General features: G+C 73.4%; 51 protein-coding genes (1 of these 51 running past the window's edge). 24 read left to right on the top strand and 27 right to left on the bottom strand.

What is annotated here, in order from left to right; genetic code table 11:
* On the top strand, positions 1-661 hold the 3' portion of the coding sequence (locus tag ACFWI8_RS12560; protein WP_387089339.1) for a hydroxymethylglutaryl-CoA synthase. It extends 512 nt beyond the left edge of the window; the window shows 661 of its 1,173 coding nt (coding positions 513-1,173); the start codon falls outside the window, past its left edge; the stop codon is at positions 659-661.
* A 5-nt stretch (positions 662-666) separates the two neighbouring features.
* Positions 667-1,683: a 3-oxoacyl-ACP synthase III family protein gene (locus tag ACFWI8_RS12555; protein WP_387089336.1), complete on the top strand. Its 1,017-nt coding sequence runs from the start codon at positions 667-669 to the stop codon at positions 1,681-1,683.
* 414 nt (positions 1,684-2,097) lie between these two features.
* On the opposite strand, the gene ACFWI8_RS12550 is transcribed toward ACFWI8_RS12555, so the two are convergent.
* Entirely contained in the window at positions 2,098-2,514 is a 417-nt protein-coding gene (locus tag ACFWI8_RS12550; protein ID WP_387089333.1) for an NADPH-dependent F420 reductase, read from the bottom strand.
* A gap of 138 nt (positions 2,515-2,652) precedes the next feature.
* Positions 2,653-3,051: a hypothetical protein gene (locus tag ACFWI8_RS12545; RefSeq protein ID WP_387089330.1), complete on the bottom strand. Its 399-nt coding sequence runs from the start codon at positions 3,049-3,051 to the stop codon at positions 2,653-2,655.
* 473 nt (positions 3,052-3,524) lie between these two features.
* Between ACFWI8_RS12545 and ACFWI8_RS12540 the strand changes: the two genes are divergently transcribed.
* Entirely contained in the window at positions 3,525-4,058 is a 534-nt protein-coding gene (locus ACFWI8_RS12540; RefSeq protein ID WP_387089327.1) for an EF-hand domain-containing protein, read from the top strand.
* A gap of 69 nt (positions 4,059-4,127) precedes the next feature.
* Positions 4,128-4,904 carry an aminoglycoside phosphotransferase family protein gene (locus ACFWI8_RS12535; RefSeq protein ID WP_387089324.1) on the top strand — a complete coding sequence of 259 codons (777 nt, stop codon included), beginning with the start codon at positions 4,128-4,130 and terminating at the stop codon, positions 4,902-4,904.
* A gap of 13 nt (positions 4,905-4,917) precedes the next feature.
* On the opposite strand, the gene ACFWI8_RS12530 is transcribed toward ACFWI8_RS12535, so the two are convergent.
* Positions 4,918-5,862 carry a LysR family transcriptional regulator gene (locus ACFWI8_RS12530; protein WP_387089321.1) on the bottom strand — a complete coding sequence of 315 codons (945 nt, stop codon included), beginning with the start codon at positions 5,860-5,862 and terminating at the stop codon, positions 4,918-4,920.
* A gap of 73 nt (positions 5,863-5,935) precedes the next feature.
* Between ACFWI8_RS12530 and ACFWI8_RS12525 the strand changes: the two genes are divergently transcribed.
* Entirely contained in the window at positions 5,936-6,130 is a 195-nt protein-coding gene (locus ACFWI8_RS12525; RefSeq protein WP_387089318.1) for a hypothetical protein, read from the top strand.
* 59 nt (positions 6,131-6,189) lie between these two features.
* Here the strand turns inward: ACFWI8_RS12525 and ACFWI8_RS12520 are convergent, their stop codons facing one another.
* From ACFWI8_RS12520 to ACFWI8_RS12505, 4 genes are read right to left on the bottom strand one after another with little or no spacing between them, the layout of a single operon-like run.
* The gene (locus tag ACFWI8_RS12520) at positions 6,190-7,122 is read right to left on the bottom strand and encodes a glycosyl hydrolase (protein WP_387089315.1); all 933 of its coding nucleotides are present in this window, start codon (positions 7,120-7,122) and stop codon (positions 6,190-6,192) included.
* Entirely contained in the window at positions 7,119-7,934 is an 816-nt protein-coding gene (locus ACFWI8_RS12515; protein ID WP_387089312.1) for a carbohydrate ABC transporter permease, read from the bottom strand. The genes ACFWI8_RS12520 and ACFWI8_RS12515 overlap by 4 nt, the downstream gene beginning before the upstream one ends.
* Positions 7,931-8,908 (bottom strand): carbohydrate ABC transporter permease, encoded by a 978-nt coding sequence (locus ACFWI8_RS12510; protein WP_387089309.1) that lies wholly within the window; start codon positions 8,906-8,908, stop codon positions 7,931-7,933. The genes ACFWI8_RS12515 and ACFWI8_RS12510 overlap by 4 nt, the downstream gene beginning before the upstream one ends.
* Positions 8,905-10,143 carry an ABC transporter substrate-binding protein gene (locus ACFWI8_RS12505; RefSeq protein ID WP_387089307.1) on the bottom strand — a complete coding sequence of 413 codons (1,239 nt, stop codon included), beginning with the start codon at positions 10,141-10,143 and terminating at the stop codon, positions 8,905-8,907. Before ACFWI8_RS12505 ends, ACFWI8_RS12510 begins: the two co-directional genes overlap by 4 nt.
* A gap of 909 nt (positions 10,144-11,052) precedes the next feature.
* Between ACFWI8_RS12505 and ACFWI8_RS12500 the strand changes: the two genes are divergently transcribed.
* A complete protein-coding gene (locus ACFWI8_RS12500; RefSeq protein ID WP_387089304.1) occupies positions 11,053-12,504 on the top strand; it encodes a glycoside hydrolase family 43 protein in 1,452 nt (483 codons plus the stop codon).
* 474 nt (positions 12,505-12,978) lie between these two features.
* On the opposite strand, the gene ACFWI8_RS12495 is transcribed toward ACFWI8_RS12500, so the two are convergent.
* From ACFWI8_RS12495 to ACFWI8_RS12465, 7 genes are all read right to left on the bottom strand, one after another.
* Entirely contained in the window at positions 12,979-13,662 is a 684-nt protein-coding gene (locus ACFWI8_RS12495; protein WP_387089301.1) for a class I SAM-dependent methyltransferase, read from the bottom strand.
* Positions 13,659-14,420, bottom strand: coding sequence for a hypothetical protein (locus ACFWI8_RS12490; RefSeq protein WP_387089298.1), 762 nt, complete (start codon positions 14,418-14,420; stop codon positions 13,659-13,661). Before ACFWI8_RS12490 ends, ACFWI8_RS12495 begins: the two co-directional genes overlap by 4 nt.
* Positions 14,421-14,585: 165 nt before the next feature.
* Complete coding sequence (locus ACFWI8_RS12485) at positions 14,586-15,368, bottom strand: DeoR/GlpR family DNA-binding transcription regulator (protein WP_387089295.1); 783 nt, start codon at positions 15,366-15,368, stop codon at positions 14,586-14,588.
* A 34-nt stretch (positions 15,369-15,402) separates the two neighbouring features.
* On the bottom strand, positions 15,403-16,449 hold the full coding sequence (pdxA, locus tag ACFWI8_RS12480) for a 4-hydroxythreonine-4-phosphate dehydrogenase PdxA (RefSeq protein ID WP_387089292.1): 1,047 nt from the start codon (positions 16,447-16,449) through the stop codon (positions 15,403-15,405).
* Complete coding sequence (locus ACFWI8_RS12475; RefSeq protein ID WP_387089289.1) at positions 16,446-17,843, bottom strand: four-carbon acid sugar kinase family protein; 1,398 nt, start codon at positions 17,841-17,843, stop codon at positions 16,446-16,448. The genes pdxA and ACFWI8_RS12475 overlap by 4 nt, the downstream gene beginning before the upstream one ends.
* Entirely contained in the window at positions 17,840-19,303 is a 1,464-nt protein-coding gene (locus tag ACFWI8_RS12470) for a GntP family permease (protein WP_387089286.1), read from the bottom strand. The genes ACFWI8_RS12475 and ACFWI8_RS12470 overlap by 4 nt, the downstream gene beginning before the upstream one ends.
* A 145-nt stretch (positions 19,304-19,448) precedes the next feature.
* Positions 19,449-20,399, bottom strand: coding sequence for a multicopper oxidase domain-containing protein (locus ACFWI8_RS12465; protein ID WP_387089283.1), 951 nt, complete (start codon positions 20,397-20,399; stop codon positions 19,449-19,451).
* A 185-nt stretch (positions 20,400-20,584) separates the two neighbouring features.
* On the opposite strand from ACFWI8_RS12465, the gene ACFWI8_RS12460 reads away from it, so the two are divergent.
* Both ACFWI8_RS12460 and ACFWI8_RS12455 read left to right on the top strand, forming a co-directional pair.
* Entirely contained in the window at positions 20,585-23,008 is a 2,424-nt protein-coding gene (locus tag ACFWI8_RS12460) for a ThuA domain-containing protein (protein ID WP_387089280.1), read from the top strand.
* 33 nt (positions 23,009-23,041) lie between these two features.
* Positions 23,042-25,021, top strand: a complete 1,980-nt coding sequence (locus ACFWI8_RS12455) for an OmpL47-type beta-barrel domain-containing protein (protein WP_387089277.1) — start codon at positions 23,042-23,044, stop codon at positions 25,019-25,021.
* An 80-nt stretch (positions 25,022-25,101) separates the two neighbouring features.
* On the opposite strand, the gene ACFWI8_RS12450 is transcribed toward ACFWI8_RS12455, so the two are convergent.
* The 3 genes from ACFWI8_RS12450 to ACFWI8_RS12440 all read right to left on the bottom strand — a co-directional run bounded on the left by ACFWI8_RS12450 (position 25,102) and on the right by ACFWI8_RS12440 (position 27,703).
* The gene (locus ACFWI8_RS12450) at positions 25,102-26,298 is read right to left on the bottom strand and encodes a PP2C family protein-serine/threonine phosphatase (protein WP_387089274.1); all 1,197 of its coding nucleotides are present in this window, start codon (positions 26,296-26,298) and stop codon (positions 25,102-25,104) included.
* A 104-nt stretch (positions 26,299-26,402) separates the two neighbouring features.
* Positions 26,403-27,236 carry an MOSC domain-containing protein gene (locus tag ACFWI8_RS12445; protein WP_387089271.1) on the bottom strand — a complete coding sequence of 278 codons (834 nt, stop codon included), beginning with the start codon at positions 27,234-27,236 and terminating at the stop codon, positions 26,403-26,405.
* Positions 27,233-27,703, bottom strand: a complete 471-nt coding sequence (locus ACFWI8_RS12440; RefSeq protein WP_387089268.1) for an SRPBCC family protein — start codon at positions 27,701-27,703, stop codon at positions 27,233-27,235. The genes ACFWI8_RS12445 and ACFWI8_RS12440 overlap by 4 nt, the downstream gene beginning before the upstream one ends.
* Before the next feature lie 106 nt (positions 27,704-27,809).
* On the opposite strand from ACFWI8_RS12440, the gene ACFWI8_RS12435 reads away from it, so the two are divergent.
* The gene (locus ACFWI8_RS12435) at positions 27,810-28,601 is read left to right on the top strand and encodes an SDR family NAD(P)-dependent oxidoreductase (RefSeq protein ID WP_387089265.1); all 792 of its coding nucleotides are present in this window, start codon (positions 27,810-27,812) and stop codon (positions 28,599-28,601) included.
* 54 nt (positions 28,602-28,655) lie between these two features.
* Here ACFWI8_RS12435 and ACFWI8_RS12430 read toward each other — a convergent pair whose 3' ends face one another.
* The 3 genes from ACFWI8_RS12430 to ACFWI8_RS12420 form a co-directional block, all read right to left on the bottom strand.
* Complete coding sequence (locus tag ACFWI8_RS12430; protein WP_387089262.1) at positions 28,656-31,793, bottom strand: ThuA domain-containing protein; 3,138 nt, start codon at positions 31,791-31,793, stop codon at positions 28,656-28,658.
* Between the two features lie 71 nt (positions 31,794-31,864).
* The gene (locus ACFWI8_RS12425; protein WP_387089259.1) at positions 31,865-32,410 is read right to left on the bottom strand and encodes a hypothetical protein; all 546 of its coding nucleotides are present in this window, start codon (positions 32,408-32,410) and stop codon (positions 31,865-31,867) included.
* A 5-nt stretch (positions 32,411-32,415) separates the two neighbouring features.
* Positions 32,416-33,168: a sulfite exporter TauE/SafE family protein gene (locus tag ACFWI8_RS12420; protein ID WP_387089521.1), complete on the bottom strand. Its 753-nt coding sequence runs from the start codon at positions 33,166-33,168 to the stop codon at positions 32,416-32,418.
* Between the two features lie 91 nt (positions 33,169-33,259).
* Here ACFWI8_RS12420 and ACFWI8_RS12415 point away from each other — a divergent pair, with 91 nt between their 5' ends.
* From ACFWI8_RS12415 to ACFWI8_RS12385, 7 genes are all read left to right on the top strand, one after another.
* Entirely contained in the window at positions 33,260-34,174 is a 915-nt protein-coding gene (locus ACFWI8_RS12415; RefSeq protein ID WP_387089256.1) for a LysR family transcriptional regulator, read from the top strand.
* A 124-nt stretch (positions 34,175-34,298) separates the two neighbouring features.
* Positions 34,299-36,017: a serine/threonine-protein kinase gene (locus ACFWI8_RS12410; protein ID WP_387089253.1), complete on the top strand. Its 1,719-nt coding sequence runs from the start codon at positions 34,299-34,301 to the stop codon at positions 36,015-36,017.
* A gap of 78 nt (positions 36,018-36,095) precedes the next feature.
* The gene (locus ACFWI8_RS12405) at positions 36,096-37,289 is read left to right on the top strand and encodes an RtcB family protein (protein WP_387089250.1); all 1,194 of its coding nucleotides are present in this window, start codon (positions 36,096-36,098) and stop codon (positions 37,287-37,289) included.
* Positions 37,290-37,400: 111 nt separating this feature from the next.
* On the top strand, positions 37,401-38,555 hold the full coding sequence (locus ACFWI8_RS12400; RefSeq protein ID WP_387089247.1) for a S1 family peptidase: 1,155 nt from the start codon (positions 37,401-37,403) through the stop codon (positions 38,553-38,555).
* 151 nt (positions 38,556-38,706) lie between these two features.
* Complete coding sequence (locus ACFWI8_RS12395; protein ID WP_387089244.1) at positions 38,707-39,606, top strand: UTP--glucose-1-phosphate uridylyltransferase; 900 nt, start codon at positions 38,707-38,709, stop codon at positions 39,604-39,606.
* Positions 39,607-39,681: 75 nt separating this feature from the next.
* Positions 39,682-39,855 (top strand): hypothetical protein, encoded by a 174-nt coding sequence (locus tag ACFWI8_RS12390; protein ID WP_387089241.1) that lies wholly within the window; start codon positions 39,682-39,684, stop codon positions 39,853-39,855.
* Positions 39,856-39,867: 12 nt separating this feature from the next.
* Positions 39,868-40,494, top strand: coding sequence for a histidine phosphatase family protein (locus tag ACFWI8_RS12385; protein ID WP_387089238.1), 627 nt, complete (start codon positions 39,868-39,870; stop codon positions 40,492-40,494).
* 7 nt (positions 40,495-40,501) lie between these two features.
* Here ACFWI8_RS12385 and ACFWI8_RS12380 read toward each other — a convergent pair whose 3' ends face one another.
* From ACFWI8_RS12380 to ACFWI8_RS12365, 4 genes are read right to left on the bottom strand one after another with little or no spacing between them, the layout of a single operon-like run.
* Positions 40,502-41,200 (bottom strand): lysophospholipid acyltransferase family protein, encoded by a 699-nt coding sequence (locus ACFWI8_RS12380; RefSeq protein ID WP_387089235.1) that lies wholly within the window; start codon positions 41,198-41,200, stop codon positions 40,502-40,504.
* A gap of 10 nt (positions 41,201-41,210) precedes the next feature.
* Complete coding sequence (locus tag ACFWI8_RS12375) at positions 41,211-42,452, bottom strand: wax ester/triacylglycerol synthase domain-containing protein (RefSeq protein WP_387089232.1); 1,242 nt, start codon at positions 42,450-42,452, stop codon at positions 41,211-41,213.
* 50 nt (positions 42,453-42,502) lie between these two features.
* On the bottom strand, positions 42,503-43,495 hold the full coding sequence (locus tag ACFWI8_RS12370; RefSeq protein ID WP_311594644.1) for a beta-ketoacyl-ACP synthase 3: 993 nt from the start codon (positions 43,493-43,495) through the stop codon (positions 42,503-42,505).
* Positions 43,492-43,728: an acyl carrier protein gene (locus ACFWI8_RS12365; protein ID WP_311594643.1), complete on the bottom strand. Its 237-nt coding sequence runs from the start codon at positions 43,726-43,728 to the stop codon at positions 43,492-43,494. The genes ACFWI8_RS12370 and ACFWI8_RS12365 overlap by 4 nt, the downstream gene beginning before the upstream one ends.
* Positions 43,729-43,986: 258 nt before the next feature.
* Here ACFWI8_RS12365 and ACFWI8_RS12360 point away from each other — a divergent pair, with 258 nt between their 5' ends.
* The 5 genes from ACFWI8_RS12360 (at position 43,987) to ACFWI8_RS12340 (ending at position 49,863) form a co-directional block, all read left to right on the top strand.
* Entirely contained in the window at positions 43,987-44,631 is a 645-nt protein-coding gene (locus tag ACFWI8_RS12360) for a TetR family transcriptional regulator (RefSeq protein ID WP_387089228.1), read from the top strand.
* Between the two features lie 116 nt (positions 44,632-44,747).
* On the top strand, positions 44,748-46,304 hold the full coding sequence (locus tag ACFWI8_RS12355; protein WP_387089518.1) for an MDR family MFS transporter: 1,557 nt from the start codon (positions 44,748-44,750) through the stop codon (positions 46,302-46,304).
* Positions 46,305-46,384: 80 nt separating this feature from the next.
* A complete protein-coding gene (locus ACFWI8_RS12350; protein WP_387089225.1) occupies positions 46,385-47,185 on the top strand; it encodes an SGNH/GDSL hydrolase family protein in 801 nt (266 codons plus the stop codon).
* 11 nt (positions 47,186-47,196) lie between these two features.
* Positions 47,197-48,627, top strand: coding sequence for an adenylosuccinate lyase (gene purB / locus ACFWI8_RS12345; protein ID WP_387089222.1), 1,431 nt, complete (start codon positions 47,197-47,199; stop codon positions 48,625-48,627).
* A gap of 78 nt (positions 48,628-48,705) precedes the next feature.
* A complete protein-coding gene (locus ACFWI8_RS12340; protein WP_387089220.1) occupies positions 48,706-49,863 on the top strand; it encodes an ROK family protein in 1,158 nt (385 codons plus the stop codon).
* On the opposite strand, the gene ACFWI8_RS12335 is transcribed toward ACFWI8_RS12340, so the two are convergent.
* Positions 49,850-50,599, bottom strand: a complete 750-nt coding sequence (locus ACFWI8_RS12335; protein ID WP_387089217.1) for a GntR family transcriptional regulator — start codon at positions 50,597-50,599, stop codon at positions 49,850-49,852. The genes ACFWI8_RS12340 and ACFWI8_RS12335 overlap by 14 nt on opposite strands.
* 210 nt (positions 50,600-50,809) lie before the next feature.
* Between ACFWI8_RS12335 and ACFWI8_RS12330 the strand changes: the two genes are divergently transcribed.
* A complete protein-coding gene (locus ACFWI8_RS12330) occupies positions 50,810-51,574 on the top strand; it encodes an SDR family oxidoreductase (RefSeq protein WP_387089515.1) in 765 nt (254 codons plus the stop codon).
* A gap of 17 nt (positions 51,575-51,591) precedes the next feature.
* Here ACFWI8_RS12330 and sigJ read toward each other — a convergent pair whose 3' ends face one another.
* Complete coding sequence (gene sigJ, locus ACFWI8_RS12325) at positions 51,592-52,488, bottom strand: RNA polymerase sigma factor SigJ (protein ID WP_387089512.1); 897 nt, start codon at positions 52,486-52,488, stop codon at positions 51,592-51,594.
* Between the two features lie 491 nt (positions 52,489-52,979).
* On the opposite strand from sigJ, the gene ACFWI8_RS12320 reads away from it, so the two are divergent.
* Positions 52,980-53,480: a GNAT family N-acetyltransferase gene (locus ACFWI8_RS12320; protein WP_311594637.1), complete on the top strand. Its 501-nt coding sequence runs from the start codon at positions 52,980-52,982 to the stop codon at positions 53,478-53,480.
* A gap of 90 nt (positions 53,481-53,570) precedes the next feature.
* A complete protein-coding gene (locus tag ACFWI8_RS12315) occupies positions 53,571-55,268 on the top strand; it encodes a DUF885 domain-containing protein (RefSeq protein ID WP_387089213.1) in 1,698 nt (565 codons plus the stop codon).
* 105 nt (positions 55,269-55,373) lie between these two features.
* Here ACFWI8_RS12315 and ACFWI8_RS12310 read toward each other — a convergent pair.
* Positions 55,374-56,144: SbcC/MukB-like Walker B domain-containing protein (locus tag ACFWI8_RS12310; protein ID WP_387089210.1), on the bottom strand; the 771-nt coding region annotated here is incomplete at its 5' end.

Genomic DNA, 56,144 nt, shown 5'->3' with positions numbered 1-56,144 from the left:
GGTCGAGATCGACCGTCCCTCCGGGCTCTTCACCTCCGACGTCATGGACTTCTGGCGCCCCAACTACCGCTCCACGGCCCTGGTCAACGGCAAGGAGTCGGTCGCCGCGTACCTGGAGGCGGTCGACGGCGCCTGGCGGGACTACAGCGCCCAGGGCGGCCTCCCGCTGAAGGACTTCCGCGCCTTCTGCTACCACCAGCCGTACACCCGCATGGCCTTCAAGGCCCACCGGCAGTTGCTGGAGACCTGCGGCGAGGCGCCCGACGAGGCGGCGGTGGAGAACGCCGTCGCGGCGACCACCGGATACAACGAGACGGTCGGCAACAGCTACACCGCCTCCGTGTACCTGGCACTGACCGCGCTGCTGGAGGGCGAGGACGCCCTGACCGGCGAATCCGTCGGCCTCTTCAGCTACGGCTCGGGCCGCGTCGCCGAGTTCTTCGCCGGCCACGTGCGGCCCGGCTACCGAGAGCACCTCCGCCGGGACGCCCACCGCGCGGCGGTCGACAGGCGACGCCCCGTCGACTACGCCGCCTACCGCGAACTGCGGGAGCGGACCCTGCCCACCGACGGGCGCTGGCATGACCTGCCCCACCAGACCCAGGGCCCGTTCCGGCTGGCCGGCGTCCGGGACCACCAGCGCGTCTACGAGGCGGCGTGACCACCATGAGCAGTCGAACCGCCATCGGAATTCTCGGCACCGGATCCTGCCTGCCGAGCAACGTCGTCACCAACGAGGAGGTCGGCGCGCCGGCCGGGGTGACGGACGAGTGGATCGTCCGCAAGACCGGGATCCACGAGCGCCGCTGGGCCAAGCCGGACGAGGCCACGTCCGGCCTCGCCGCGACGGCGGCGCGACGGGCGCTGACCGACGCCGGCATCCGCGCGCGGGACGTCTCGCTGGTCGTCGTCGCCACCTCCACCCCGGACTCCCCGCAGCCGCCCACCGCGACCGCGGTCGCCGCCGACCTCGGCGTCCCTTCGGGCACCCCGGCCTTCGACATCAACGCGGTGTGCAGCGGCTTCGTGTTCGCCCTCACCACGGCCGAACGGATGCTGCGCGGCACCGGCCGACACGCCGTCGTCGTCGGTGCCGACATCTACTCCCGCACACTCGACCCCACCGACCGCTCCACCGTGGTGCTCTTCGGCGACGGCGCGGGCGCGGTCGTCCTCGGCCCCAGCGCGGGCCGGGGCGTGCTCGCCACCCGCCTCGCCAGCTTCCCCGAGAAGCGGGACCTGATCCGGGTCCCGGCCGGCGGCTCGGCCATCCCCGCCTCTCCCGAGTCCCTCGCCCGGGGTCTGCACTACTTCACGATGGAGGGCAGGGCCGTGCGCGAATTCGTGGAGGGCCGGATCGGCCCGCTCGTCCGGGACTTCCTCGACGCCCACCCCACCGACGGCACCCGGCACCCGCACCTCGTGCCGCACCAAGCCAACGGCCGCATGCTCGAAGCGCTCGCGGCCCACCTCGGATTCCCGCCTGAACACACGCACCTGACGGTCCAGCGGTACGGCAACACCGGAGCCGCGTCGGTGCCCATCACCCTCGACCATGCCACCGACCGTCTCACCCCCGGCGACCTCGTGGTGCTCGCCGGCTTCGGCGGCGGCATGGCCGCGGGCATCGCCCTCGTCGAATGGGAGACGCGACGCGCTCGGCACCAGGACGGCGGGACCTGAATCCGTGCGGGAATCCGGCCTCACCGGACACCACCGTCTGTGGCCAGAGCTCGGCGACACGCTCGGCTTGGGTTTCCCGGCCGAGCGTGTCACGTGGTCGGTTGTCGCGTTCGGCAACGACGGCGCGGCCACGTGCGCACGGGAATGACCGTAAGGCGAAGCACCATGGTCGATGGACACGGCGCGGATGTCCGAGGGGGCAGTGAGTCGAGCGGGAACCTCCGGGCGGAGCGCCGGGAGCGCACGAGGTCGGCGAGGGAAAGGGCGGGGGTGGGGTAGTCGAGTCCTCTCCGGTCCTGTTCATCGTTGCTGCTGTGCGGGCCGCGGTCCGCGCATGTGGTCAGCGGTGGAGGGAGCGGTTGAGCTCGACGACCTCCTCCAGCGTGGGCGCGGCGGTGAGGGCGGCGAAGCGCTTCATCTGGCGGTCCCGGTCGCGCGGGGCCGCGACCCTGTCGGCTGCTGGCGCCAGGAGTCGGCCAGCGCACCGGCGTCGAAGGGGTCGAAGCCGCTCTCGTCCACCAGCCGCATGCCAACCCGCCGTGCCTGGATGGAGTCGGCGGCGACCGGGAGCGCGATCCGGCCCGGGGTGCCCGCCGGCACTCCCCTGGTCTCCAGGGTGCCGGCCAGGGCGGCGTTCCACGCCTTCACCACGGGGCGCCCCAGTTGCCCGGCTGCCCACACGCTCTCCACCTGGCCCCGGTCCACCGCATCGACGTGGCCGTTCAGGTGGGGGAAGTAGTTGGAGGTGTCGATGACCACGGTCTCGCTCGGCACGGCGGCGAAGAGTCCCACCACCGTGGGGATCCGCGCGAAGGGGACGGACAGAACCACCACATCCCTGTCCCGGACGACGTCGGCCGCGGTCACCGCGCGCGCCCCGAACTCCAGCGCCCCTCTCGGACTCGTGCCACCCCGGTGAAGCGGCGAGGCGTGGTGCTGGTGCGGGGGGCGGGCTCCCGGGCCGGCGGCCTACTCCGCGTCGCCGGGCCGGCGGTATCCGCTTTCGATGAGTGCCCAGAGGCGGCCGAGCGAGTTCGTGTCGGTGGCGCCGGTGCCGCTGATCCACGCGACGGAGATGGCCGCGAGGAGCAGATCGTACCCCGTCACCGACGCCCGCGCCCGCCCGGCGCGCTGCGCCGCGCGCACGTACTCCTCGGTGGTGCTGATGAGCAGCTCGCAGGGCAGGGTGAGCGGGTTGTCCGGCTCCTGCGCCCGGGCCGCGGCCATCAGCGGCTGGGGCAGTCCGCCGAAGGCGGTGAAGTACTCCTCCATCGCCCGCAACCACTGCCGCAGCGCCTCGGCGGCGTCGTCCACCCGCGCGATCTCCGCCCGGCGGGCCACCAGCTCATCCGAGCGGGTCTGCAGCACCGCCGCCAGCAGCGCCTCTCGGGTGGGGAAGTGCCGGAGAGCGTGCCGGGCCCGACGCCCGCGTCCCTGGCCACCGCCTCCAGGGAGGCGCCGACCCCGTACCGCATGAAATGACGCTGCGCCGCTTCCAGGAGGGCGGCACGGTTGTGCCGCACATCCGCACGAGGCCGGCGCACCTGCTGACCCTCGACGCCCATACGCCCTCCCACCTGGTGCGATTCCACGACCCATCAAAACGGAGGCGAAACGGAGGAAGCCTCCGTTTCAAGCCGACGCCGCCTGGCTGGTGCCGGAGACGGGAAAACCCGGGTCGGGGTCGTTTCACGCTTTCAGGTGAAGCCCCGCCATCTCCCGACCGGTGTGGCCGGCGGGGGCCGGATAGTGAGTCCGACGCCGGGCCGCTCGTCCCCCATCGCGCCCTCTCGGCGTTGTTCCCTCAGGAGTGCAACGGCCGGAAGAAAGGTGGACGCACCATGCGTACCGAGGCGATCAACCGCGTCAGGCTCGTCTTCTCGCTCTTCGACGCCAACGGCAACGGCCGGCTGGAGGCCGAGGACTTCGACCTCATGTCGAGCCGCGTCGTCGAGGCGGCGTCCGGGTCCGACGAGTCGGCGAAGACGGCCATGCGGCTCGCGTTCCGGCGGTACTGGGAGACGCTGGCGGCCGAGCTGGACGCGGACGGCGACGGCCGGATCAGCTACGACGAGTACGTCCGCTGCGTCCTGTCGCCCGAGCGCTTCGACGCCACCATCGCCGCGTTCGCCGACGCCCTGGCGGCGCTCGGCTCCCCGGCCGGTGACGGCCTCGTGGCGCGGCCCCGGTTCGTGGCGTTGATGCTCGCCATCGGCTTCGACCGCCCCAACATCGACGCGCTGTTCGACGCGTTCGGCCCCTCGGAGACCGACCACATCGCGGTGGCCACCTGGGTGGAGGGCATCAAGGACTACTACTCCCCGGAGAAGGCGAACATCCCGGGCGACCTGCTCGTCGGCTCCCCGACGGCCTGAGCGTCCCGGGCGACCGACGGCCGGGAAATCCACTGGGGTGGGCCCGACCGGGCGCGGGATACTCCGCGCATGGTCGATGAAGTGGTGTTACAGGACACGCCCCACCGCAGGGTGGTGCGCCTCGGCGACACCGTCCGGCGGCCCGTGCACCCGTGGACCCCGGCCGTGCACGCGCTGCTGCGACATCTGGATGAGGTCGACTTCCCCTACTCACCACGGGTGTTGGGGATCGACGCGGAGGGACGTGAGGTCCTCGCCTACCTGGACGGCGAGTCGGGACCGGAGGGCTGGGCGAGGGTGGTCGACGACGCGGGCCTCGTCGCCTTCGCCCGCCTGCTGCGCCGGTACCACGACGCGGTCGCCGGCTTCCGTCCGCCCGCGGGGCTCGGCTGGTGCACCGGGGAGGGCGGGCCGGGCGACGACGAGGTGATCCGCCACGGCGACTTCGGCCCGTGGAACGTCGTCTGGCGGGGCGAGACCCCGGTGGGGCTCCTGGACTGGGACTACGCCCGCCCGGCGCGCCGCCTGCACGACGTGGCCTACGCCCTGGAGTACGTGGCGCCGTTCCGGGACGACGCCGAGTGCCTGCGGTGGCTGCGCTACCCGGAGCCGCCCGACCGACGCCACCGCGTCGAGGTGTTCGCCGCCGCCTACGGGCTGACCTCCACCGCCGGCCTGGTCGACGCGGTCATCGACGTGCAGCGGTCCGGCATCGCGCAGGTCCGGGAGCTGGCCGAGCGCGGCTGCCAGCCTCAGGTGCGCTGGGTGGCCGACGGTCACCTCGACGACCTGGCGCGCCGGGTCGCCTGGAGCCTGGCCAACCGCCACCTGTTCGACCCCGGGTGACCCGCCCGGGCCGTCAGGTGCGGCCGGCGGTTGCTCCCGTGGCGAGCGCCGGATGGGCGGCGATCACCTCGTCGAGCGCGTCGAGACCGTGTCGGACGAGGGGGTGGGCGCGGCCGCCCTGCCGGACGCAGCTGAGGACCCGGCGGGAGACGCGTAGTTCGGCGGCGAGCGGGACCCGGACCGTGCGGTGGCTGGGCGGGATCTCGGTGAGCCTCGGGTAGAGGGAGATCCCGAGGCCGTGCCCGACCATGGCCGAGACGGCCGCCCACTCCTTGGCCCAGTGCGCGACCGCGGGCGTGAAGCCGGCGACGGCGCAGAACACCAGGACGCGCTGGTAGTGGTCACAGCTGCCGGGCAGCGGCAGCACCCAGTCCTCGCGGGCGGTCTCGGCCAGGGACACCTCGGCGCGCGCGGCCAGGGGGTGCCCGGCCGGCACGATCAGGTCGAGCGGTTCGTCGAGCAGCGGCTCCTGGTCGAAGCGCGAGTCGCTGGGGTTGGGGAAGTCCTCCGAGGGGGCCAGCACGGCGATGTCGGCGTCGGTGGACAGCAGCAGGTCGAAGCCGGCGGCGGTCTCGCACTCGGTGACCACCACGGTGAGGTCGGGGTGGCGCTTGCGGAGCAGGGCGGTCGCCGGGGCGATCAGCCCGGTGACGGCGCTGGCGTAGCCGCAGATCCGCAGCAGGCCGGCCTCCCCCGCCCGGTAGGCCTCCAGGGCGGACTCGGCCTCCTCCCAGCGGGCGAGGAGCTCCTCGCCGTGCCTGATGACCAGGTGGGCGGCGCCGGTCAGCCGGATACGGCGCCCCTGCGGCTCGACCAGCTTGACCCTCAACTCCTTGGCGAGCTCGCGGAGTTGGTGGGAGACGGCGGATGGGGTCAGATGCAGCGCGGCGGCCGCGGCGGTCACCGTGCCGTGCTGGTGCACCGCGCGGAGCACCTGGAGCCTGCGCAGATCAATCATGCAACGATTCTGCACACAACACCCGAGAAATGTGAAATGGACCTACAAGGTCAAGCGGCGGCACACTGCCGGTATGACCACGATGACCCAGAATCCCCAGGTGTCCACCGCCCCCGTCGAGCTCTCCCGGCACACCACGAGCGAGGGCACCGTCAGGTGGCTCCGCTGCGGCTGCGGTCGGCTGCGGATGGTCTCCACCCCCGACTCCCCCACCGCCCGCCCCATGGCGGCCGGTGGCCGCACCCCCGGCTGCCCGGAGTGCGGCTGACCCGACGCCGCCGGCCCCCGGGCGCGCCACCGCCGGCGGCGTTGGCGCGCCCGGGGCGTTCAGCCGCGACGTGCTCGACGCAGGTCGAGGTGGGTGGGTGCCTCCCGGTCGCAGTGCAGGCGTTCGCCGACCACCCGCAGGGTCGCGACCTGCACGTCGGTGCGGCGTTCCGCGGGCTCCTGACGGTGGGTGAAGTAGAAGATCCAACCGACCTCCTCGCCGTCCGCGTCGTACCCGACGACGACGTCGGCGTGGTGGCCGTGGCCGGCGTCGAGCGGGTGCCGGCCCGGGGTGTCGAGGATCAGGCCCTGGCGTTCCCACCCGGACAGGTCGGTCGAGCGGTGCACTCCCAGGCCGCGCCACTCGTCGGTGACCATCCAGTACCGGCCGCCGAGTTCGAAGACGTTCGGCCCCTCGTGCGGCGGCGCCTCGATGACGGGGTGGGCGGTGCCCCAGACGGTCAGGTCGGGTGAGTCGGCCGCCCAGGTGGCCGAGTCGTGGGCCTCGTCCTTGAACCACATCCGGTAGCCGCCGGCCGGCAGCGGGTGGACGCAGGCGTCGATGACGCGGTCGGACGAGAGGGGCACCGCGCCGAGGTCCTGCCAGGAGACGAGGTCGTCGGAGATCAGGTGGCGGATGGCGCGGGGGTGGCCCGCCCACCTGTCCGGCACGCCCCGGATGTAGGTGAGGAACATGTGGTAGCAGCCCTCGACGTGGACGATCTCCGGCGCCCAGAGCGTGTTGCGGCCCGGATTCGGGTCGAGCCCGTCGACCACGCCGAGGTAGTCCCAGGTGCGGCCGCCGTCGGCGGATCCGGCCACGCCGATGTCGGTGCCGTGCACCCAGCGCACCCCGGGCCCCTCGTCGCCGGCCCGGCGCTGGGTGTAGAACATCCGCCACGAGCCGTCGGGCGCCTCGATCAGCGTCGGGTCGGTGGGGGCGTGGTGCACCGGGTCGGTGTAGAGCGGGGTGCCGGCGGTGGGGTGGCTCATCCCTTGACTCCCCCAGCGAGCAGCCCGCTGATGATGTGGCGTTGGGAGACGACGAAGAACACCACCATCGGGACGAGCGCGACCACGGAGAGCGTCATGAACGCGGGCCAGTCGGTGGAGAACTCGCCGACGGCGCTGTAGACCTCCAGCACGATGGTGCGTTTCTCGGGCGAGGAGAGGAACACGTTGGGCAGGATGAAGTCGTTCCACACCCACATCGTCTGGAAGATGCCGACGGTGATCAGGATCGGTCTGATCAGGGGCAGCACGATCCGCCAGAAGATCTGGAAGACGCCGGCGCCGTCGATCCGCGCTGCCTCGACGATCTCGAACGGCAGCGTGCGGATATAGCCCTGGATCAGGAAGAAGCAGAAGATCGAGCCGCCGGCGTACATGATGATGAGCCCGTTGAAGGTGTCCACGAGCTCGGCGTCCACGAGCGTCCGGTACAGCGGGATCAGCGTGGCCTGGCCCGGAACCACGAACGCCAGCAGCAGCAGGACGCCGAAGATCCGGTTGAAGAGCGTGGCGCGCATGATCATGCCGTAGGCCGCGGTGACGCCGACGAACAGTTGGACCGCGATGGCGCCGGCGGTGATGTAGAGCGTGTTGCCGAAACTCTGCGCCAGCGGAACCTGGTCGAACACCTCCAGGTAGTTGTCCAGGTAGAGCGAGGTCGGTGGGGCGAGCGGCGAGCTCACCATCTCGTCCTGCGTCTTGAAGGTGTTGACGACGATGTAGTAGAGCGGCATCCCGACCAGACAGGCCAGGCCGATCACGACGACGCTGAGCAGCGGGCGGCGGCGCGTCACAGCACTCTCCTCTCGATCCGCCGGGAGATGAGCAGTTGACTGAAGGACAGCGCCGCGACGGCGAGCGTGAAGAGCACGGCCAGCGCCGAGGCGACGCCGTACCGGCCCTGGCCGACGCCGCTGACGATGATCGACTGGGTGATCGTCTGCGTCGCGAAGCCAGGACCGCCGTTGGTCAGCGTGTAGGGCAGGTCGAACACCTTCAGTCCGCCGGTCATCAGCAGGAACTGACTGATCACCATCGCCGGCATGAGCAGCGGCAGGGTGATGTGGAGGAACCGCTGCCGGGCCCCGGCGCCGTCGATGGTGGCGACCTCGTAGTACTCGGCCGGGATGGTCTGCAGGTAGGCCAGGTAGAGCACCGCGTGCCAGCCCGCGCCGCCCCAGACGCCCACCAGGACCACCGAGAGCTTGGCCAGCGTGGCGTCCGAGAGCCAGGGCACGGGACCGACGCCGAGCGTGGCGTCCAGTACGGAGTTGAGCACGCCGGAGCCGAGCGGGGAGAGGATGTACCCCCACACCAGGCCCAGCACCGCCATGCTCGGGATCGCCGGGAAGAAGAACAGCGAGCGGGCGAAGTTCCGTCCGATCAGGCGCTGGTTCAGGGCCACCGCGAGCGGGATGGCGATGACGGTGGTCAGCAGCGTGGTGCCCACGGCGAACAGCAGGGTGAACGAGAGCCCCGCGGTCATCGACGCGTCGGAGAGGATGGTCCGGTAGTTCTCCAGGCCGACGAACGTGACGTCGTCGGAGTAGCCCGTGAAGTCGGTCAGGCTCCAGTAGAACGTCTGCCCGAGCGGGATGACGAACAGGACGATGAAGACCGCGGCGACCGGGACCAGGAACAGCTGGTGCGCGGCGGCCTCCCGCCAGCCGCCGGACGGGCCCGTCCGGCGGCGGCGGGCGGACCCGGTCCGGGCGTCGGCGCCGGGCCGCGGCGGGGCGGCGGAGGCACTGGCGGTGGCGAGGGTCATGACGACGCCAGCTTCTGGTCCAGCGCCCGGGCCACCTCGCGCGGCGAGATCTCCCCCTGGACCATGCGCTGGATCTGCGCGACGGCCTCGACGTTGAGCACGTCCTCGGCGCGCTGCCAGGCGATCTGCGGCAGGTACAGGTTTCCGGCCCGGACGTCCTCGACGATCGGGTCCAGGGCCTCGTCCAGCGGCGGCTCGAAGTCGCTGGTGACCGTGATCGAGCCCTCGGCCTCCTGCAGGACCTCGATGCCCTCGGGGGACGCGAGGTAGGCCAGGAACGTCCGGGCCGCCTCGATGTTCTCCGAGTCCGGGTTGATCGCGTAGCCGGGGCTCGCCGCGCCGGCCAGGTAGGGCTCGCCGCCCGCCACGCCGGGGATCGGCGCCATCCGGAAGTTCAGGTCCGGCGCGGACTCCCGCAACCCGGGCACGTTCCACGGTCCGGCGATCATCATCGCCACCCGGCCGTTGGCGAACTCCGACTCCACCTGGTCGCCGGTCAGGCCGACGGTGTCCCTGGTCACCAGGCCCTCGTCGTAGAGCCGGTAGTACTGCTCCAGCAGCGGCGTCCAGTGCTCCTCGAAGGTCGAGGTGCCGTCGAAGATCTCGTCGTCCATGGTGTGGCCGATGGACGCGTCGTAGGCGCCCAGGAAGGCCGCGAGCACGGTGGGCATCCCGTCCACGGCCTCCAGGTACGGCGTGATGCCGGCGTCCTGGAGTTCGGCGCACAGGTCGAGGAACTCCTCCCAGGTCTCCGGCGGCGCGTCGGCGCCGACCTGGCCGAGCAGATCCTCGTTGTAGAGGATGCCCCCGCCCCAGGAGGAGAGCGAGAGCCCGTAGACCGCGCCGTCGGCACCGTAGGTCTGCTGGTTGAACTCCGGCACGTTGGCCAGGAAGTCCTCGCCCGCCAGGTCCAGCACGTGTCCGCCCTCGATGAGGTTGGTCTTGTTCTCCGCGGCGATCAGGAAGACGTCCGGGGCGGTGCCGGACAGCACCCGGGTCTGCAGGGACTGGATGTACTCCGCGACCGGGGGCGAGTAGGACGCCTCGACGTCGATGTCCGGGTGGGCCGCCTCGAACGCCTCCAGGACCGGCGTCATGGTCTCCTCGCCGTCCCAGGAGAGCAGGGACAGCGTGACACCGCCGTCCGAGCCGCCGCTGCCGCCGCCGCAGCCGGACACGGCCCATGCGGTGGCCACGGCGAGCGCGGCGGCGAGGTACTTCGAGTGTCTCGACACTGGGACCACTCCTTCGGTCGGGGAGGTGTTCTGGGATCGCGGGTACGAATCGCGGGTACGAGGGGACGACCGGTCGACGTGGGGCCTGCGGCCCATCGACGACGGCCGGTTGGAACGTGCTGGACGGAGGTGGTCAGGCGGTTGAACCGGCGGCCACCGGAGCGCACCCGAGGCGCCTGGGATCCCGGCCGCGGCGGGGTTGCATGTGCCACGGAACCCCGGGGGCGTCGGGTTCGACGCCGGCCCGGAGCCGGAACTCCTGGCACCGCCCCGGCGGTCGGTGCCGCCGGGCGTCGGCGCCCCGGTGCTGGTGGTTCCCGACCCGCCGCGCGGGCCAGCGCAGGGCACGGCCGACGATGCGGGCGCGGGTGTCGGGCCGTGCGGCCCCACCACCGCGTGGACCCGGTCTGAGCTGGGCGAACGCACACGACGAGGTTGCGGTCAGCCACTCATGCCCCATGTCGCCCCCTCTGGTTTATCGTTAAATACGGTGGGCTGCGCCGAAGTTACACCGGCCTCGGACGAAGTCAAGAGGTCGCGTTCGAATCTGTTCATTCCTGATGCCGCGCGAGAGCGGCAGCCACCCGGGTCGCGGCCCGCCCGAGGCGGGCGTCACCCCCTCCTGCGAATCGTCGCGACAGCGAATGCCCTGGACCGGCGACCGGACCTGCGGCGGCCATCGGCACCGAAGTCGCGCTTACCGGGTCGCGGTCACCACGGGGGCAGCCGGGCCGCTCCGCCGGCTCAGGGAGGCGCGGCCGACGCGACGACCAGATCGCGGTTGCGACGGGCGGCGGCGAAAGACCGGCCGCGCGTACCGCGCCGGGGTGGCCCGGAACCGTTGACACCCCCGCGCCCCTTTCCTACCTTCCCGGCGGGGACTTACATCGATGTAAAAGGAGCTGCCCCATGCGCGTTGGACCCCGCAAGGCCGGCCGCGCGGCACTCTTCGCCGCCCTCCTGGCCCTCCTGTTCGGCTTCGTCGCCGCTCCGCCGCAGACCACGGCGAGCGCGGCGTCCGCCCCCTCGGACACCACCTTCCGCAACCCGCTCAACCCCGGCCCCGACCCGTATCTGACGCACTGGCGGGGGAACTACTACCTGACGACCACGCAGGGGAACAGCATCCGGATGTGGCGCTCCCCCTCGCTCGGCTCGCTGCTCACGGCCGAGCCGGTGACCGTCTGGACGGACACCGACCCGTCACGCAACCGGAACATCTGGGCGCCGGAGTTCCACCGCTTCGGGGACCGCTGGTACCTCTACTACACCGCCGACGACGGCGTCGACGAGCACCACCGGCTGTACGTCCTGGAGTCGGAGGGTGCGGACCCGACCGGCCCGTACCGCTTCAGGGCCCGGCTCGCCCCGCCCAACCACGCCGACGACTACGCCATCGACCCCAGCGTGTTCGAGCACGACGGACGCCTCTACCTCGCCTACGCCGGCATCAACCAGTACCAGCACAACGGGCTCAACATCGCGCCGATGTCGAACCCCTACACCGTCTCGGGCGACGCCGTCGCCCTGGACGCCGACGGCGGCTGCCCCGAGGTCCGTGAAGGACCCGAGTTCCTCAACCGCAACGGCCGCACCTGGATGACGTACTCCACCTGCGACACCGGCAAGCCCGACTACCAGATCTGGATGATGTCGCTGCCCGACGGCGCCGACCCGCTGCGGCCCGGAGACTGGACCCAGCACGACGGTCCCGTGTTCTCCCGCGCCGACGACCGCGGGGTCTTCGGTCCCGGCCACCACTCGTTCTTCCGCTCCCCCGACGGCACCGAGGACTGGATCGTCTACCACGCCAAGACGACCACCACCTTCACCTACACGAACCGCACCACCCGGGCCCAGCGGATCACGTGGAACGCCGACGGCAGCCCGAACCTCGGCCGGCCCCTCGCGCTGGGCGCGACGCAGGACCTGCCCTCCGGCGACCCCGGCGCCGGCACCTACTGGATCAACGACGACGGCCGCGCCAGCGGGGACGGCACCGTGACGTACACCGGCAGCTGGAACTCGGGCACCGGCTGCGCCGCGCAGTGCTTCTGGGGCGACGACCACTGGAGCGACCGGGCCGGCAACACCGCCACCTTCACCTTCACGGGGACCAGGATCGCCCTGCTGTCCGTCCGCGACACCGGCAACGGCATCGCCGCCCTCAGCGTCGACGGCGGCCCCGAACAACGCGTCGACCTCCACGGGGCGATCCGGGTCGGCGAGACCCTCCAGTACCTCAGCCCCCGGCTCACGTACGGCCGCCACACGCTGCGCGTCCGCGTCACCGGTGAACACAACGCCCAGTCCGGGGCCGCGTTCGTGAGCGTGGACCGGGCCGAGGTGTACACGAGGTGACAGGGCCGTTCTACTCGGCGGACTTATACGGCGACGACCGCTACAAGACGAGCTACGCCGTCGCCGAGAGCCTGACCGGGCCCTACACCAAGGCGGCGGCCCCGCTGCTGACGACCGACTCCTTCTCCGGTCCCGCCCGTCGGGCCCGGCGGCCAGGACGTGGTCACCGGGCCCGACGGGCGGGACCGGATCGTCTTCCACGGCTGGGACGCCGACCGCTCCCACCGCGCGGCTGTACGTCGCCGACCTCGGCTGGGCGAACGGCGGGCCCCACACCCTGACCGTCCGCTTCGGCAACGGCTCGCTCGCCGAGGACGGATCCCCGGCCGCCGCCTCCCACCGCCTGACGGTCAACGGAACAGCGGCGGGCGAGGCCCGCTACCCCCACACGGGGTGGGACGCCTGGCGGCAGGCGGCCGTCCCCGTCGAGCTGCGGGAGGGCTGGAACACGGTCCGCCTGGGCAAGGGCGAGCGCTACGCCGAGTTGGACGCCGTGGAGCTGGCCTGAAGCACGCCCGCCGGTTCAGAGCCGCTCGGCCGCGACGACCATGAAGTTGGGGAGGTGGACGTAGCTCTCGATGCCGGGCGTGGTGGCCCGTGCCTCGCCTGCGACGGCGGGGTCGAGCCCCGGCTCGGCGAGCTCGCGGAGCGGTAGGCGCCGTGCGCGCGCCAGGTGGCCAGGAGCTGCTCGAAGGCCGGGTGGTTGACGGAGAAGACGAACAACCCGCCGGTCCGCAGGGCGCGCACGCAGGCGCGCATCGCCGGTTTCCAGTCGGGGATGGCCGGCAGCACCATGCTGCAGACGACGGCGTCGAACGGGTCGCCCAGGTCCGGCAACCGGCCGAGGTCGGCCTGGACGTACTCGACGCCCTGCCGGAGAGCGCGTTCCTTCTCCACGGCGTAGCCGAACATGGCGTCGGTGGGCTCGACGCCGACGACGCGGGCGTGGCGGTCGGCCAGCATGCGGCTGAGATAGCCGTGCCCGCATCCGGCGTCCAGCACGCGCCGACCGCGCACGTCTCCGACCATCCGGAGCAGCACCGGGTTGAGCAGGTGGCGCTTGGCGAAGTCGCCCTCGGGTTCCATCGCCTCCATCGCCTCGCGGGGCACGGTGTTCCACCGGCGGATCGAGGTGTCGTTCGTCGGTCGGTCGGTCATCGGTGGAGCGTAGCGGGGGCGTCATCGGCGGCGGGCCGCATCAGCGGCAGGTCGTCGCCCCAGGCGTCCAGGGTCGGGCCGTGGCCCGCCCCGCGTGCCACGGTCTCGACCCGGGTGAAGAGGCGTCGCTGCCGGTCGACGTCGCCGGTGGCGGCGATGCGTCCGATCGTCGCGAGGAGGGCCTCGGTGTGCCATCCCGGCAGCGGGTACCGCTCCAGCTCCCACTCCAGGTACTTGTTGTAGGGGCGTGGGCGGCGGTCGAGGGCGAACAGCGTCTCCAGCAGGAAGCCCATGCTGTCGGCGGCGTCGAGCCGGCCGGCGAGCGGGCGGCCGTCCCGGGCGTTCTTGACCGAGCGGTAGAGGGAGTTGGCGTAGGCGTCCAGGCTGCCGGCGGCCGCGTGGAACGCCTCGTCGACGTCGAGCCGGCCCTTGGCCGCGACGATCCGGGCGATCTCGCCGTCGAGCCGGTCGAGCACGACCCGGGCCCGGGCGAGGGCGTAGCGCTCCCAGCCGCCGCGGCGCCGGAACTCGGTCAACGACACGACGACGAGGTCGAGTTGGGCGGACCGGTGCCCGTCGAGCGCCGTCAGCTCCGTGGTCGCGCCGTCGGCGAGGACGACGTAGAGGTCGTGGTCGGATCGGTCGGTCGCCATGCCGTCGTGTGCGTGCGAGCCCTTGAGGACGAGCCCGACGACGTCCGGGTCGGCGGCGGCGTGGGCGACGAACGGCTGGTAGGACGACGGGTGTTGGGTGGTCATGCGGTGATCTCCCGGGTGGGGACGACGGATGGGCACAGCGGACCGCCCTCGACGTCGTGCCGACGTGAGGGGATCACTCCGTCCGCGGCGGGCGTGGTGCCGCCGCCCTGGGATCAACGCACGTGCGCCACCGTAGCGGTGTCGGCGGCGGGACGGTAGGCCCGGTCACTCCGCGACGTGGAGTGTGACGCCGGCCGCCGCGCAGCGGGCCCGGATGTCGTCGGGGGCGGCGGCGTCGGTCACCAGGGTCCAGCCGGCGGGGAGTCGGGCCCAGGCGGGGGCGTCTCCGACGGCGAGCTTGGTGGCGTCGGCCAGGACGACGACGTGCCGGGCCCGGGCGGCGACGCGTTCCTTGACCGCGGTCTCCTCCAGCGTGGGTTCGCCCACGCCGCGGGCGGGGTCGACGGCGTCGGCGCCGAGGAAGGCGACCTCGAACGAGAGCCGTTCCAGGGCCAGGTCGACGAGCGGTCCGACCAGGCCGTGGCTGAGCGGCAGGATGCGGCCGCCGAGGATCACCACCTCCCAACCAGGAGCCTCCACCAGGAGGTTGGCCGTTTCCAGGCCGCGGGTGACGGCGAGCCGGCCGCCGTGCTCGGCGGCCAGCGTGCGGGCGAGCGCGGCGCAGGTGGTGCCGGCGTCGACGAACACGGCGCCGGCGGCCGGGACCAGCGACGCGGCGGCCGCGGCGATGGCCGCCTTGGCCTGGCGGTTGAGCAACGCGCTCTCGGCCACCGGGCGTTCGTGGAAGGCCTCGGGGACGACGGCGCCGCCGTAGGTCCTGGCCACCTTGTGGTCCGCGGTGAGCCGGCCGAGGTCGCGGCGGACGGTGGAGGGTGACACGGAGAGGGCGGCGGCGAGTTCCTCCACCTGGGTGGTGCCGTCGCGCAACAGCGCGAGCAGTGCCTCGTGCCGTTCGCGGGTGCCGCGTCGGGTGGTCGGTCGGGTCACCGGTCCTCCGTGTGCTGGGGTGGTGGGGCGCGCATCAGCGCCCCTGGCCGTAGGTCTCGCGGATCAGCGGCACCGAGGGGCTGTAGTCCACGGCCGCCTGGTAGGCCGAGAGCATTGTGCCGTGGTCCGCCCGGCCGGTGCCGGCGATGTCGAAGGCGGTGCCGTGGTCGACGGAGGTCCGCAGGATCGGCAGGCCCACGGTGACGGAGATGGTGCCGGCGAAGTCGTAGGTCTTGGCGGGGATGTGGCCCTGGTCGTGGAAGTGCGAGAGCACGCCGTCGAAGCGGCCGGTGAGGCCCTGGTGGAAGACGGAGTCGGCGGGCACCGGTCCTGTGACGTCGAGGCCCTCGGCGCGGGCCGCCTCGCAGGCGGGGCCGATGTGGACGATCTCCTCGTCCCCGAAGGCGCCGTTCTCCCCGCCGTGCGGGTTGACGGCGGCGACGGCGAGTCGTGGGCTTGGGGTGCCGAAGACGCGGAGCGCGGTCTCGGCCTCCCGGATGGAGCGGCCCACGCGTTCGCGGGTGAGCTGGTCGAGGGCCCGGCGCAGCGCGACGTGCCGGGTGGTGAAGAAGATCCGCAGGTGGTGTCCGGGAACGGCGGTGTTGCGGACGACGAACATGGTGTCCTGGCGGGTGACGCCGGTGAGTTCGCCGAGCATCTCGGTGTGCCCGAGGTGGGTGGAGCCGGCCTGCCAGATGGCCTCCTTGTTGATGGGGGCGGTGACGACGCCGTCGACGGCGCCGTCCAGGGCGGCGCGGGTGGCGGTCTCGATGGCGGCGACGGCGGCCCGGCCGGCGCGGGCGTCGACGGTGCCCCAGTCGGGGAGCGACCGGCCGAGGACGCCGGTGTCGAGGACGTCGATCACGCCGGGACCGGCGGGTGGGGTGGCGAAGTCGGTGACCTCCCGCACCTCGACGTCGAGGCCGGCGGCGCGGGCGCCCCGGCGCAGCGCCTCGGCGTCGCCGACGGCGACGCCGTGGTGGCCGTCCTGTCCCGCGGCGTCGGCGAGGGTCCTGGCGGTGATCTCGGGGCCGATGCCGGCGGGGTCGCCGAGGGTGAGGGCGAGGACGGGGCTGGTCATGCGGTGCTCCTTGGCTCGGTGGTGGACGGGCGCCGGGCGGCGGGTGGCGGTCCTGGTGGCGCGGCGCGTACCTGGCGGCGGGCGGCCGTGGCCATCCTGCGGAGGTGGGCGACGCAGGCCGCGGTGGTGCCCGCGTCCCCGACGAGTCCGCCCTTGGTGACGACCGGCAGCCCGTTCCACGGGCCGCCGACGAAGGTGCCGGCGACGGCGAGCGGCACCAGTTCCTCCTCGACGTCGAGGCCGACGGCGCCGAGTTCGGCGAGCAGGGCGGCCGAGACGTCGCCGCCGGTGGCGAACAGGCCGTCGACGGGGCGCCGTTCGAGGGCGCGGCGGACGACGGCGGCGAGGGCGGCGGGCAGCCGGGCGGCGTCGGCGGGCGTGGCGTCGACGATGTCGGTGTCGTCGAGCACGGTCGCGAGCAGCACGATCCGCTCGGGTCCGGCGGCGGCGATGGCCCGTTCCAGGGCGGCGGCCGTGGCGGGCACGTCGGGGACGGCGCCGGCGCCGGCGGGCACCGGGCGGACGACGTCGACGGGGTGTTCGGCGCGCAGCCGGGCGAGTTGGGCGCGGGTGAGCCGGGTGGTGGAGCCGGAGACCGCGAGGACGGGGGCGCCGGCGGCCCTGGTGGTGAGGCCGAGGGCCCTGGCCAGGGCAAGCGAGCCGGGTCCCGGGTCGACGCCGACCCAGGTGATCCCATCGCCGCCGGCCGCCGCGGCCGCGGTGGCGACGCGCTCCAGGTGGCCGGTGGTGAGGGCGTCGGCGACGATCACGTCGGCGCCGGCGGCCAGCAGCCGGTCGAGCGTGGCGGTCAGTTCGTCCGGGTCGCCGGTGACCGCGGACAGCGGGAGCGGGAGGCTGCGCAGCCGGCCGGCCTGGGCGGCGAGCAGTTCGGCGATGTCCGAGGTGGGCAGTGGCGATCGCGGGTCGTGCGCGAGTTCGGTCTCCTCCAGGCGGACGCCGTCGAGGAGTTGACGGCCCTGGACGGTGTGCCGGCCGGCCCCGGGGTGGGCCGGGGCGCACAGCGCGACGGCGCGGCGGCCGGCGCGTTCCGTGACGGCGCGCAGCGCGGCGGCGGTGGTGGCGCCGACGTTGCCGCGGAGGGTGGAGTCGATGCGGTTGCAGACCAGGGCGGCGGGCCAGCCGGCGTGGATGGCGGCGGTGACCCGTTCGGCCGCGTCGGCGGGCGGCAGGTGGCGGCAGTCGGTGCTCACCACGACGGCGTCGAAGCGGGCGGCGAAGTCGGTGAGCACGTCGGTGCGCCAGGTCGCGCCCGCGGTGACGGCGCGCAGCCCGGCCCGGGCGAAGCCGGCGGCGGTGGCGTTGGCGCCGGTCAGGTCGTCGGCGACCACGAGCACGCCGCCCGGGTGCTCGGGTCGGTTCTGGTGGGCGGTCACAGGAACAGGCTCCCGACCAGCAGCAGCGGAAGCGAGCCGAGCCACACCGCGCTGGTGATCCCGGACCAGCCGCGGATGGCGGCGAGACCGTCGAGGCCGGTGAAGCGGGTGACGACCCAGAAGTAGGAGTCGTTGAAGTAGCTCAGCACCATGGAGCCGGCGCAGCAGGCGAGGGCGGCGAGGAGTGGGGAGAGTCCGAGGGCGCCGATCACCGGCGCGGTCACGGAGGCGGCGGTGATCATGGCGACGGTGCCGGAGCCCTGGGCCACCCGCACGAGGCTGGCGACGAGGAAGGGCACCAGGACGGCGGGCACGTTCCAGGAGGAGATGGCGGCGGCGAGTTCGTCGCCGATGCCGGAGTCGCGGAGCACGGCGCCGAAGGCGCCGCCGGCGCCGGTGATGAGGATGATCAGGCCGGCCGACCCGGCGGCCTCGGCCAGCCAGCCGCTGACCCGCTGCCGGGGCGTCCAGCGTGGCAGGAGGAGGTAGACGGCGAGCACGATGCCGATGAGCAGGGCGACGACCGGGGAGCCGACGAAGCCGAGGATCTCGGCGAGGCGGGAGGGCTCGTAGTCGTCCCCGGACAGCACGCCCTGGCGGTCGCGGTCGACGGCGTTGGCCACGGTGTTGGCGACGATGAGCGCGAGGGGGGCGAGCAGGGGCAGGAAGGCGAGGCCCGCGGATATCCGGTGCGGCTTCGCGCCGGCCGGGGGCGGGCCGAGGGCGGCGGTCGGGTCCGGGGCGGGCTCGGGCTCCTCGGCGGCGTGCCCGCCGCCGGCGCGGCCGGTTCCGCTGGTCACGGTCCTGGTGCCGTACACCTCGGCCCTGACCTCGGGCAGGATCTCCGCTTCCAGGCGGGGGCCGATCCAGCGGGCGTACAGCACGACCAGCGGGAGCAGGACGAGCGAGAAGACGAGGCCGGCCAGCACGAGGCCGCCCAGGTCGGCGCCGAGGATGCCGGCCACGCCGAGCGGCCCCGGGGTGGGCGGCACCAGGTGGTGGGTGAGGGTCATGCCGCAGCCGAGGGCGAGCGCGAGGGTGACGTAGCCGGCGCGTTGGCGGCGGGCGATCGACCTGGCCAGCGGGTTCATGATCACGTAGCCGGAGTCGCAGAAGACGGGGACGGAGACGACGGCGCCGGCGCCGGCCATGGCCCAGGGTTCGCGGCCGCGGCCGAAGGCCCGGACGAACGTCCTGGCCAGGGCGTCGGCCGCGCCGGAGACCTCGAGGATCTTGCCGATGCCGACGCCGAGGCCGATCACGATGCCGATGGACTCCATGGTGGAGCCGAAGCCGCCGGTGATGGAGTCGAGCACGTCCACCGCGGGGGTGCCGGCGACGAACCCCGTGACCAGGGCGGCGACGAGCAGCGCCACGAAGGCGTCGAGACGGGTGCGCAGCACGATGACGACGATCGAGGCGATGCCGAGTACCAGGGCCGCGAGCAGTTGGAGATCCACGTCGATCCTCCGGACGTTCGCCGAGCAGTCCGGGCATCATGCGTCCGCGAAGATGATCGAAACAAGCATCTTGCATCAGAAAGTTTGGAGGATCGCGCAAGTTCTCCGGGACGTAGTTGCTGACAGCAGGCAACTCCCCGGGCCGTCAGCGGTGGAGGGACGGCGGGTCGCCGGGGTAGCTGCCGTCGCGGCTGGTGACGGTGAAGATGCCGACCATGCCCATGTCGGAGTGGCTCTGCACGTGGCAGTGGTACATCCAGTGGCCCGGGCCCACGTGTTCGCCGGCGATCACCTGGAAGCCGAAGGACTCGGCGGGGCCGGTGATCTTGGTGTCGATGATCCGGCTCGGGTCGTTCTGGTCGACCAGCAGCCCGGTGCGGTTGTCGGCCCAGCGGTGCCCGTGCATGTGGAACGTGTGGTAGAACTCGCCGTGCGTGATCATGATGATCTCGCAGCGCTCGCCGATCGTCGCGCGGAAGTTCGGCCCCTCGTGCGGCCCGAGGTTGTTGATCGTCATGTCGTTGAAGACGATGGTGAACTGCCTGTCCGGCAGGATGTCGCCCTGGCGCCTGACGACCAGCGGGCCGTAGAGCCCCTTCTGCAGCCCCACGGTGCCGTGCGGGGTGCCGACGACGTGGTCGTGGTAGTGCCAGTAGCCGGCGCTGCCGGGGATCACGGTGCCGTCGGAGCGGACCCCGGGAGCGTGGGAGTTCCAGGTGTAGAGGCGGCTCTCGCCGGGCGGCACGGTGCTGCCGGTGAGCGGCGTGCCGTCGCTGTCGTTGGCGTAGTCCACGCCGTGGACGTGCAGGCTGACCGGCACGTCGAGGGTGTTCACAAGGTCGATCTGCAGGGTGTCGCCCTCGTACATCTCCAGCAGTGGTCCAGGTACCCGGGCCTCGCCGGGCTCCAGACCGTAGCCGAGCCGCCCGTCGGGGAGCTCCTCGGCGTACATCGTGAACCGTCGGACCTGGGCCGCGCGCGCCGCGGGCAGGGCCTGCGCCTGGGCCGCGCCGAGCGCCGCGAGGCCGGCCGGGGCCAGCGAGGCCGCGGCCGCGCCTCGGGTGAAGGATCGCCGGGAAAACGCTGGTCGCCGCATGCGGTGCCTTCCTCGCTCATCGATGAACGACTGTGACCGACACGTGATCGTATGTGCATGACAAGAGTTTGGCCACTCCCAGGACAAAGTTTGTGCGAACTGGTCCCTAACCATTGGCGGTTCGGCAAAAACCGTCTAGCTTCCTAGGGCGTCTCTGCTGTCACCCGAGAGGGACCTGACACGCCATGAGCCGCAAACCACTGCTGTTAGCACTGGCCGTGACCATGACCACCGCGCTGCTCGGCGGAGCACCGGCCGCCGCCGGCTCGGCCGACGGCCTGTCCACCACCGACCCGATGCCGGGCGGTCCCGAAGCCCGGGTGCTGGTCTTCCACGGCGCCGACGCCCCGCCCGAACGGTCCCGGGCCGGCGTCGAGGCCGTCGAGGCGCTCAGCGTCCAGGGGCCGAGCCAGGAACACTTCGAGGTCGAGACCACCACGGACCCGGCGGTCTTCGACCCGGCCGGGCTGACCGAGTACAACGCGATCGTCTTCCTGTCCCCGGGCAGCACCGTGCTGACCGACCGGCAGGAGTCCGCCCTGCAGAACTACGTGCGCATGGGCGGCGGCTTCGTCGGACTGCACGACGCGGCCCGCGCCCAGCCCGACTCGACCTGGTTCACCGACCTCATCGGCACCCGCCCCGACCCGGGCAGCCCGCAACAGGCGCAGACCGCCGTCGTGGAGGCCGGTGACCGGGTCAACCCGGCGACCCGGGGCCTGCCGCTGGAGTGGGCCCGCCGTGACGTCTGGTTCAACTGGACGGAGAACCCGAGCGGCGAGGTGCACACCGTGGCCCGGGTCAGGGAACGCAGCTACACGCCGGGCAGCGGGGCCGAGGGCTGGGACCACCCCATCTCCTGGTGCCGCGACTTCGACGGCGGCCGCTCGTTCTACACCGGCATGGGCGGCACCGAACGGAGCTTCGTCGAGGAGAACTTCCGCAAGCACCTGCGTGGCGCGCTGCTGTGGGCCAGCCGGCTGACCCGCGCCGACTGCCAGGCCACCATCGACGACAACTACCAGGCGGAGCGGATCACCGCGCCCAACCAGCCGGAGGCCCTGGACCAGATCGGCGAGCCACACGGCCTCGACATCGCCGACGACGGCCGCGTCTTCTACATCGGCCGCGGCGGACGCTGGTCGAACGCCCCGGTGGTCACCGACTGGAACGACCCGAACGTCGGCCTCGGCCCGGGCACCGTCCACGTCTACGACCCGGACACCGAGGACGTGTCCCTCGCCGCCACGCTGGAGGTCTTCGGCAACAAGGGCGGCGGCGAGGAGCTGGTGAAGAACGAGGAGGGGCTGCTCGGCATCGCGCTCGACCCCGACTTCCTCGACAACAACTGGATCTACCTGCACTGGACGCCGCACTCGGAGATCGACCGCGAGGCACGCGTGGCCGAGCGCCGCGTCTCCCGCTTCACCTTCGACCCCGGGTCCGGCACCATCGACCTGGCCTCGGAACGGACGCTGCTGTCCTGGCCGGTGCAGATCCACAGCTGCTGCCACGCCGGCGGCGGCATGGACTTCGACTCGGACGGCAACCTGTACATCGCCACCGGCGACAACAACTCCTCCGGGTTCAGCGACGGTTACTCCGGGAACAACCCCCAGCCCACCTTCCAGGGCCTGTCCTTCGCCGACGCCAGGCGCACCGCCGGCAACACCAACAACCTCAACGGCAAGATCCTGCGGATCCACCCCGAGGACGACGGCACGTACACCATCCCCGAGGGCAACCTCTTCACCGGCGAGGAGGAGGGCGGCGGCCTGACCCGCCCGGAGATCTACGTGATGGGCGTGCGCAACCCGGCCCGCATCGCCATCGACCCGGAGACCGACTGGCTGTACGCCGGCTGGGTCGGTCCCGACGCCGCCAACCCCAGCACCACCTGGGGACCGGCCAAGTACGACACGTTCGCCGTCATCACCCGGGCGAGCAACCGGGGTTGGCCGTACTGCATGGGCAACAACCAGCCCTACCGGGACCGGAACCTGCCCGACCCCACCCAGCCGCTCGGCTGGTACGACTGCGACAACCCCAGGAACGACTCCCCGCACAACGACGGCCTGGTGGAGCTCCCGCCGGTCACTCCCAACAACATCTGGTACTCGCCGCAGGGCGGCGCCCCCGACTACCCGCGCGACGCGAACGGCGTCCCCACCTACCGCGCGCAGGACCAGCGGTTCCTGCTGCCCTGGCTCACCGGCGGCGGCCAGGCCACGATGAACGGCCCGGTCTACCGCTACGACGAGGAGCGGGAGAGCGACGTCGCCTGGCCCGCGTACTGGGACGGCAAGTGGTTCGTCGGCGACTTCTACGACGGCGACCAGCCACGGCACGCCGTGGTGACCGACCCCGGCACCGTGGCCGGCGGCGGCATCCCGGTGCACGCCGAGAGCCTGGACCGGATCATCCCGGTCGGCCAGGGCGGCATCCGCAACCTGATGGACTGGAAGTTCGCCCCCGACGGCTCGCTGTACGTCCTGGACTACGGTCGCGGCTTCTTCAACGCCGACTCCGCCTCGGCGCTGTGGCGCGTCACCTACACCGGCGGACCGCCCACCCCGCTGCCCGACGACCTGCTGGACACCCGATCCTGACCCGCCCTCCGAGACAGAAGGGAGGAACGAGCAATGACGCACGGCAGTACACGCGCCGTCGCCGCCGCACGGGCGGCCACCGCACGCCGCCGTCTTGCGGTGCTGCTGGCCCTGTGCCTGGCGGCGCTCGCCCTGGGCACGCTCCCCGGCGCCCGGGCCGACCAACGGCCGGCCGAAGGCCGGGACCCGGCCGCCCAGCAGGTGCTGACCTGGACGGCGGACAACGACATCACCCGCTACCTGTCCGCGCCCACCACGGCGGTCGCCGGTGAGGCGACGCTCGTCTTCGAGAACAGCGCGGCCACCGGCAACACCACCGGCATGCCCCACACGCTGACGTTCGACACCTCCAACCCGGAGTACAACAACGACGTCGCCGTGAACATCATGGCCAACCCCAACGACGCCAACGGGGGCCGGTACGAGGTCACGGTCAACCTCTCCCCCGGCACCTACCGCTTCTTCTGCGCCATCCCGGGCCACGGCCAGATGCAGGGTGAACTCGTCGTCACCGAGGGCGGCAGCGGCGAGGACACCACCCCGCCGGAGGCCACGGCCGACGTCGACGGCGAACAGAACGCCGACGGCGACTACGTCGGCAGCGCCACCGTCACCCTCGCCGCCACGGACGGCGGCTCGGGCGTCGACCGGATCGACTACGCCGTCGACGGCGACGACTTCACCCCGTACGAGGCGCCGATCGTGCTCAACACGGTCGGCGAACACACCGTGACCTACCGGGCGACCGACAAGGCGGGCAACGTCTCGGCCGACCGGACGGTGACCGTCCGGGTCGTCGAGCCGTCGGGTGACGACACCACCCCGCCCGAGGTGACGGCCACCGTCGACGGCGAGCGCAACGCCGACGGCGACTACGTCACCATGGCCACGGTCTCCCTCACCGCGACGGACGACGCCTCAGGCGTGGCCGGCATCGAGTACTCCCTCAACGGCGGCGCCTTCACGCCGTACACGGCGCCCGTCATGGTGCACAGCGTGGGCGACCACACGGTGGGCTACCGGGCCACCGACAACGCCGGCAACTCGTCGGCCACGGAATCCGTCGCCTTCTCCGTCGTCCCCCCGGACGACCCGGAGGAGCCCGGCGAACCCCCGACGGACTGCCCCGAGTCCGACGACCGGCCGCTGGTGATGGTCGGCGACGAGGAGACGGGCGTCCCCAACCGCACCGCCCCCGACGGCTGCACCATCAACGAGGTCATCGAGGACGAACGCGGCTGGTCATCCAAGGGCTCCTTCCTCACCCACGTCCGCACGGTGACCGACCGGCTCTACATCGCCGGGATGATCGACGAGGACGGCCAGACCCGGATCATGGCGGCCGCCGAACGCTCGGACGTCGGCGAGCCGGGCAACCGGGACGGCTACGAGCGGATCCTCACGGGCACCGAGCAGTCCCTGGACCGCTGGGCGCACGTCGGCGGCGGCGCCTTCGAGCTCAACGACGACGGCTCCATCACCAGCAGCACCACCGTCCCCGGGATGGGCATGCTGTGGTTCCCCGAGGCGCAGTACGGCGACTTCTCGCTGCGGCTCAAGTTCCGCGACGACGCCCCGGGCGACGCCTCCGCCAACAGCGGGGTCTTCGTCCGCTTCCCCCGGGTGCACAACCACCCCGAGGAGTCCCGCCCCGAGTGGGTGGCCATCAAGTACGGCCACGAGGTGCAGATCTACGACGGCCGCTACGGCGACCAGTACAAGACCGGCTCCGTCTACGGCTTCGACGTGGTCAACCGGGGCGAGGCCATGACCGTGCCCGGTGGGGTCTGGAACGACTACGAGATCCGGGTGATCGACCAGCACTACTGGATCTACCGCAACGGGCTGCTGATCAACGAGTTCGAGAACGCGCCGGGGCAGTTGTTCTCCCCGCCGCGCGCCGACGACCCGGGCACCGACGGGCGGCAGCACGACACGGGGTACATCGGGTTGCAGACCCACGGCACCTCGGACGTGATCTCCTTCCGCGACATCCGCATCCGGTCGCTGTAGCGACCGCCCGAGCCCGACGGGGCCCGTCGCCGGTACCGGCGACGGGCCCCGTCCGTCCGTCGGGTGAGCCCGCGCCGCCGCTACTCCGCGGGCTTCCCGCCCTCGGGCATGTCGCCGGGATCCGGAGCGTCCCCCGGGTGCTGAACGGCCAGGACGGCGGTGTCGTCGTGCAGGTTGCCTCCGGTGTGTGCCAGGACGTCGTCGATGACGGCGTCCACGAGTGCGTCGGGGTCGTCGAAGACACGGTCGCGCAGGCTGGTCGACGGGTCGTAGAACGTGCCGTGCCCGTCCCTGGCCTCGGTGACGCCGTCGGTGTAGAGCAGCAGGAAGGCCCCCGGGGGGAAGTCGGACGTGCACAGGTGCTTGTCGGGTCTCCGTGATCCCGTTCCCAGCCCGAGGGGCGGGGCGTTCTCCGGAACCGGCAGGTACCGGGGCGCGCTCCCGGGCGGGAGCAGCAGTGGTGGGGGGTGGCCGTGGCAGACCGTCGTCATCCGGTAGCGGGTCCGCGGGCGGATCTCCGTGAGGACGGCGGTGACGAATCCCTCATCGGGATCGAGGAGTCGGAGGCTCTTGTTCTCCCGGAGCAGGGCCTGCTCCACGCGGGCGCTCAGCGAGAGCAGGTCGGGTTCCTGGTGGGCCCACTCGCGGAAGGCGCCCAGCACCACGGCGACCGCCGCGGCCGCGCCCAGGCCCTTGCCGGAGACGTCGCCGACGATCAGCCGGGCGCCGAACGGCGTGTCGGCGGCCGCGTACAGGTCGCCTCCGATGAGTGCCTCGTGCTGGGCGGCGCGGTAGTGGGCGGCGGCGCGCAGCGGCCCGACCCGGGTGGGTGGGGTCGGGCCGACGGCCCGCTGCACGGTCTCCGCGATGCCGAACGCGGATGCCACACGCTGCCGGCCGCGGACCACCACCACGTTGACGAGGAGCGCGAGTACGGCGCCCGCCACGGCGGTGCCGACCAGGGTGATCCGCTCACCGAGGCTGAGTTGCGGCGGTGGGGTGATGGTGGTGAGCAGGAGGGTGCTGATGGTGAGCGACACCAGGGTCGTCACCAGCGTGACCCGGGGTGTGTCGATCGCCGCGGCGATCAGGGGCGCGGCGATGAACAGGCCGAGGAACGTCAGGTGTGGAGACGTCGACAGATTGAGGATCACCCCGGCGGCCAGCAGGGCGGCCGGCAGCAGCCGGACACGCCTGCCGACGGGGGCGGCGCCGCCCCCGGGCGGCGGCACGTCGGGCGATCGCGTGGTGCCGGTGACGCGCGACGTGGATCTCATGAGGTCCGTCATAGCCGCCCGACGTCCACTCCCGCCGCCGCACAGGCCGCCCGGCGCCCACTCGGCGGAGAAGGCGTACCCCCTGGTCGACTCGTCGACGGAGGCTACGGCGCGGCCCGCTCGCCCCGGGTGCCGGCGGTGACGGTGTCGCCGAGCCGGACCCGACCGGCGCGCAGCACGGCGAACTTGGCGCCGAAGGCCACACCGCCCTCCGCCGCGCGGCGGTAACCGGCGAGCGTGCGCAGCGGTTCCGGGCCCGCCCGCCTGCCGGTCTCCTGGTCGACCATGGTCACGGCGCACCGGATGGCGAGCTTGGCGTAGCCGAGTTCGGTCTCGCCGACGGTGAGGTGGCGGACGCGGTCCTCGGTGTGCGGTTCGGGCCAGCCGTCGACGACGATGTTCGGTCGGAAGCGGTCGACGGGCAGCGGGGGTTCGCCCCGGTCGGCCAACCGCCGGTCCAGCAGGTCGAGGGTGGCGGTGGAGAGCAGGTGGATCGGGCAGCTGTCGGCGTAGCCGGAGGTGCCCGGCGTCAGGCCGTCGGTCACCCGGTGGTGGTCGGGCGGTACGCGGGCCAGCCGGCTGTGTGCGCCGAGCACCTCGGAGAGCCAGTCGGCGGCCGTCTCCCCCTGGTCGACGCCGCGGAAGGCGGTGCCGAACAGGTCGACCGGGCCCGTCGGGCCGTGGGTGGTGACGGCGACGCTCACCGGTTCGTGTCCCGGCGCGCGGAGCGTGAGGCGGGCGCCGTCCGGGGTGATCTCGGGGCGGACGGCGGCCAGGCGCGGATGCCGGCGCTGGGTGCGGGTCACGCCGTCGCCGTCGACGACCACGAAGCCGCGGTCGTGGCGCAGGCCGGCGGGGGTGAGGGGCGCCTCGGTGACCCGTGTCCCGGCGCAGCCCTTGACGGGGTAGTGCCAGAGCCCGGTGACGACGGCGGTCATGTCGGGGGCGTCCTCGGTCGACGGGGCGGGGCCGGGTGGCGGAGGAGGGCGTCGAGGAGGTGCGCGAAGAGGAGGCGGCCGGCCCAGCCGGTGGGTGCGTCGAGCGCGCGCGGCAGCCGGTTGACGCGCATCTCCTCGCGCCAGCCGACGTGGGATCCGCCGCCCTCGGCGTGGACCTCGATCTCGGCCCAACCGAGCACGAACGTGCCACGTTTGGCGAGGCGGCAGAAGCCCCGCCCGGCGGCGGTCGGGGGCTGCCAGGCGGTGACCTCCATCGGGTCGTCGAAGGCGAGCCGGCCGACGCCGGTGCGCGCCACGACCAGGGTGCCGGTCCCGGTCGGTCCTGGCGGGGTGACGGTGACACGGGTCAGCGGGGTGTGGGTGCCGTGGCGTGGCCAGTCGGTGAGTCGCCGCCACGCCTCGGCGGCCGGCAGCGGTGTCCGGCGCACGAGGCGGATGAGAGGCACGGTCGGATGGTAGACGAGGGTGTCGGGACTCGGCCTCGATGGCGCGAAACGCGCTCTGTCGGCACGGGTGGGCGCCCGCTATCGTCGCCCGGTGGGAGGCGCCGTGATGCGTATCGCTGGAGCGACCGTGTTGGTGACCGGGGCGGCGGGCGGGATCGGCGGCGCGTTGGCGCGCCGGCTCGCGGCCGGGGGGGCCGCGGTGGTGGTCTCGGGCCGCCGGGCGGACGCGCTGGAGCCGTTGGCCGCCGAGCTCGGCGCCCGGGTCGTGGCCGCGGACCTGGCCGATCCCGAGCAGGTGCGGCGGCTGGCGCGGGAGTGCGGGGACGTGGACGTGCTGGTGGCGAACGCGGCGCTGCCGGGCACCGGGGACCTACTGGAGTACACGCCCGAGCAGATCGACCGGGCGCTGGACGTGAACCTGCGCGCGCCCGTGATGCTGGCCAGGCTGCTGGCGCCGCGCATGGTGGCGGCGGGGCGTGGCCATCTCGTGTTCGTCGGTTCGATGTCGGGTAAGGCGGCGACACCGCTGTCCTCGATGTACACGGCGTCCAAGTTCGGTCTGCGGGGCTTCGCGCACGGTCTGCGTCTCGACCTGCGGGGCTCGGGGGTGGGCGTCTCGCTCGTGCAGCCGGGCTATGTGCGGGACGCGGGGATGTTCGCGGCGGCCGGCGAGCCGACGCCGGTGAGCGTGCCCACGGTCACGCCGGAGCAGGTGGCGGCGGCCGTCGTCGGCGCGGTCGAGGCGGACCGCGGCGAGGTCAACGTGGCGCCGCTGCGGCTGCGGCTGCTGTGCGCGCTGGCCGGTCAGTTCCCGAGCCTGGCCGAGCGCGGTGGGCGCCGGCCGCGCGGCGGGGACGTCGTCCGGCGGATCGCGGAGGCGCAGCGCGATCGTCGCTGAACCGCCGGAACGCCCCGGGGTGCCCGGGGCGTTCCGGCCCGGTTCGTCGTCGAGTCAGCTCTCGCTGATGCCGGGGCCGATGAACTCGACCCAGTTGACGTTGAGTTGGCCGGTGGTCTTGACGAAGTAGAGCGGTCCGCCGACCGGTTCGGCGGCGGGGTCGATCGTGGCCGTCACGTCCTGGTAGACCTGCCAGTCACCGGTGGGCGGGACCTGGATGGTCGCCACGGTGGGCCCGGTGTCGGGGTCGCCGGTGCGGACCTCGACGGTGGCGCCGGCTTCCGGGGAGGCGGCGCGCAGGCCGATCTCCTCGATGCCGGTGAGGTTGGTGCGGTCCCAGGCCCACCAGTCGCCGTCCTCCATGTGCCCGATGTTCCGGCCGCCTCCGGCCGAGTCGCCGGTGGTCTCCGGCTGGACCCCGGGGGTGCCGCCGCCGGTCGCCGACTCGAGGCGGCCCGTCTCGTCGAAGTGCTCGGCCTCGCGGTGCTTGGGCTGGAGGACGAGGACCTCCTGGGTGGTCAGTGGCGGCGCCTCGCCGGAGCCCTGGTCGGTGTAGGTGACGGTCACGGTGCCGAAGATGTTCGCGCCGGTGTGACCCTCGTCGCCGGGGAGCGGGAAGGTGCCGGCGCAGCCGCGGTACTGCTCGTAGCCGTGGGAGTGTTCGTCATGCCCGAGGGCCGGTTGGACGACGACCTGGTCGCAGTCGAGCTCACCGTCCTCGGGGTCGCCGCCGGTGACCTGGTAGCGGATGGTGTCGCCGAACTCGAAGAAGCCCCCGTCGGGCGGGGCGGTGATCTCGATGACGGGGGCGGAGTTGCCGGCCGTGATGTCGAGGTTGGACACGGAGCTGCGCCCGTCGGGGTCGGTGACGGTCAGTCGGGCGGTGTACCGGCCGGGCTCGGTGTAGGTGTGGGTGGCCGTCGTGGCGGTGCTGTCCTGGGTGCCGTCGCCGTCGAAGTCCCAGGCGAGGGTGACCGGTTGACCGTCGGGGTCGTAAGACTCCGTGGCGTCGAAGGTGACTTCGAGCGGCAGCGGTCCCGAGGTGCGGCTGGCGTCGAAGCGGGCGAGGGGCGCGCGGTTGCCCTGTACGTAGTCGATCCGGTAGACGCCGGAGTCGGTGTTGTTGCCGCCGAATCCGCTCCCCCACTCGATGAGGTAGAGCGCGCCGTCGGGGCCGAACTGCATGGCGTGCGGGCGGGTGAACGACATGTCGCCGAGCATGCGGGAGACGTCGGCGACGCCGGTGCGGTCCTCGTCGGGCTGGACGGAGAAGAGCCGGCCGTCGTTCCAGTCCGCGAAGACGACCTTGCCGTCGTAGTAGGCCGGCCAGGCGCGCTCGGAGTCCAGGTCGGGGTCGTACCGGTAGGCGCCGCTCGTCATGGGGGCGCCGCTGGAGCCGATCTCGGGAACGCCGGTGCTGGACGCGCCCATCCACAGCTCGGCCGGGACGGCGGCGGGCAGCCGGGCGCGTCCGGTGTTGTTCGGCGAGTCGTTGACGGGCGCGGCGCAGTCGAACGCCTCGCCCGAGGTGCCGGTGGCGAAGTCGTAGTCGACGTAGGGGGTGTTGTCGCCGACGCAGTAGGGCCAGCCGTAGAACCCGGGGCGGTCGACGATGTTCCACTCGACCCGGCCGTCGGGCCCCCGGTCCGGGTTCGCGCTGCCGGCGTCGGGGCCGTAGTCGGCGACGAAGAGGTGGTCGGTGGTCGGGTCCACGCCGATGCGGAAGGGGTTGCGGAAGCCCATGGCGTAGATCTCGGGGCGGGTGTTCGGGGTGCCCGCCCTGAAGAGGTTGCCCCTCGGGATCGTGTAGCTGCCGTTGGGGCGCGGGGTGATGCGCAGCACCTTGCCGTTCAGCACGGCGCTGTTGGCCGAGGTGGCCTGGGCGTCCCAGGCGGCGCGGCCCTCCCGCTCGTCGAGCGGGGCGAAGCCGTCCGAGGCGAACGGGTTGGTGTTGTCGCCGGTGGCGATGTAGAGGTTGCCGCGGCCGTCGAACTCGAGCGCGCCGCCGGCATGGCAGCACTGTTCACGCTGGACGTCGACCTCGAGCAGCACCTTCTCGCTCGCCGGGTCCAGGGTGTCGTCGCGCCTCACGGTGAAGCGCGAGACGCGGTCGACGGGATCGTCGCCGGCGGGCGAGTAGTAGAGGTAGATCCAGCCGTTCCGCTCGAACCCGGGGTCGAGGGCGAGGCCCAGCAGTCCGAACTCCTGGCCGGTGTAGACCGGGAGGGTGGCGGCGGTGACGACGGTTCCGTCGGCGCGCACCACGCGGACGGCGCCGTTGCGGTCGATGTAGAAGACCCGGCCGTCGTCGGCGACGGCCAGTTCCATCGGGTTGCTGGTGTTGTCGTCCAGGGTCACCTTCTCGAAGCTCCCGGTCAGTGACGCCGTACAGTCGGCGGCCACCACGCCGGCGGCGGAGCGGATGCCGCCGAGCAGGTGGGACAGGAAGCGGGGGTCGGAGTAGGAGTCCGTGGTGTGGCCCATGCCGGTGTACCAGGCGCGGCCGCCGTCGTAGTTCTGGCACCAGGAGATCGGGTGCTCCGCCCCCATCGAGCCGCCGGTGTAGGTGGTCTCGTCGAGGGAGGCGAGGACGTGCACGTCGCCGCGTGGGTTGGCCCGATAGTTGTACCACTCGTCGTAGCGGTCCCAGCGGACCGGCAGTTCGGCGGTGGCCGGGTGCGCGGGGTCCTCGACCTTGACGGTGGCGTCCTGTTGGGCGGGGTGGCCGGCGAAGTAGGCGCCGACCAGGCCGCCGTACCAGGACCAGTCGTACTCGGTGTCGGAGGCGGCGTGGACGCCGGCGTAGCCGCCGCCGGCGCGGATGTAGCGCTCGAACGCGGCCTGCTGGTCGGCGTCGAGGACGTCGCCGGTGGTGGACAGCCAGACGACGACCTCGTACTGGGCGAGGTCCTGGTCGTTGAAGACGGAGGCGTCCTCGGTGGCGGTGACCTCGAAGCCGTTCTCGGCGCCGAGTTCCTCGATGGCCGCGATGCCGGCCTCGATGGAGTCGTGTCGGAAACCGGAGGTCTTGCTGAACACCAGGGCGCTGAACGACTCGTCGCCGTGTCCTGGGTGTGCCGTGGCGGCGCCGGCTCCGAGGAGTGCGCCGATGAGCGTGGCGAGGATCGTGAGGACGGCCAGCGCGGGGCGGCGCCGGGGGCGGGTGTGGGCATGGCGGAACCGAGCTGTCATCACATGCTCTCCCGTGAACAGGTGAGGTCGTGCGCTCCGTGGTTCGAGCTTTTGTCAAACGCGCTGACAAATTAGGTACGGTCGGAGAGGCCGTCAAGCCCTTTCGCGCGGAGCAACGCACCGGACACCGGCGCGGGGCCGTGGTCGACGTCGCCGTCCCGGTGGCGCAGCACCCAGTCGTCGAGGTCGTGCGCCGCCTCCAGCGGTTCCCGGACCAGGTACGCCCGCCACCAGCTCAGCTCCCCGCCGGCCTGCGGCGGCTCGTGCCCGTCGGCGGAGCGCAGTTCGGCCAGGAAACGGGTCTCGGCCCGCGCGAAGGCCGCGCGGGCGTCGCGCGCCGAGAGGCCGAGGGCGTCGCCGACGAGTGCCCAGTCACCGCCGCTCAGGCGCTCGAAGACGGCGGCGGCCGCCAGGAAGCGGCGCGCGGCGGCGACCACCCGGGCGGCGTGGGCCAGCGTCGCCCCCGGCGCCCGGGCGGTGCCGTCGGGGCGCAGCTCGCCCGCGCCGACCGGCACGGCGGCGCGGGCGAGCTCGGCCAGTTCGCACGCCTCGTACGCCAGCACGAGTCGGGCTCGCGCCGCGTCCGGCAAGGGCCGGGTCCCGCTCGTCTCGGCCACCTCGGTCAGCCCCGCAGAAAGTAGAGGGCCGTCATGGTCACGGCGGTGCCGAGGATGACGCCGCGCAGCGAGCCGGCGGAAAGGCGGCGCGCCACATGGGCACCGCCGAAGCCGCCGACCACCGCGCCGGCCAGCATGGCGCCCAGCAGCCCGGGGGTGCGCAGGGCGTCGGAGGCCGCGAGAAAGAGCACCGTCGCGGTGAGGTAGACCGTCCCCACCTGGGCGACCCGCATCGGGTTGGTGACGGCCGGATCGAGCCCAAGGCCGACGCTCCACAGGGCGAGCATCATGATGCCTACGGCTCCGCCGAAGTATCCGCCGTAGACGGCCAGCAGGAACTGGCCGACCAGGACGGCCCGCGGCCCGAGGGCCGCGGAGCGCCCGAGGGCGGCGGTGAGTGCCCGGGAGAGCCGGCGGCCGAAGGCCAGGAGGAGGGTGGCGAAGGCGAGCAGCCAGGGCACCGCCGCGGCGAACGAGTCCGCGGGCAGCGCCAGCAGCAGGCCGGCACCGATGCCGCCCCCGACCACGCTGGCCGTCGTCAGCGCCACCGTCGAGGTCTCCCCCACCGGGACCAGTTGGCGCCGGTAGACCCAGACGCTGGCCACCGCGCCCGGCACCAGGGCGATGGTCGACGCGGCGTTGGCCGTCACCGGGGAGAGTCCGACCGCCACCAGCGCCGGCAGCGCGACGAACGTGCCCCCGCCGCCCACGGAGTTCAGCGCCCCGGCGACGACGCCGGCCAACAGGACGATCAGCATGTCGGACACCGACCGAGCATCGCCCGCCGCCCGAGGGAGCACAATGCGTTATCGACGAAGTCTGCCTCAGGCACAGCCTTAGGCTGAGGCCATGCGCTACGACCTGGACGACCTCCGGCTCTTCGTGGACATCGTGGCCGAGGGCTCGATCACGGCCGGCGCCCGCCGGAGGCACCTGAGCCTGCCGTCGGCCAGCGCCCGGGTGCGTTCGCTGGAGCAGCAGGCGGGCGTCACGCTGCTGGTCCGCGGCCGGCGTGGCGTGCGACCCACCCCGGCGGGCATGGCCCTCGCCCGCCACGCCCGCGACGTCCTGACGCAGACCGCCAGGCTCGAGGGCGCCGTCGCCAGCTACACCACCGCCCGGACGAGCTCGCTGACCCTGCTGGCCGGCGGCTCCGCGACGCACCGGCTCCTCCCCCACGCCCTGGTGTCCTTCCTCCGCGCGCACCCGGACGTCGACGTCACGGTCTCCGAGAGCCGCACCCCGCGAACCATGCGGATGCTCGCGGACGGCGAGGCGGACCTGGGGGTCGTCATCGACAACGAGGCCCGCGACAGCGGCCTGCGCGTGGAGTCGCTCGGCGACGACTCCCTCGTGGTCGTCGGCCAGGCCGGCGGGGTCCTGGCCGGGCGGACCGCGTTGGCCTACAGCGAGGTCGCCGAGCACCCACTCGTCGGGCTGCACGAGGACTCGGCGCTGCGCCGCTGGATCGAGACGAGCGTCGGGCCCCACGCCCCGGCGGTGCGCTACCGCACCAGCGTGGCCAACCTCAGCGTCCTCATCGCCCTCGTGGCGGCCGGGGTGGGGCTCGCCGTCGTGCCGCGCCGCGCCATCGACTCCGGCCATCCACTCGACGTGTGCGACCTGCGCGACCCCTGGGCCCGCCGCAGCCTGCTGCTGGCCTGGGGCGCCAAGGCAGGACCGCCGTCGCCCGCCACCGTGGAGCTCGCCGAGCACCTTCGTCGCGCGGCGCGCTCCGAGGGCGGCGAGGAACGCTGGCCGTGAACGCTCAACAGCCCTGTAACACTTGCCTGTCCGGGTCCACCGGGCCGCCCCACGCGTCGGCGGCCGCTCTAGGCTGACGCCCAGTTCGCAGCGGCATCGCGCCACGCACAGGGGGGAACCGGCCATGCAGCCACTTGGCCCGACGGATCCACAGGTCATCGGGGAGTACCGACTGGTCGGCAGGCTGGGCGCCGGGGGCATGGGCAAGGTCTACCTCGCCCGGTCGAGCCGGGGGCGGACCGTCGCCATCAAGCTCGTGCTGCCGGAGCTGGCGCACGAGCCGCAGTTCAGGGAGCGGTTCAGGAACGAGGTGGAGGCCGCGCGGCGCATCGGCGGGCCGTGGACGGCGCCGGTGCTCGACGCCGACATGGCGGCGGACACCCCATGGGTGGCCACCGGCTACGTGGCCGGGCCCTCGCTGACCGAGGTGGTCACGGGCGGGCAGCACGGACCGCTGCCGGAACGTTCCGTCCTCGCCCTGGCCAACGGCCTCGCCCGGGCCCTGCGCGACATCCACGCGGCCGGACTGATCCACCGGGACGTCAAGCCGTCCAACGTGCTGATCACCATCGACGGCCCGCGCGTCATCGACTTCGGCATCGCCCGCGCCGCCGAGGTCACCTCGTCCGCGCTCACCAGGACCGGCGCCGTCGTGGGCTCCCCCGGCTTCATGTCGCCCGAGCAGTGCAGGGGCGACCGACTGACGCCGGCCTCCGACGTGTTCTGCCTCGGCTCAGTGCTGGCCTTCGCGGCGACCGGGCGGTCCCCGTTCGGCGGCCCCGAGAGCGCCGTGCACGTGCTGATGCTCCGCATCCTGCAGGACGAGAAGGACCTCTCCGGGGTGGGCGACGGGCTGCGGGAACTGGTCACCGGCTGCCTGGCGCCACTGCCGAAGGACCGGCCCACGGTGGAACAGGTCATCGCGGCCACGGACGACGCCGTGCGGTGGGACGACCGGACCAAGGACCCGTGGCTGCCGGCCGGGCTGCTCGCCGGCCTCGGCCGGCAGGCGGTGGGCCTGCTCGACTCGGAGGAACCGGCGCGCGCGCCCGCCGCGCCGGCGATCCCGCTCGCCAAGCCGTCCCAACCGGTGCCGACCGCACCGGCGTTCGGCGCTCCGACGACCCAGCCGCCCGCGCCGTACGCCGCGCCGACCGCCGCCGCGTACACGGCGGCGCCGACCCCGCCGGCCGGCGGCTTCGGTCCGACCGCGCCGATGGCGCCGACCGCGCCCGGCCGCCGCCGGGGCGGGCTGGTGGCCGCCGCGCTCGTCGGCGTCCTGGCGGTGGGCGGCGTGGTGGGGGTCCTCGCGAACGGGGGCTCGGACGACGGCGACGCCCCCTCCGGGGACTCCCTGGAGGTGTCGGAGACGGAGACGGAAGCCCTCGACCCCGAGGCGATCGAACTGTCGAGCGGCGAGGACCGGACGACAAGCACCGACAGGGGGGAGTACGGCTTCCGCGCCGGGCAGGTCGCGCACTTCGACAACGGCCTGAACGTCTCGGTGGGGAACTTCGCGCCCTACACGCCCAGCGAGTACGCCGCCGGCATCGGCGAGAACGACGAGACCGTGCGGGTGACGGTCACCGTGGAGAACACCGGCCAGGCTCCCCTCGACCTCGACCTCAGGCTGCGCGGAACCACGGACAGCGGGGCGGAGGTCGCCGACATCATCGACAGCTTCGGGGAACTCATGCCCCCACTTCAGGTGAGCGTCTCCCCCGGCGAGACCGCGACCGGCGAGCTCGGCTTCGTGATACCCCCGGGGACCGAGTACGTCGACCTGCTGCTCGACGGGCTCAACGCGTACGCCGACAACGCGGTATGGCGGATCTACCCCTGAGAAAACCCGTTGCCCCCACCCCCGCCCCGTAGCCCACAATAGGTGACGGAGAGTCACCGATACGGGGGAGGCAAGGCCATGGGATTCACGGAGCTGCCGGGTGCGAAGGTGCCGATCCGCATGTGGGCGGATCCGGCCGGCGTCGAGGACGTCGCCATGCGGCAGTTGCAGAACGTCGCCACGCTGCCGTGGATCCACGGGCTGGCCGTGATGCCCGACGTGCACTACGGGAAGGGCGCCACCGTCGGCTCGGTCATCGCCATGCGGGGCGCCGTGTGCCCGGCGGCGGTGGGTGTGGACATCGGCTGCGGGATGTCGGCGGTGCGCACCTCGCTCACCGCGAACGACCTGCCGGGCGACCTGTCGCGGCTGCGGTCGCGGATCGAGGAGACGATCCCGGTCGGGCGCGCCATGCACGACGAGGCGGTGTCCCCCGGCCGGCTGCACGGGATGGGCACGGCCGGCCTGGACGACCTCTGGTCCCGCTTCGAGCGCGTCGCGGAGGCCGTCGCCTTCCGCCGGGAGCGTGCCGGGAAGCAGCTCGGCACGCTGGGCGGCGGGAACCACTTCATCGAGGTCTGCCTGGACACCGAGGGCGCCGTCTGGCTGATGCTGCACTCCGGTTCGCGGAACATCGGCAAGGAGCTCGCCGAGTTCCACATCGGGGAGGCGCAGCGGCTGCCGCACAACCAGGGCCTGGTCGACCGGGACCTGGCGGTCTTCATCGCGGACACGCCGCAGATGGCGGCCTACCGGCACGACCTGTTCTGGGCGCAGGAGTACGCGGCGCACAACAGGGCGTTGATGATGGCGCTGCTCCAGGACGTGGTGCGGAAGGAGTTCCGGAAGGCGAAGCCGCGCTTCGACGAGGTCGTCTCGTGTCACCACAACTACGTGGCCGAGGAGCGGTACGAGGGCGTCGACCTGCTCGTCACCCGCAAGGGTGCCATCCGGGCCGGCGCCGGGGAGCTGGGGATCATCCCCGGCTCGATGGGCACCGGCTCGTACATCGTCCGGGGCCTGGGCAACACCGCGTCCTTCCAGTCCGCCTCGCACGGCGCGGGCCGGCGGATGAGCCGGGCGGCGGCCAGGCGGCGGTTCACGGCGCGCGACCTCGCCGAGCAGACGGGCGGCGTGGAGTGCCGCAAGGACAGCGGGGTGGTGGACGAGATCCCGGCCGCCTACAAGCCGATCGAGCAGGTCATCGAGCGGCAGCGGGATCTGGTCGAAGTGGTGGCCCAGCTCAGGCAGGTGGTCTGCGTCAAGGGCTAGCCATTGGTCTAGTCATGACAACCAGCTGGGTCTAGTCTGGTCCGCGAGTTTCGATGAGAGCGCTCTCAGTCTCCCTGTTCCCCGTCGAACGACACCAAGGAGAACCCCCACATGAGACGCACGTCAGGACTGCGACTCGGGCTGTCCGCGTTACTGCTGATCGGTGCCCTGAGCGGCACGGGCGCGGCCGCCGCCGACCGGGCCACGGCGGACGAGGGCGCGAGCGAGGCGATCGTGGAGGCGATGCGCCGGGACTTCGGTCTGACCGAGGCAGAGGCGCGGGAGCGGCTGCGCGACGAGGCCGTCGCGATCGAGATCCAGGAGGACGCCGAGCGGGCCGCCGGCGCGGCGTTCGCCGGGGCCTGGTACGACGCCGAGGCCGGTGAGCTGGTCGTCGCCGTCGCGGACGGGGACCGGGCCGACGCGGTGCGGGCGACCGGGGCGCGGGCCGAGCTCGTGCGGCACAGCGAGCGGGAGCTCACCCGCGTGTTGGAGTCCGTCGACGAGCTCGCGGAGCGGTCGGGGGCGCCCGCGGGCGTGAGCGGCTGGCGGGTGGACCCGCGGTCCAACACGGTGGTGGTGAGCGTCGTCGCGGGCGAGGAGGAGGATGCCGAGGTCGCCGCGTTCCTCGCCGACGCCCGCCGGCAGGGCGCGGTGACGGTGGAGGAAGCCCCGGCCGAGGCGCCCGTGCCGTTCGCGGCCGGCACGGTCGGCGGCGACCCGTTCTACACGGGCAACGTCCGCTGTTCCATCGGCTTCTCGGTGCAGGGCGGCTTCGTCACCGCCGGGCACTGCGGCCGCCCCGGCCAGGCGGTCTACGGCTGGGACGGCTCGCTGATCGGCTACATCCAGGGCTCCTCCTGGCCCGGCAACGACTACGCCTGGGTCAGCGTGGGGAACGGCTGGTGGACGGTGCCGGTGGTGCTGGGCTGGGGCACGGTGTCGGACGCCCTGGTGCGCGGCTCCAACGAGGCGCCGATCGGCGCCTCGATCTGCCGCTCCGGGTCGACCACGGGCTGGCACTGCGGCACGCTCCGCGGCAAGAACGAGACCGTCAACTACTCGTCGGGCGAGGTCGTGTACGGGCTGACGAGGACGAGCGTCTGCGCGGAACCGGGCGACTCGGGCGGCTCGTACATCAGCGGTGACCAGGCCCAGGGTGTGACGTCCGGCGGCTACGGCAACTGCTCGACCGGCGGCGAGACCTGGTACCAGCCGGTCAACGAGATCCTCGGGGCGTACGGGCTCCGTCTGCACACGGCCTGACCCGGTGGGCCGCCGCCGAGCACCGGGCGGCGGCGGCCCGCTTCCGGAAGGCGCGGGTGCTTTCACGCCATCGGCCGCCGCCGCTTGGAGAACCGGGGCCGACCTCGTACCGTCAGCACCCGCACTCCGTTCCGGAAGGAAGTCATCACTCATGATCCGAAAGGCCGTCATCCCGGTGGCGGGGCTCGGCACTCGGCTGCTGCCGCTGACCAAGGCACTGCCCAAGGAGATGCTGCCGATCCTCGACAAGCCCGTGCTGCAGCACACCATCGAGGAGCTGGTCGCCTCCGGGATCGACGACGTCACCATCGTCGTCTCCGCGCGCAAGACGCTGGTGCAGCAGCACTTCGCCCCGGACGAGGACCTCGACCTGCGGCTGCGCGCCGACGGCAAGGCGGCGTTGGCCGACGCGCTGCTCGAGGTCACCGGCATGGCGCGGATCACCTACCTCTACCAGGACGGCCCCTACGGCAACGGCACCCCGGTGCTGAACGCGGCGCGGGTGGTGGGGAACGAGCCCTTCATGGTGCTGTGGCCGGACGACGTCTTCACCTCCGAGGTGCCACGCGCCCAGCAGCTCCTCGACGCCTACGAGCGCACCCGCGCGCCCGTCCTGAGCCTGATGCCGATGGAGCCCGAGGAGTCGCACCGCTACGGCGTGCCCGTCGTGCGCGAGGAGCTGGGCGGCGGGCTGATCAGGATCGACGGCCTGGTGGAGAAGCCCAAGCCGCAGGACGCCCCGTCGGCGTACGCGGCGATCGGCGGCTATGTCGTCACTCCGGGGATCGTGGCGGAGCTGGAGCGGATGGCGGCCCGGCACCGGACGCGGCCGGACGGCGAGATCGCGCTGTCCGACGCGATCCACCGGCACGCGGGCGAGCACCCGGTGTTCGGGCAGGTGGTGGACGGGACCTGGTGGGACACGGGCAACGCGCTCGGCTATCTGCGCGCCCAGTTCGCCGCGGCGCTCGCCCATCCGGAGTACGGCCCCGAGCTCCGGAAGCTGGCGCTGGGCGAGGACCCGGCGGGGCGGGGCACGCCGCCCGGGTGACGCGGCGCCGATTGAAACGTTAGCTCACCCCGTCGGCGCACTTCCGGCCCTCCGCGCCATCGTTGATGGGGCGTGATGATGGAGATGCTCTACCGGATCGACGAACAGGGCGCCGAGGTGTTCGACGGGGTCTCTGAGTGCTGCGCCGACCTGTTGGCGGAGTTCACCGCCTCCATGGACGAGATCGAGGCGAAGTTCGCCAACCACTGGGTGAACAGCCCGGTTCCGGCCGCCCACCCGCACGAGTGAGCGGCTGGTCCCATGCGGTTGCTGTGGATCCGGCACGGGCAGACGCCGGCCAACCTCGCCGGGCTGCTGGACACGGCGGCGCCCGGCGAGGACTTGACGGCCGAGGGGCGGCGGCAGGCGGCGGCGCTGCCCGAACTGCTCGCCGGCGAGCGGATCGACGCGCTCTTCGCGTCCACACTGGCGCGTGCGGTGGCGACGGCGGAACCGCTGGCGAGCGCCAGAGGGCTCCGACCGCGGCTCAGGGACGGCCTCCGCGAGCTTGCGGCCGGGGAGTTGGAGGGCCGGGGGGACGCGGCGGCGGTCGGCACCTACCGACGGGTGGCCTGTGACTGGGCGCGGGGGCGGACCGAGGTGCGGATGCCGGGCGGGGAGAGCGGTGCCGAGGCCCTGGGCCGGCTCGACGCGGTGGTGGCCGAGGCGGCAGCGGCGGGGTCGGCGGTGGCGGTGGTCGGCCACGGCTCGGCGATCCGGGTGTGGACCGCGGTGCGGGCGGTGAACGTGTCGGTCGAGTTCGTGTTGGCGCACGAGGTGCCCAACGGCGGCGTGGTGGCACTGGAGGGCGAGCCCGGGCGGGGGTGGCGGGCGGTGTCCTGGGCCGGCGCGCCGTTCGGCGACGCGCCGGTTGCCGTGTCGGGTTGAGGTCCGGTCAGCGGGGTACCGGGAGCGGCGGGGTGGCGGGGGTGTCGACGTAGGGCTGCTCGGACAGTTCGGCGATCCGGTGCATCAGCTGGGTGGTGAGTTCGCGCAGGGTCGCGGTGGCGGGGGCGCCGTCGGGGCGGGGCGGGCGGTGTCGCAGGGCCGAGTAGTCGAGGGGCCGGCCGAAGCGGATCCTGACCCGGTGCGGCCGGAGCAGCGTGCTGCCGATCGGCTGGACGAGGTCGGTGCCGGCGATCCCGAACGGCACCAGTGGGGCGCCGGTGGTGAGGGCGATGCCGGCGGTGCCGGGCCGGCCGCGGTGCAGCCGGCCGTCGGGGGACCTGGTGCCCTCGGGGTAGATGGCCAGGGCGGCTCCGCCGGCGAGCAGGGTGGCGCCGGTGGCGACGAACCGGCGGGCGGCGGCCGGGCCGCCGCGGCGGTCGACGGGCTGGAAGCCGAGGCCGCCGCAGTAGGCGGCGAGGGCGCGACCGCGCGGCCCGGGTGCCGTGAAGTACTCGCGTTTGCCGAAGAAGACCAGGCGTCGGGGTACGGCGGCCATCAGGAAGAAGGTGTCGCAGGCGGCGAGGTGGTTGCCGGCCAGCAGCACGGGGCCGGTGCGCGGCAGGTGTTCGAGGCCCTCGACGGTGGTGGGGCAGGCGGTGGCGGCGGCCAGCCGCATCAGGGCGCGGGTGGCGCGGTAGACGGGCATGGTGGGTGGCTCACCGGTCCTGGTCCCGCTGGGCGGGGACGGGGGCGAGCTCGTCCAGCGCGACCCGCCAGTGTTCCGCGAGTTCACGGGCCTCGGGGAAGGCGGCGTCAGCCGTGAAGGCGCAGGTCGCCCGGGAGCGCCAGACGACGAGAGCGGGCAGGCAGGGCAGGTGGGCCGGCAGGCAGCTGATGGGGGTGACGCGCAGCGGCTCACGGCCCTCGTACCCCAGGTCGGCGGCGGCCGTGACCACCGTGGTCTGGAGGCCGGCGCGGGCGAAGACCCGGTCCGAGAGGGCGCTGACGCCGCGCGGTCCGAGCCGGCCGAAGGTGACCTCGTGGGCCCACCGGGTGGATCTGGGCTTGAGGCGGGCGGTGTGCCGCGCGATCAGCTGGGCGCGGCGGGCCAGGTCGGGCTCCTGCCACGGCACCGGGACCAGGGCGATGGTGAAGCGGTTGCCGACGTAGGGCCGGCCGGTGTCCTGGCCGAGGGCGACGGGCAGGCCGAAGCCGCGGGCGCGCCGGCCCTCGCCGGTCCAGCCGGTGGGGTCGAAGCGTTCGGCGGCGCGGGAGAGGGCGGCGAGGTGGACGTCGAGGACGGAGCAGCCCAGGCGGCCGGCGGCGGAGCGGAGCCGGCCGACCGGGACGGTGGTGCTGGCGAGGAGGCGTTCGTTCTTGCGCGGCAGGTCGAGCAGGGGTCGGCGCGGGGCGGGGCGCAGCAGTTGGGCGGCGTCCCGGGTGACGCGGGTGAGGCCGGCGACGCGGGCTCCGAACGGCGGTCGGGGGGCCGCCGGTCGGGGAACGGCGGGCGTGGCCGGGGCGGTGCCGAAGAGCAGGCGGCTGATCCTGGCCACCGTGAGGCCGTCGTGCAGGGCGTGGTGGGCGCGGTAGCACAGCAGGTGGCGGTCGGGGCCGAAGCCGTGGACGAGCCAGACGTCCCAGGGCTCCTCCGGGCGGGCCAGCGGCCGGTTGACCAGTTCGTCGTGGGCGGCGGCCGCGGCGTGCGGGCCCGGGGTGACACGGAGTTCCCGCACGTGGCGTTCGACGGGCGCGTCGGAGGGCGTGGGCAGCAGCGGCAGCCGTTCGCGGACGTGGGCGCGCAGTTCGTCGATGGTGGGTGGGGGGCCGGCCAGTTCCAGGACGAGGCCGCTGAGCAGGAAGTGGCCGGCGCCGTCGTGCGCCATCCGGTGCAGGTGGCGGTCGAGGGCGGGGAACGCCGGCCGGGCGGTGTCGGCCGGGTGGGGTGTGGTCGGCATGGGTGGGGCTCCTTGCGTGGGGTGGGCTGGGCGGTGGCGCGGCCCGGCCATCAGTCCCCGGCGGCGAGCGTGGGCCAGGTGACGCTGGTGCCGCCCCAGGTGAGCCCGGCGCCGAACGCGGCCAGGACGACGCGGTGTCCCGGGCGCAGGTCGCCGTCCCGGTTGGCGTGGTCCAGGAGGAGGGGGACGGAGGCGGCGGTGGTGTTGCCCGCGTGCTCGATGTTGCTGACCCAGCGGGCGGGGTCGACGCCGAGGTCGGCGGCGAGGGCCCGGGAGATGCGGGCGTTGGCCTGGTGGACGGCGAACCGGTCGACCTCGTGCAGCGACCAGCCGGCCCGCTCGGCCGCGGTGGCGACGGCGCCGCCCATCCGGTGGAGGGCGTGCCGGAAGACGGACCTGCCGTCCATGGTGAGCGCGACGGGGCCGCGCCGGTCGAGCGAGCCGCCGCCGGTGATGTGGATGAAGTCGCCGTGGTCGCCGTCGCTGCCGAGGACGAAGGGGCCGAGGGCACCCGGCTCCGCGGGGTCCCCGGCGCGCAGCACGACGGCGCCGGCCGCGTCGCCGAAGATGGCGGCGGTGGTGCGGTCCTCGGGGTCGAGGACGGAGGACATGGTGTCGGCGCCGACGAGCAGGATCCGGTGGAAGGTCCGGGCGGCGAGGAGGCCGTCGGCGACGGCGAGGCCGTAGAGGAAGCCGGAGCAGGCGGCGGACACGTCGAGGGCCGCGACGCCGCACAGGCCGAGCCGGGCGGCGACGGTGGGGGCGCTCGACGGGCAGATGCGGTCGGGGGTGCCGGTGGCGAGCAGGACGGCGTCGACCTGGCCCTCGCCGTCGGACTTCAGGGCGCGGGCGCCGGCCTCGACGGCCATCTCGACGGTGGCGGTGCCCGGTTCGACGCGGCGCCTGGTCCGCACCCCCGTGCGCTGGAGGATCCACTCCTCGCTGACGCCGAGCCTGGCGGCCACGGTGTCGTTGGCGACCACGGTCGGTGGCAGCCAGGAGCCGAGGCCGCTGAGCACGGTGGCGGGCCGGCCGGCGGTCACGGCGCTACTGGCTCGGTCCGGCGGCGCAGGAACTCGGCGACCTCCGCCACGGTCCGCAGCCCGTAGAGCTCGTCCTCGTCGAGCTCCAGGCCGAGTTCCTGCCTGGCGATCAACACCAGTTCGGTGACGGCGAGCGAGTCGAGCCCGGCCTCCTCGGGGGTGGCCTCGGGACGCACACCGGCGGCGGGGAGTTGGAGTCTGCCCACCATGGTGTCGCGCAGCCATTCGTACATGTCTCTCCCTCGTCCTCCCGACACGCGGTGGGGCGCGGTCGGCTCGGTGCGGTGCGGTCGCCCTGCGGCGGGGGCACACGTTTCCACACCGGGAGGGGGCCTCCGGACCAGCTGTCAGCCTCTAGGACGACGTTGGCGGGGAGAAACACCCGGAGGAGTGAGGGGTGCCGGCGGGCATGTGACGGCCGTCTTCCGCCGTCCCGGCGCCCACTGAAAATTAATTTTGCATGTTCTGCATTTTTTCATACCCTGCAATACGTGGGTGAGAGAACGGGGGCCCTGGGGCTGCGCGAGCGGAAGAAGCGCGCCACCAGGGCGGCGCTGGCCGAGGCCGCGGTGCGGCTCGCGGCGGCGCGGGGGGCGGAGAACGTGACCGTGGAGGCGATCAGCGCCGAGGTCGGCGTCTCACCACGCACCTTCTTCAACTACTTCGAACACCGCGACGACGCCTTCGTGATGATCGACAGCGACGCCGGGCGGCGGGTCAGGAGCGCGGTGGTCGCCGCGCCGGCGCGGCTGTCCCCGCTCGAGGCCGTGCGCGACGCCCTGGCGGCCGAGCTCGCGGACGTCGAGGACCGGCACGAGTTGTGGCGGTTGCGCGCCGAGGTCCTCCAGCAGGCGCCGCACCTGCTGGTGCGCAGCCTGGGTGCGCACATGGCGGACGAGCGCGGCCTCGCGGAGGCCGTCGCCCAGCGGCTCGGCGAGCGGGCGGGCGACTCCGTCGGTCTCTACCCACGTCTGGTGGCGGCCACGGCCGGCACCGCGGTCCGGGTCGCCATCGAACACTGGAGCGCCGCCTCCGCCGAGGCGTTCCTCCCGATCTTCCACAGCGCCTTCGCACAGCTTGCCGCCGGGCTGCCGGCGTCACCGCCGACGACCGGCGCCCGGCCGGCCGACCACTGACGGCCGGCCCGCGCGCGGCGCGTCGCGCGTGGGTCTCCGCCGGATCCCTTTCACCGAGTCACCGAGAAGGAACAACCGTGAGTCCAACCGAGGCGCCGGAACACAGTCCGGCCGCCATGACGAGCCGGCAGATCCTGCAGGCGATGACCGGCCTGATGGCCGGCATGTTCGTGGCCATCCTGGCCGGCACGGTGGTGGCCAACGCGCTGCCCCGGATCGTCGCCGACCTGGGTGCCAGCCAGTCCTCCTACACCTGGGTCGTCACCTCCGAGCTGCTGGCGATGACCGCCACCGTCCCGCTGTGGGGCAAGCTCTCCGACCTCTACAACAAGAAGCTGCTGCTCCAGCTGTCGCTCGCCATGTTCGTCGTCGGTTCGCTGCTGGCCGGCTTCTCGCAGGGCGTCGGGCTGCTGATCTTCAGCCGGGTCGTCCAGGGCATCGGCGCCGGTGGTCTCACCGCGCTCGTCCAGGTGGTGATGGCGGCCATCATCCCGCCGCGCCAGCTGGGCAAGTACGCGGGCATCTTCGGCGCCGTCTTCGCCGTGGGCACGGTCGCCGGACCGCTGGTGGGCGGCGTGCTGGTGGACACCTCCTGGCTGGGCTGGCGCTGGTGCTTCTTCATCGGGGTGCCGTTCGCGCTGGCCGCGATCGTCACGCTGCAGCGCACCCTGTCGATCCCGACCACCCGCCGCGAGATCAAGATCGACTACCTGGGCGCCTTCCTGATCGTCTCCGGCGTCTGCTCGCTGCTGATCTGGATCACCCTGGCCGGCAACGAGTTCGACTGGATGTCCTGGCAGACGGCCGCCTTCACCATCGGCGGCGTCCTGCTGCTGGCCGCCGCCGTCTGGGTCGAGGCCCGGGTGCCCGAGCCGATCATCCCGCTGGACATCTTCCGCAACCGGACGGTCACCCTGACCACCGTCGCCAGCCTGCTGGTGGGTGTCGCGATGTTCGGCGGCACCGTCTTCCTCTCCCAGTACTTCCAGATCTCGCTGGGCAACTCCCCCACCGTCGCGGGCCTGATGGGCCTGCCGATGATCATGGGACTGCTGGTGTCGTCGACCGTCGCCGGGCAGATCATCACCCGCACCGGCGTGTGGAAGATCCACCTGGTCATCGGCGGCGTGGTGATGACCGTCGGCCTCGCGCTGCTCGCCACCATCGACCGGGACACCAACTTCGGCCTGCTCAGCGTCTACATGGCCCTGCTGGGCATCGGCGTCGGCATGCTGATGCAGAACCTGGTGCTGGCCGCGCAGAACGACGTGCCGGCGCGCGAGCTGGGCGCCGCCACCTCCGTGCTGTCCTTCTTCCGCAGCATGGGCGGCACCATCGGTACCAGCGTGCTGGGCGCGGTGCTCGCCAACCGGGTCGCGGACGAGATGGCCAGCCAGCTGCCCGCCACGGGGGACGAGGCCGCGTCCGGCGGCGCCCACTCGGTGCCCGACGTGTCGCTGCTGCCGGAGCCGATCCGGGAGATCGTGCAGGACGCCTACGGCGTGGCGACCGCCGAACTCTTCCTGCTCGCCACCCCGTTCGCCGCGCTGGCCTTCCTGGTGGTCCTCTTCATCAAGGAGAAGCCGCTCAAGACCGCCAGCGGCAACGAGCGGTTGGCGGCGGAGGAGGGCGACGCCGCCGGGGAACAGGCGCCGGTGGCCCCCGTGCACTGAGCGGCCCCGCTCCCGCCGAGGGCCGGCGACGCCGCATCGTTCCGCGTCGCCGGCCCTCGGCGTCCTACCATGGTGCGGTCATGGACAGCGCTGAATTCCGTAGCTATGTGGCCCTCGGTGACTCGTTCACCGAGGGCATGTCGGACGCCCTCCCGGACGGCACCTACCGGGGCTGGGCCGATCTGCTGGCCCGCCGTCTCGCCGAGCGGCGGGCCGGGTTCAGGTACGCGAACCTCGCGGTGCGCGGCAAGCTCATCGACCAGATCGCGGCGGACCAGGTGCCGGTCGCCGCGGCGATGGGCGCCGATCTGGTCACGCTGGTCGGCGGGTTGAACGACGTGCTGCGGCCGCGTTGCGACCTGGACGCGGTGTGCGACGCCCTGGAGCGGTCGGTCGCGGCGCTCGCGCCCTCGTGCGGGCGGCTGGTGCTGATGCGCACCCCGGGGCGGCGCGGTCCGGTGCTGGAGCGGTACCGGCCGAGGATGGAGCGGCTGTTCTCGTTCGTCGACGAGTTGGCGGAGCGGCACGGCGCCCTGGTGATCGACCTGTTCGAGTCGCGGGCGATCGGCGATCCGCGGATGTGGGCGGACGACCGGCTGCACCTGACGCCCGAGGGGCACCGGCGGGTGGCCGAGGCGGTCTGGCAGGGCCTGGGCCACCCGCCGACCTTCGACTGGGACGAGCCGCTGCCCATGTCGACGCCGGCCCGCTGGGCGGCGCGGCGGGGCGCGGACCTCAGGTTCGCGCGGGAGCACCTGCTGCCGTGGATCGGGCGCCGGTTGACGGGCCGCTCCTCGGGGGACGGCCGGGCGCCCAAGCGCCCCGACCTGCTGCCGCTGACCTGGGAGGACCAGCCGACCGAGCCGGCGAGCGGGCCGTAGAATCCGGTGGCGTGACTGACAAGCCGCGCATTCCGAACGTTCTCGCCGCCCGCTACGCCTCCGTCGATCTGGCCGCCCTCTGGTCCCCCGAGTACAAGGTGGTGTTGGAGCGCCGGCTGTGGCTGGCGGTGCTGCGAGCTCTCGACGAGCTGGGGGTGCCGGTGGCGCCCGGGGCGGTCGCCGACTACGAGCGGGTGGTCGAGACCGTGGACCTGGCCTCCATCGCGGCGCGCGAGCGGGTCACCCGGCACGACGTGAAGGCGCGGATCGAGGAGTTCAACGCGCTCGCCGGGCACGAGCAGGTACACAAGGGCATGACGTCCCGGGACCTGACCGAGAACGTCGAGCAGTTGCAGATCCGGCTCTCGCTCGAACTGGCGCGGGACCGGACGGTGGCGCTGCTGGCGCGGCTCGGCCGGCTGGCGGGCGAGCACGCGGAGCTGGTGATGGCCGGCCGCTCGCACAACGTGCCGGCGCAGGCCACCACGTTGGGGAAGCGTTTCGCCACGGCGGCCGACGAGCTGCTGGTGGCGTTCGGCCGGCTGGAGGAGCTGCTGGCCCGGTATCCGCTGCGCGGCGTCAAGGGCCCGGTGGGCACCTCCCAGGACATGCTCGACCTGCTGGGCGGGGACGAGCGGAAGCTGGCCGAGCTCGAGGGCCGGATCGCGGGGCACCTGGGCTTCGGGCAGGTCCTCACCTCGGTCGGGCAGGTGTACCCGCGGTCGCTCGACTACGAGGTGACCACGGCCCTGGCGCAGCTGGCGGCGGCGCCGTCCTCGCTGGCCAAGACGATCCGGCTGATGGCCGGGCAGGAGCTGGTGACCGAGGGCTTCCAGCCGGGCCAGGTCGGCTCGTCCGCGATGCCGCACAAGATGAACACCAGGTCCTGTGAGCGGGTCAACGGGCTCGCGGTCATCCTTCGGGGCTACGCGTCGATGACGGGTGAGCTGGCGGGCGACCAGTGGAACGAGGGTGACGTCTCGTGCTCCGTGGTGCGCCGGGTGGCGCTGCCGGACGCGTTCTTCGCGTTCGACGGCCTGGTGGAGACCTTCCTGACCGTGCTCGACGAGTTCGGCGCCTTCCGCCCCGTGGTGGCGCGGGAGCTCGACCGCTACCTGCCGTTCCTGGCCACCACCAAGGTGCTGATGGCGGCCGTCCGGGCCGGGGTGGGCCGGGAGACGGCACACGAGGTCATCAAGGAGCACGCGGTGGCCTCGGCGCTCGCGATGCGGGAGGGCGCGGAGCGCAACGAGCTGCTCGACCGGCTGGCGGCCGACGAGCGGATCCCGCTCGACCGGGCCGGGCTCGACGCGCTGATGGCGGACCGGCTGTCGTTCACCGGCGCGGCCGCGGGACAGGTGGCCGGCGTGGTGGCGCGGGTCGAGGACGTCGTCAAGCGCTATCCGGAGGCGGCCGGCTACCGGCCGGGCGCCATCCTGTAGCGGCGCGGTCGGTGGCGGCGCCGCCGACGGCGTAGGTTGGTGCCGGGGGTTGCTGGTGCTGACGAGGTCGGAGGCGGCGTGACCGGTCTGCTGGGCGGGGATCCCTCCCTGTTGCGTCGGATCAACTCGGCCGTGGTGCTCAGGGCGCTGCGGGACGCCGAGCCGTCCTGCTCGTTGACCGACCTGGCCCGGGTGACGGGGCTCTCCCGGCCGACGGTCGAGGGAGTCCTCGACGGCCTGGCGCGGGCCGGACTGGTCGCGGAGACGGACGCGGCCGAGCCGGGCGGCGCGCGCCGGCTCGGGCGACCGGCGCGACGGTTCAGGTTCCGCGGCGAGTCGGGCGTGGTGCTGGGCGTCGAGGTGGGGCCGCGCCGGCTGTCCGCGGTGCTGGCGGACCTGACGGGGCGGCGGCTCGGCTCGCTGGCGCGCGAGGTGTCGGTGCGGGCCGCGGCCGAGGAGCGGCTGGCCGGGGCGGTGGAGGTGGCCGGCGGGCTGCTGCGGGAGCGCGCGGTGGAGCCCGGCATGCTGCGGGCTGTCGGGGTGGGCAGCCCGGGGATCGTGGGCGCCGAGGGCACGGTGCGGTTGTGCACGGCACTGCCCGGCTGGACCGGGCTGCGTCTCGGCGAGCTGCTGCGGGCCGAGTTCGGCTGTCAGGTGCTGGTGGAGAACGACGCCAACGCGGCGGTGCTCGCGGAGCGCTGGTCGGGCGCGGCGGTGGGCGCGGACGACGTGGTGATGGTGCTGGCGGGGTTGAGCCCAGGGGCCGGCTCGTTGATCGGGGGCCGGCTGCACCGGGGGCACGGCGGGGCGGCCGGGGAGATCGGCGCGCTGCATCTGCTGGGGCGCCAGGCGGAGCCCGAGCGGCTGCTCTCCACCTCGGGCGAGCCGCTCGACCCGCTGGACGAGCCGGCGGTGGCGGCTGTGTTCGCGCGCGCCGCCGAGGGGGACGCGGGCGCTACCCGGGCGGTGGAGCGCTTCGTGGAGCAGCTGGTGCACGACGTGACCGCGCTGGTGCTGGCGCTCGACCCCGAGCTGGTGGTCATCGGCGGTTGGGCGGCCGGCCTCGACGGCGTGGTGGAGCCGCTGCGGCGGGAGCTGGCGCGCTACTGCCTGCGGACGCCACGGGTGGTGGCGTCCACGCTGGGAGGTGCCGCGGTCGCCACCGGGGCGTTGCGGCTGGCGCTCGACCGGGTGGAGGAGGAGCTGTTCGCCGTGGAGGAGGTCAGCTCCCGCTGAGCGACACGGTGCCCTGGGTGCCGAAGGTGAGCCGGCAGGTGTCGGCCCGGTAGGTCGCGACGGCGGCGGCGACCGTGCGCCCGGCGGCGGTGTAACGAGTGGTGACGATGAGGACGGGGGCGCCGGGCAGCTGGTCGAGGCGGCGCGCCTCGGGGGCGCCGGCCGAGCCGAGCTCGACGGCGCGGTCCTGGCTGTCGGGTCGCAGCTCCTGGAGCCAGGCGAGCATCCGCCGGCCGCGCGCCACGCCTCCGGCCGCCTCGGGGGGCGGGACCGAGTCGGTGAGGACGCCGGCCGGCACGTAGAGCTGCTCGGTGGCGACGGCCTGGCCGTGGGTGGCCAGGACGCGGTGCACGACCTCGACCGGCTCGTCGGGGCGGACGTCGAGCATCCGGGCCACGGCGGTGGGCGGCGGCGCGGCGGCGCAGTCGGTGGTGACCCAGGCGTCCCCGGGGGCGCCCGGCCAGGTGTGGCGGCGGGGGCTGACGTCGACGCCCACGCGGGGCGGCGCGACGGTGGTGCCGACGCCGCGGCGGCGCTGGAGGCGGCCCTCGAGCTCCAGCTGGTCAAGGGCCTGCCGGAGGGTGGCGCGGGCGACGCCGAAGCGGGCCGCGAGCTCCCGCTCGTTGGGCAGGGCCTGGCCGACGGAGAACTCGGTGTCGAGCGCCTCGGTGAGGACGGTCTTGAGGTGCCAGTACTTGGGCTCCGACGTCTGCTGGTCGAGCTGCGTGCTCCCCACCCTGGCCTCCACGGGCGCTTCCGACCCCGGACGGCCGCGCGCCGGCGGTCCGGTGACGATGAATACGGTGATTATGAAAGGTTGTTGCGTATATAGACCCTAGGTCGCCGCCGAGGCTTGGTCAAGACCAATAGGAGGCACACCGTGCGCCCGCCTCGCGCCCGCTCGCATATATGATCGTTCATCTGAGTGGAGGAGGGAGCCGTGAGCATGGCGGGACACGGGAAGCGGCGGTCGGTGACGGTGGTGACCGGGGGCAGTCGGGGCATCGGCGCCGCAGTGGCGGTGCGGCTGGCGGCGGACGGGCACGACGTGGCCATCGGGTTCGCCAGGGACGAGGCGGCGGCCGGCGAGGTCGTGGCGCGCGTGCGTGCGGCCGGGCGGCGGGCGGTCGCGGTGCGGGCGGACGTGAGCGTCGAGGCCGAGGTGGACGCTCTCTTCGACGCCGCGGTCGGCGAACTCGGGCCGGTGACCGGGCTGGTGAACAACGCGGCCGTCACCGGGCCGCTCGGTGCCTTCACGGAGACCGCGACCGAGGTGATGCGCCGGGTGCTCGACGTCAACGTGCTGGGGACCCTGCTGTGCGCCAGGCGCGCGGCCAGGGAGATGTCCACGCGGCACGGCGGGGGCGGCGGGGCGATCGTGAACGTCTCGTCGGGCGCGGCCACGCTGGGCGGCCCGGGCGAGTACGTCCACTACGCGGCGTCCAAGGCGGCCGTCGACACCGTGACGCTCGGCCTCGCCAAGGAGCTCGGGCCCGAGGGGGTGCGGGTGAACTCGGTGCAGCCCGGGGCGGTCGACACCGAGATGCACGCGGCGATGGGCGACCCCGGGCGCGGGGAGCGGATCGGGCGGGCCACCCCGCTGGGCCGGGTGGGGCGCCCCGAGGAGATCGCCGCCGCCGTGGCCTGGCTGCTCTCGCCCGAGGCCTCCTACACCACGGGCGCCGTGCTGCGGGTCGCCGGCGGCCGCTAGGTGTGCTGTCGCGCGCGTCAGGCGGCCGACAGATGGGCCAGCTTCTCGGGGTTGCTGATCAGGTAGATCCGGCGCAGCGTGCCGCCGCTCGCCTCCAGCAGGATGACGCTGAACGGGCGGCCGGCGCTGGTGACGAGGAGTCCCGGCACGCCGTTGAACTCGGTGACCAGGAAGCCGGGTTGCGCGGGCGCGCGGCCTCCGATGCCGGCCAGGAAGCGGCCCACCTTGTCCGTGCCCTCGATGACCCGGAGCGGGCCCTTGCCGATCCCGCCGCTGTCGCCGGTCAGCGTCACGTCGGGGGCGAGGACCGAGACCAGCCCTTCGAGGTCGCCCTCCAGCGCGGCCGCCAGGAACCGCTCGGTGAGGTCGCGCCGCTCCCCGGCGTCCACCGGGTACCTGGGGCGGCGCTCGGCGACGTGGCGGCGGGCGCGGCCGGCGAGTTGGCGGACGGCCGACTCGGTGCGACCGAGCGCGGCGGCGATCTCGGCGAAGGGCAGGGCGAACGCCTCCCGCAGCACGAACACCGCGCGCTCCAGCGGGGAGAGCGATTCCAGGACGACGAGCACCGCGTAGGAGACGGTGTCGGCGAGCACGGCCCGCTCGGCGCCGTCCGGAGCGGCGGTGAGCTCGGCGACGGCCCGGTCGGCGGGCAGCGGCTCGGGCAGCCAGGGGCCGACGTAGGACTCGCGGCGGGCCGCGAGCTGGCGCAGGCGGTCGACCGCCAGCCGGCTCACGATCCGCACCAGGTAGCCGCGTGGCTCCTCGACGGCGGACCGGTCGGCCGCCGACCAGCGCAGCCACGCCTCCTGCACGGCGTCCTCGGCGTCGCTGACCCGGCCCAGCATCCGGTAGGCCACCCCGAACAGCAGACTCCGGTGCGCCTCGAAGTCGCGGAGGGCGGTGTCGTCCGTCATGAGGTGCTCAGCCACCCTCCCATCCCACCCGAGCGGACGCGTGCTGTCCAGCCGACTCCGCCGGCCACCTCGGGAACACCCGCGCCGAGCCTCGCGTTTTCTGTCGGAAGAGGCTCAATTTCGTGTCTCGACAAGGGCGTTGACCAGTCACGGGAGTACGGTGCCCAGGGACGGCCCGGGCGGGCCGCGCCGGTCGGCGCGGACACGGCCCGGGCGGATCGGCCGGCGTGGTGCGGGGGTGGACCAACGTGGCGGAAGCGAAGGGAACATTTCCGCCGGAAGCCTCCTTTACCGTCCGGTCACAGGGCGTTCGTGATCACGCAATAACCGAGGACGACAGTGCTTGCATGGCAGACTCCGATGTACCGAGCGGCTCGATCGGCGTTCCGCGCCAGAGACCGCGGGGGGACGGCTCAGATCGCCGGCGGGCCGACGGCCACCGGCACGTGCCGGACGGTGGGGCGGCGTGCGACAGGGGGTCGGCGCGTCCGATGAGCGAGCTGATCCTGCTGCGCGCGGCGGGCCCCGACGACCTCGACGCGGCGCTCGCCCTGCACCGGCGCTGCTCGCCCGACACGCTCGCCCGCCGCTACCACGGCCCGGCGGACGAGGCGGACGGCTACCTGCCGCACCTGCTCGACCCGCGGCACGGCCGCGCGTTGGCCGCCAGGACGGTGTCCGGCCGCCTCGTGGGCCTCGGGCACCTGCTGTGGGACGGCACGGAGGCCGAGGTGGCGTTGCTGGTGGAGGACGCCTGGCAGCGGCGGGGGGTGGGTTCCGCGCTCCTGCGGGCGCTGGTGGAGATGGCTGCCCGGGAACAGCGCGAGGCCGTCTACACCGTGGCCTCGCCGTCCGACGCGGGGATGCTCGCGGTGATGCGTGCCGTCGGCCTCTCCGTGGAGCGGCACCCCGAGGAGGGCGCCGTGGTGCTCTCCGCCAGGCTGGCGGCCCGGCCCACGGCGACCGTGCTCCCGGCGCGCGCCCACGGCTGAGTCGCGGACGGCCCGAGCCGCCCGGCCGGTCAGGAATGTCGGGGCCGAATGCTGATGACGAACCCGGCCCCGTCGTACCAGGATGGGCGCATGTCCGTTATCACCAGTGACACCAGCACCTCGCTCCCCCGTCAGCTCGCCGACAGTTATGTGGACGCGCTCGTCGAACTCGACCCGATCACCGGCACCTTCCTCGGAGTCCCCGAGAGCGCGGACCGCCTGCCCGACTACTCCCCCGCCGGCCAGGAGGCCCGCGCCGAGCTGGCCCGCACGACGCTGGAGCGGCTCGCCGTCGCCGAGTCGCTGCCCGGCGCCGAGTCCGCCGGCGAGCGGCGCTGCGCGCGGCTGCTGCGCGAGCGGCTGACCGCCGAACTCGCGGTGCACGAGGCCGGCGAGTCGCTCCGCGCGGTGAGCAACCTCTTCTCGCCGATCCACGAGACGCGGGACGTCTTCAACCTGATGCCCACCGAGTCGGACGAGGACTGGGCGACGGTGGCCAGGCGGCTGCGGGCGCTGCCGGACGCGGCGGAGAGCTACCGGCAGTCGCTGGCCGCGGGGTTGGAGCGCCGGCTGCCGGCCGGACCGCGGCAGGTTTCCACGGTGATCGGGCAGCTGGGCGAGTGGATCGGCGGCGCGGACGACGGGAGTTGGTTCGCCGGCTTCGTCGCCGGTGGGCCGGAGAAGCTGCGTGCCGAGCTCGACGCGGCGGCCGAGGAGGCGACCGGGGCCGTGGCGCGGCTGCGGGACTGGCTGCGCGACGTGTACGCGCCGGCGGTCGAGGGCGCGCCGGAGATCGTCGGCCGCGAGCGGTACGCCCGGTGGGTGCGCTACTGGAACGGCACCGACCTCGACCTGGACGAGGCGTACGCCTACGGCTGGTCGGAGTTCCACCGGCTGCACGCGGAGATGCGGGCCGAGGCGGAGAAGATCCTGCCGGGCGCCACTCCGTGGGAGGCGCTGCGCCACCTCGACACGGCGGGCGAGGCCGTCGAGGGCGTCGAGGAGGTGCGGGTCTGGCTGCAGCGGCTGATGGACGAGGCGATCGAGGCGCTGGACGGCACCCACTTCGAACTGGCGGAGCGGGTCAAGCGGGTGGAGTCGATGATCGCTCCCGCGGGCAGCGCCGCCGCCCCCTACTACACGTCGCCGTCGCTGGACTTCACGCGGCCCGGGCGCACCTGGCTGCCCACGCTGGGCGAGACCCGCTTCCCGGTCTACGACCTGGTGTCGACCTGGTACCACGAGGGAGTACCGGGCCACCACCTGCAGTTGGCGCAGTGGGCGCACGTGGCGGACGACCTCTCCCGGTACCAGACGACGGTGGGCATGGTCAGCGCCAACGCGGAGGGGTGGGCGCTGTACGCGGAGCGGCTCATGGACGAGTTGGGCTTCCTGCGCAACGCCGAGCGCCGTCTCGGCTACCTGGACTGCCAGATGATGCGCGCGGTGCGGGTGATCATCGACATCGGCATGCACCTGGAGCTGGAGATCCCGGCGGACTCGCCGTTCCACCCCGGCGAGCGGTGGACGCCCGAACTGGGTCTCGAGTTCATGCGGCGGCACAACGGACGGCCGGCGGAGTTCGTGGAGAGCGAGCTGGTGCGCTACCTGGGCATGCCGGGCCAGGCGATCGGCTACAAGCTGGGCGAACGGGCCTGGCTGCGGGGCCGGGAGGCGGCACGCGCGGCGCGGGGCGCGGCGTTCGACGCGAAGAAGTGGCACATGGCGGCACTGTCCCAGGGCTCGCTCGGGCTCGACGACCTGGAGGCGGAGTTGGCCGCGCTCTGACCCACGGGCCGGCGCCGGGCACGACCTTCCACGCCCGGCGCCGGCTCGACGGCGGCTTGGGACTGCCGAATGGGGCCGGTGGGTGTCAGCCGGTTTTCTCGGGGCTCATCCGGTGCGGTGGCGGACGGTGGAGCCGTGGCGGGTCTTGACGACCTCCAGTTGGGCGGGGATGCGGGCGCGCAGGTCGGGGACGTGGCTGACGATGGCGACGCTGCGGTCGTGCTCGCGCAGCCCGTCGAGCACGTCGAGCACCTCGTCGAGCGACTGCTCGTCGAGGCTGCCGAAGCCCTCGTCGACGAAGAGGGTGTCGAGCCGGGGGCCGCCGGCCTCCTCGGCGACGACGTCGGCGAGGCCGAGCGCGAGGGCGAGGGAGACGAAGAAGGACTCGCCCCCGGAAAGGGTGGCGGTGTCCCGGGTGCGCCCCGTCCAGGCGTCCATGACGAGCAGGCCGAGGCCTGAGCGGGCGCGGTGGGCGGCCCTGGCGTCGGTGTGGACCAGGGTGTACCGGCCGGCGGACATGCGGTGGAGTCGGGTGCTTGCGACGGCCGCGACCTGTTCCAGGCGGGCGGCGAGCACGTAGGTCTCGAGCCGCATCCGGTACTCGTTCTCCGGCGAGGTTCCGGCGGCCAGGCCGGCGAGCCTGGTGATGCGGCGGGAGGCGAGGCGCAGCGGGGCGAGCTCGGTGGCGTCGGCCGCGGCGGTGGCGGACAGGGCGTCGAGTTCGGCGCGGCGGGCGCGGGCCACGGACTCGGCGGTGGCGGCGGCGCGTAGCCGGCCGGCGGCGGCGGTCAGGGCGGCCCTGGTGGCCTCGGCGTCGGCCGGCGGCTCGGCCGCGGCGGCGGTGGCCGCCGGGTCGGCGAGCGCGGCGGCGACGGC

The sequence above is a fragment of the Streptomyces sp. NPDC127098 genome (assembly GCF_042722465.1).
Lineage (GTDB): Bacteria > Actinomycetota > Actinomycetes > Streptomycetales > Streptomycetaceae > Streptomyces > Streptomyces millisiae.
This window is presented reverse-complemented; position numbering and strand designations above follow the sequence as displayed.

What these genes read in the sequence shown, in the direction of transcription:
- ACFWI8_RS12555 (WP_387089336.1), top strand. Translation starts at nt 667, where the DNA reads ATGAGCAGTCGAACCGCCATCGGAATTCTCGGCACCGGATCCTGCCTG.
- ACFWI8_RS12540 (WP_387089327.1), top strand. Translation starts at nt 3,525, where the DNA reads ATGCGTACCGAGGCGATCAACCGCGTCAGGCTCGTCTTCTCGCTCTTC.
- ACFWI8_RS12535 (WP_387089324.1), top strand. Translation starts at nt 4,128, where the DNA reads ATGGTCGATGAAGTGGTGTTACAGGACACGCCCCACCGCAGGGTGGTG.
- ACFWI8_RS12530 (WP_387089321.1), bottom strand. Translation starts at nt 5,862, where the DNA reads ATGATTGATCTGCGCAGGCTCCAGGTGCTCCGCGCGGTGCACCAGCAC.
- ACFWI8_RS12525 (WP_387089318.1), top strand. Translation starts at nt 5,936, where the DNA reads ATGACCACGATGACCCAGAATCCCCAGGTGTCCACCGCCCCCGTCGAG.
- ACFWI8_RS12520 (WP_387089315.1), bottom strand. Translation starts at nt 7,122, where the DNA reads ATGAGCCACCCCACCGCCGGCACCCCGCTCTACACCGACCCGGTGCAC.
- ACFWI8_RS12510 (WP_387089309.1), bottom strand. Translation starts at nt 8,908, where the DNA reads ATGACCCTCGCCACCGCCAGTGCCTCCGCCGCCCCGCCGCGGCCCGGC.
- ACFWI8_RS12500 (WP_387089304.1), top strand. Translation starts at nt 11,053, where the DNA reads ATGCGCGTTGGACCCCGCAAGGCCGGCCGCGCGGCACTCTTCGCCGCC.
- ACFWI8_RS12495 (WP_387089301.1), bottom strand. Translation starts at nt 13,662, where the DNA reads ATGACCGACCGACCGACGAACGACACCTCGATCCGCCGGTGGAACACC.
- ACFWI8_RS12490 (WP_387089298.1), bottom strand. Translation starts at nt 14,420, where the DNA reads ATGACCACCCAACACCCGTCGTCCTACCAGCCGTTCGTCGCCCACGCC.
- pdxA (WP_387089292.1), bottom strand. Translation starts at nt 16,449, where the DNA reads ATGACCAGCCCCGTCCTCGCCCTCACCCTCGGCGACCCCGCCGGCATC.
- ACFWI8_RS12465 (WP_387089283.1), bottom strand. Translation starts at nt 20,399, where the DNA reads ATGCGGCGACCAGCGTTTTCCCGGCGATCCTTCACCCGAGGCGCGGCC.
- ACFWI8_RS12460 (WP_387089280.1), top strand. Translation starts at nt 20,585, where the DNA reads ATGAGCCGCAAACCACTGCTGTTAGCACTGGCCGTGACCATGACCACC.
- ACFWI8_RS12455 (WP_387089277.1), top strand. Translation starts at nt 23,042, where the DNA reads ATGACGCACGGCAGTACACGCGCCGTCGCCGCCGCACGGGCGGCCACC.
- ACFWI8_RS12450 (WP_387089274.1), bottom strand. Translation starts at nt 26,298, where the DNA reads ATGAGATCCACGTCGCGCGTCACCGGCACCACGCGATCGCCCGACGTG.
- ACFWI8_RS12445 (WP_387089271.1), bottom strand. Translation starts at nt 27,236, where the DNA reads ATGACCGCCGTCGTCACCGGGCTCTGGCACTACCCCGTCAAGGGCTGC.
- ACFWI8_RS12435 (WP_387089265.1), top strand. Translation starts at nt 27,810, where the DNA reads ATGCGTATCGCTGGAGCGACCGTGTTGGTGACCGGGGCGGCGGGCGGG.
- ACFWI8_RS12430 (WP_387089262.1), bottom strand. Translation starts at nt 31,793, where the DNA reads ATGACAGCTCGGTTCCGCCATGCCCACACCCGCCCCCGGCGCCGCCCC.
- ACFWI8_RS12420 (WP_387089521.1), bottom strand. Translation starts at nt 33,168, where the DNA reads ATGCTGATCGTCCTGTTGGCCGGCGTCGTCGCCGGGGCGCTGAACTCC.
- ACFWI8_RS12415 (WP_387089256.1), top strand. Translation starts at nt 33,260, where the DNA reads ATGCGCTACGACCTGGACGACCTCCGGCTCTTCGTGGACATCGTGGCC.
- ACFWI8_RS12410 (WP_387089253.1), top strand. Translation starts at nt 34,299, where the DNA reads ATGCAGCCACTTGGCCCGACGGATCCACAGGTCATCGGGGAGTACCGA.
- ACFWI8_RS12405 (WP_387089250.1), top strand. Translation starts at nt 36,096, where the DNA reads ATGGGATTCACGGAGCTGCCGGGTGCGAAGGTGCCGATCCGCATGTGG.
- ACFWI8_RS12400 (WP_387089247.1), top strand. Translation starts at nt 37,401, where the DNA reads ATGAGACGCACGTCAGGACTGCGACTCGGGCTGTCCGCGTTACTGCTG.
- ACFWI8_RS12395 (WP_387089244.1), top strand. Translation starts at nt 38,707, where the DNA reads ATGATCCGAAAGGCCGTCATCCCGGTGGCGGGGCTCGGCACTCGGCTG.
- ACFWI8_RS12390 (WP_387089241.1), top strand. Translation starts at nt 39,682, where the DNA reads ATGATGGAGATGCTCTACCGGATCGACGAACAGGGCGCCGAGGTGTTC.
- ACFWI8_RS12385 (WP_387089238.1), top strand. Translation starts at nt 39,868, where the DNA reads ATGCGGTTGCTGTGGATCCGGCACGGGCAGACGCCGGCCAACCTCGCC.
- ACFWI8_RS12380 (WP_387089235.1), bottom strand. Translation starts at nt 41,200, where the DNA reads ATGCCCGTCTACCGCGCCACCCGCGCCCTGATGCGGCTGGCCGCCGCC.
- ACFWI8_RS12375 (WP_387089232.1), bottom strand. Translation starts at nt 42,452, where the DNA reads ATGCCGACCACACCCCACCCGGCCGACACCGCCCGGCCGGCGTTCCCC.
- ACFWI8_RS12365 (WP_311594643.1), bottom strand. Translation starts at nt 43,728, where the DNA reads ATGTACGAATGGCTGCGCGACACCATGGTGGGCAGACTCCAACTCCCC.
- ACFWI8_RS12355 (WP_387089518.1), top strand. Translation starts at nt 44,748, where the DNA reads ATGACGAGCCGGCAGATCCTGCAGGCGATGACCGGCCTGATGGCCGGC.
- ACFWI8_RS12350 (WP_387089225.1), top strand. Translation starts at nt 46,385, where the DNA reads ATGGACAGCGCTGAATTCCGTAGCTATGTGGCCCTCGGTGACTCGTTC.
- ACFWI8_RS12330 (WP_387089515.1), top strand. Translation starts at nt 50,810, where the DNA reads ATGGCGGGACACGGGAAGCGGCGGTCGGTGACGGTGGTGACCGGGGGC.
- sigJ (WP_387089512.1), bottom strand. Translation starts at nt 52,488, where the DNA reads ATGACGGACGACACCGCCCTCCGCGACTTCGAGGCGCACCGGAGTCTG.
- ACFWI8_RS12320 (WP_311594637.1), top strand. Translation starts at nt 52,980, where the DNA reads ATGAGCGAGCTGATCCTGCTGCGCGCGGCGGGCCCCGACGACCTCGAC.
- ACFWI8_RS12315 (WP_387089213.1), top strand. Translation starts at nt 53,571, where the DNA reads ATGTCCGTTATCACCAGTGACACCAGCACCTCGCTCCCCCGTCAGCTC.